We start from the raw sequence: 57,671 nt of genomic DNA, 5'->3' as shown, positions 1-57,671 counted from the left end.
TTGGCTCTGTCGCTGTTGCAATAGTTCCCGGGACACCTCAGACCGTCGCCGGTCCGAGGTGATTTTCGGCCCGCAGGATGAGGCCCCGTTTTTCCGAACGCGGCCGTCCGCGGTCAGACAAATGCGAACGACCGTAAAGGTCCGGCGAGAACTGGAAGCTCCAGTTTTCGTCCGGGCCTTTCGGTTGTTCCGGTTCAGGTTCAATTCACCTTCGGAATCCCTGATGGCAGCGGTGTCGGACTCAGGGGCCGGTTTCTGTATTTCGGTTTAGCCGACAGCACAATACGTTTTACCGCCACGTCGCGGGACTTGCATCATGATCACCATCGACGGACTTGTCTCAGGCATCGACACGCAGACGATTGTCGATGGCCTGCTGGAAATTCAGCAACAGCAGGTGGATCGATTCACGCTGCGCCGCTCGGAGATTCTCGGCAAGCAGTCAGTTTTCAAGAATCTGGAAGCCAGTCTGATCAGCCTTCGCTCTGATGTGTCAAAGCTGGCTCGAGTCCAGGGCAATCCGTTTTCAAAAAGGACCGTCACGACCAGCGACGAATCGGTGATCAGCGCGTCCGGTTCATCATCGTCCGTTCCGGGAACCTATCGGCTGACAGTGGACAGTGTGGCCCGCGCCCATCAGATCGCCAGTCAGGGCTTTGCCGACACGGACTCCGAAATCACTCAGGGGACGCTTGAGTTTCGTGTGGGTTCCGGTGAACTGCACACGATTACGGTCGACAGCAGCAACAATACGCTGCAGGGACTTGCGGACTCCTTCAACGCGACGGATTCCGGAGTCAGTGCTTCCGTTATCCGAGACGCTTCCACGCCGGGGACTCCGTTTCGATTGCTGCTGACGGCGTCTGATACCGGCACCGAAAACGAAATCAGCATCAGCAGCAATCTGGCAGCGGACAGCGGTGGCGCGGTCCAGCCGGTGTTTGACTTCGACAATCCGGTTCAGGCGGCGACGAATGCTCAGGTCACACTTGGCAGTGGCGCGGGTGCGATCACCGTGGAGAGTGCCGACAACCGCGTCGACAATCTCATCAGCGGCGTCACGCTGGACCTGCTGAACGACAGCGGCGGCCAGGAGATCACAATCTCGGTTGCTCGCGACACGGAAGCCGCGGTTTCAGCCGTCGAGGATTTCGTCAATGGTTTCAACGCCACGATGAAATTCATCGCCGACCAGTCGCAGTTTAACGCTGATTCCGGAGAAGGCGGCCCGCTGCTGGGGAATCGCTCAGTCATCGGCATTCAGCAGAAACTGCGATCGACGCTGGTCTCGGTCGTTCCCGGAGTCAATTCCGCCGCGAACCGCCTTTCAGCGATCGGAATATCCGTAGCGGACAACGGCAGTCTGGTTCTGAATCGGGCCGAGTTGGAAGATGCGATCAACGGGAAGACTGAAGGTGTCACCAGCGACGATATCCGACGACTGTTTTCGCTGGACGGCACGAGCACGAATTCCGGGATCGACTTTCTGACCGGCAGCTCGCGAACACGCGCGACGACCGATCCGATCCAGGTCGATATCACTCAGGCGGCGGAACGCGCAACCATCACCGGCGGTACGGCCCTTGCCGAATCCACTGTGATTGATGACACGAACAGGACGCTGGAAATCAAAGTCGACGGGACCACCGCCACGATCACGCTGGATCAGGGAACCTATACTCGCCAGGAACTTGCCGACCATGTGGAACTGCTGATCAACGGATCAAAGAATCTGCCGGGGCGAACTGTTCGCGTCGGCCTGGATTCCGATGCCCTGACAATCACTTCTGAAACCTACGGCCGCACCTCGGACCTGCTGGTCTCCGGAGGTACCGCGCTGACGGCGCTGGGAATCACAGCGGGCACCGCTGACGTCGGGCGCGACGTTGCCGGAACATTCACCGTCAACGGTGTCACCGAAGCGGCCCGAGGGTCGGGACAGTTTCTGACGGGTGACCCGGAAAACGAAACGACGGCCGATTTGAGCCTGCGAGTCACGCTTCAGCCTTCTCAGATCACCGCCGGTGTTGAAGGTGAAGTTACGGTGACGCGGGGACTGGCTGCGACGCTGGACGAAGTCCTTGGCGATCTGCTCGATCCGACCGATGGTGGTCTGGCGACGATCGACGATGCGTTTGACGAACAACTCGCCAGCCTGCAAACCGCACTGGACCGACAGCAGGCGATCTTTGACCGGCAGCAGCAATCGCTGATTTCGCAGTTCGTGGCGCTGGAATCATCGCTCAGCCAGTTGCAGTCGACCAGTCAGTTCGTCACCGCTCAACTGTCGAGTCTGCCGCAGATTTCCGGTGGGTAACAACCCGTTCTTCTTTTCACTTTGATTGCTTCATAAGGATCATTCCGAATGAGCCCCCGCGAACGCTATCGCATCGCTTCGTCGTACGGCTGGACTCGCATCGACATGCTGATCCATATCTACGAACAGACGATCAATTCCCTGCGCGCGGGACAGCGGATTCTGGAGCAGAATGGCGGCGACCTGTTCGCCGCCCGAATCGACGCTCAGCGAAAAATCCTGTTGATCGTCGATGGTCTTGCTCTGGACCAGGGTGGTACGCCGATGCAGGTTCTGCGGCTTTGTCTGTTCGCTCTGGAACAGGTGCGAAGCGATTCCGCTGAGTCCTGGGCGTCGGCTGCGAAAGTGCTGGAGACAGTCCGCGATGGTTTCGTTGAAATCCGCGAAGAAGCTCGCGCCGCTGAGCGAGACGGTCTGATCCCCGCACTGCAGCTCGCGTCCGCCTGACCTGCGTCAGCGGTCAATTCGCCGCGGGCATGACGTCCCAGAAGTCGTGCGCCGGAGGCATGTCGTCGAGATGCTCCGCGCCGCTTACCGTCCGGCTGCGTCCGCTTCTGCGCTGACACCCCTGCCGTTCGACGCACACCACCGCGCGTTTGAAAAGGCGTGTGGCAATTCGCGCGCGGCTGACATCGATGAACGATGGAATCTGCCGAATCGCATTTTTCCATCGGTGCAGATGTTCACCGAATGACGCCGATGTCACCATTCGATTGCCCGGTCGCAGTTAGAACAGGCGGGTATCACCCAAGGGTGAATTTCCCATCGCAGGTTTGCCGCGTTGTTGCGTAAAAATCCCCGCGTCTGAGACGCACCGCCAGCCATCGCGTTGAGTCCGTGCGATTCAGAGACTTTACTTTCAACCATGAGAACGCAACACGGAGTCTATCCCCCATGAACGGAGTCGTACCTAGTCAGCCCGCTCGTTCCACTGACCATTCCGCCACGGTGCATCCGGACGTCATCATCGCTGACGCAAATCGCGTGAACGCCGAGTCGGTCTCGTACTGCCTGAGCGCGTACGGCACGTTTCGAGCCGCAAGGTCGGTGACGTCCACAGCGCAGTTGACGTCCGCAATTCGAGAACAGCGGCCGGATCTGGTCGTGATCTGCGAGAACATCGTCGTCCAGGGATTCCGCGAAATTGCTGCGGAGCTGGCGGTCCGGCTGGGCGAGACTCGACTGGCCGTTTTTGCCGACCGACTGACCGATCGGCAGTTGGACCTGGTCACGCACAATCGGATCACGGGATTGCTGTCGCGGCAGGAAGAGATGCGTACGATCAACGAGCAACTGGTTCGCATCGTCGCCGGTACTCCTGTCGTCTCGCCGTTGCTGGCGGATCGCGTTCGACTGACGGCGACTGGTGAATTCGAGTGCCTTGCCAGCCGCCAGCTTCAGAAGCTCACCGACCGCCAGTGGGATGTCCTGCTGCGGATAGCGGAAGGTCGGCGAGTTTCGGAAGTTGCCGCTGACCTGAGCATTACCGAAAAGGCGGTCGAAAGCCACAAGTACCGCATCATGCGAACCATCGGCGCGACGGACCGTGTGGAACTCTGCCGCTGGGCGATCCGGGAAGGCTTCATCGACGCCTGAACCCGCGCAAGAAAAATGCGTTCGTCGGTTCCGCCGACGAACGCATTTGCGTGGTTCTGAAAGCCGGACTGGTTTGGTTCTGAACCGGACCCGGCACAGGTCGGTTCGCTATTTGTCTTCTTTCGGCTTGGCTTTTTCGAAGCCCTTCTTGAATGCTTCGTCGCTGAAGACCAGGGCGAGCTGTTCGTCGCCTTCGGTGCCTTCCGCTTTGCCCTTGCACTTACTGCAACAGAAGGCGACTTTCAGTTCGCCGACCTTGATTGCGGTTTCCTTGTCCAGCTTACCGCCACTCAGGGGGCACTTCGCCTGAACATACTGCTTCGTCTGCACAAGCTGAGCGTTCGCCTTCACGGCATGCTTCGCAGGTTCCTTTTCGAAAGCTGCCTTGCACTTTTCGCAGCAGAAATACGCCTTCGCTTCCTTGTAGGCGGTGAACTGAGCTTCTTTGGCGGGTTGTCCGGACACCGGGCACTTTGCGGTGAACTTGTCCTTTGCTTCCGGCTTTTCCTCTGCGGCCTGAACAGAGATCAACAGGCATGCGGCAGCGCATGCCGCAAGGATCGTCCCCAGATTTCGAATCATGGCGTTTCTCCTTTTGAAGGTGAGTACGAATCCACTGTCACCTACCGACGATCGCAGTCACGAACGTCAGTTGCACGAAAAATCATGCCTGACTGCCGAATTACACCATTCGCTGCCGAACGTCGCAAGTGAACTGTCGAAATCACCCTCGCTGGTGACAGTTTGCTACTCGGCTGACGACCGTGATTCTCCGAGAGATCGCGGGTGGACTGTCAACTGGGGGCGATTGTCAGCGGCGCTCCCACGTCCCGCCGAACTGTGACGAACTGCGGTCTGGGCGGCTGCCGACATCGCATTCGGACACTGTGAAACCGGCAGCTTGACTCGTGCTTCGGTCTCAGCGCAGGTGCCGCGAAACGGCGGGGCAACATCGCGGTGCGGCTTCACTCGGGCCGCGCAAGCTGAGTTTCCGCAATGAAAATTGCCTTCAGCATCGCTCGGGCCTTGTTCAGTGTCTCTTCGTATTCGTTCGACGGCACACTGTCCGCGACAATGCCGGCTCCGGCCTGCACGTCGATGATTCCGTCCGTCATCACCAGTGTTCGCAATGCAATGCAGGTGTCCATGTTGCCGGTGAAATCGATGTAGCCGACGGCCCCGCCGTACGGACCGCGTTTGTGCGGTTCGATTTCATCAATGATTTCCATGGCCCGAACCTTCGGAGCACCTGACACGGTTCCGGCGGGCAATCCGGCACGCAGTGCTTCCACGGCGGTCAGTCCCGGCTGAAGCTGGCCGACGACATTCGACGTAATGTGCATGACGTGGCTGTAACGTTCGACAACCATGACGTCATTCAGCGTGACTGAGCCGAACTGAGCGACGCGACCGATGTCGTTGCGAGCGAGATCAATCAGCATCACATGTTCTGCGCGTTCCTTGGGATCGGCCAGCAGTTCTTCGGCCAGCCGCTGATCTTCCTGAGGCGTCCGGCCGCGGGGGCGAGTTCCGGCGAGCGGCCGAATCGTGGTCTCTCCGTCTTCGACGCGCACCATGATTTCCGGCGACGAACCGACCAGGTGGACTTCCGGCGTCTTCAGCAGGAACATGAAAGGGCTGGGATTGACCATTCTCAGTGCGCGGTAAACATCCAGCGGCTTCGCACGGCTGGCGTGCCGCAGTCGCTGTCCGATGACGACCTGAAACACGTCGCCCGCCCGAATGTATTCGCGGCAACTGTCAACGGCCGTTTCAAAGTCACGGCGACTGAAGTTGGACTCCGCGGACAGATCCGGCTCCACCGTCAGATCAATGTCGGTCAGCGCGACGGCATCGCCCGCGTGCGCCAGCCGATCACAGATGTCCTGCAGCCGCCGTTCCGCCGCGGCGCGAGCGGCATCGATGTCATTGTCCTGCGTGTCAGCCAGAGCCACGGCCAGCACAACTTTCCGGATGTGGTCAAATACCACCATGCCGTCGTACAGAGCGAAGCACAGGTCGGGAAGTCCTCGATCGTCGTCGGGAACGTTCGGCAGATTTTCCGTGTAGCGAACCGTGTCGTAGCCCGCATAGCCGACGGCTCCGCCGCAGAATCGGGGAAGACCGGGCACGTGCGCCCCCGTGGACTTTGCCAGCAGCGAATCGAGATCCTTCAGCGGATCTTCGCTGATCCATTCGCGCACGCTTCCGTCGGCGTCGCGCACCTGAACGCGTTTCGACCACGCGGTGATCGACAAGAAGGGCCGGCTGCCGATAAAGCTGTAGCGTCCGATCCGCTCGCCGCCCACAACGCTTTCAAACAGGAATGACCAGTCACCTTCGCATAGCCGCTGGTACGCCGTCACAGGCGTCAGGCTGTCGGAAGTCAGTTGCCGGAATACCGGAACGAACCTGGCCTGCGCCGCGAGTTCACGGAAGACTTCAGGTGTCGGATGGCTGGTGACAGGCATGGCGCGTAGCGGAAGTAAGGATCAGGAAAGTCGGCTGCGACGTGACGAAGAAACGGCGAACCGACTGCGACGGCCGGCAACGGTGGCGGGATTATGCCGACTCCCGCCGCGACGGTCGAGCATCAGCGAACGGCGATGGCGATGCGTGAACGGCCGACTCGCGGCGGATTATTCGTCCAGCAGGGCCAGTGCTCTGACGGACGCAGTCATCCCGTCGAACACCCGTCGAATCGGCTGCAGTTCGTGGTCCGTTCCCTGCCACCAGACCAGCAGAGTGAATTCCGACGTCCGGACACTGTGCAATCCCGCGGAGTTCAGCAGTTCCAGACATTCAAAACTCAGTTCACGAGAAAACGCTGGCATTTCCGCCAGTCGGCAGTCGGATTCCGTCACTTCCACGTCGCCGTATTCCTGCCGAAACCCTTCCACGCACGAATTCACAACGTCCGGCGGCGACGGACATGCCGGCAGGATTCTCAGCGCCCAGAAGCATGTGCCTTCGGTTGAAACCGTGATCATCACGTCACCGTCGCATTGTTCGTCGAGCGTCCAGACGTCCGGGTAGTCGAACTGCACACCGTGGTTGCGGTAGGTTGCCAGACAGTCGAGACCGAAGTTCATCACAATGAGCCGTGTCGAGATTTCCGAAAGCCGCCGAATCGCGCCGATGCAGCGCGGTACGGGGCGCAGAGTACGTCGCTGCGGTGGGGAACGCTACGATGCCTGCCGATTTCCATCATCCGAATTGGTGTCAGAAGCTCGATGGCAAACTCCCCGGACCGGCCAGTTCCGTCGGTGCATCCCTGCATGCTTTCTGAAGACAAGCTGCTTTCCGACTGCGAAATCCGGCGAACCCGCGACAGCGGTCCCGGAGGTCAGCATCGAAATAAGGTCGAAACCGCCATCGAGATCATTCATCAGCCGACCGGCATCCGCGCATTCGCCGGCGAACGCAGAAGTCAGGAACAAAACCGTCGGATGGCGATTCGCCGGCTGCGAATGGAGCTGTCCGTTCGAGTCCGTGCGGTGAAATCCGCGGTCGTGGAACCTTCCGAACTGTGGCGGCAGCGGTGCCGCGGCGGCAGAATCGCCTGCAATGAACAACATACGGATTTTCCGGCGATGCTGGCCGAGGCACTCGACGCGATTGACGCAAAGGACTTCGACGTACGTACAGCTGCGGCAGCGCTGGGCTGTTCCAGCTCACAACTGACACGATTCATCGGCCGAGTTCCCGCCGCCCTTCTTCAGGTCAACCAGTCGCGCGAACAACGCGGATTGCGCAAATTGAAGACGTGACCTGCTAACGCTCGTCGACATGATCGCAAGACACTACGTCGGTGCCGGATGCGGCGCGGCCGGCTGTTTCTCGCGTTCGGCAGGCCAGTGTTTGCACCAGATAAGCTCGTGGTCTGGCTGGTTTGAGGAAGGCCCAGTCGTTTTTCCACTGAGATTGGGTTCGCTTTCGAAGAGAGCTCGCAGTTGGCAGAGCGCCACCACGATGTCCGTTTCCTTCAGACCGACGCAATGACATTCCTGATGCAGTTGCCGGCTGATCTCTTCGAGACTCATCAACCCGGGCACACGGCGGCTTTCAACAGGCCGTTGTCGACGACGTTCGTGATGACCGGGAGCCATGGGCGGTGAATTGAACACCACACCGACGCACGGCATGCGACCGTCGACTCTTGCCCCCGATTTTTGCACATCCGGAAAATGGGGGTGTTGATTGAACGGCGCTTCAGGCCCGGCGGGCCGACACAACCTCTGCTCTTGGCGTCAGCCACCGGTTAGACATCAGCAAACCTTCATCGACCGATCCTTCAGCAACACCCCCATTCCCCGGTAGAGGCGAATTTCCTGCCCACTATCAAGATAAACACACTCATAACAGGGTGTGCCAATGCCAAGTGTGGTACTTGCGGGGTTAATGGTGCCTGCTGCAGGGAACTACCGGCTCACTCTTACACGGCAGGACAGCAGTTGCAAACGTGTTTCAGACAGACAAGGTCAGTGGTTTTGACAATTTCAATGACAAAAATTCTTGCGTGAACTCCGCGTTGCTTCACAGCATGTGAAAGATCCTCTCAACATCTGCAGTCATCAAATGGAACAGACCATGGTTATTCGAGCAATCAGTTGGCTTTCGGCGTGCGTTGTTCTCGCCGGCACGGCAAATGCTGACATCATGTTTTCGCTGGTACCGGTCGGCCCCACGACGGTGAGTCAGGGGACGTCGGTCACGATTCAGATAGTCGCAACCAACCCGACGCCCGACTTGATTGGGCAGACTTGGCTTGCATTTGGCGCTCAGATTGTCGCGAATACGGGTGATGCCAACGATGCGCCTATCCAAATGGTGGGCCCCAAGTTTGACCCGCTTCCGGCGATCCTGGAGCCACCGACTATCGTTCGTGACTTCGATGCGCCTCAAGAGACGATGCCAGACATCCCAGCAGGACGGACGTTTACGGCCTTCGCGAAGACTGGAGCCATTTTGGCAGACGGCGACGTACTCGCTTCCTTTACTTACGTCGCAGATGTTGTGGGGACGACGACGTTTAGCTTCAATAGCGTCCCGGGCTTCAATTCTGCCGACCTTAACGATGGGTTATTGGATTTTTCGATTACAACTGACAATGGTTTGGCAGTTCTTGGCACCGCGATCACCGTAACCGCCGTCCCGGAGCCTTCCAGCTTCGCGTTGCTGGGACTGATCGGGGCCGGGGTTTTCGTGGTTCGCTCGCGAAGGCGAAAGCCGGCGTCGGTTAAATACGCGGAAATCTCGTGACTCGGGACACCGCGATCACGTTCGATTCGTTCCTGAATCAAGCAGAGGCCGGTTGTCGGTCTCTGCTTTTTTTGTGAGGACGCGTGGATGCGATGGTTGCTTGCGGCGGTGGTGCTGATGAGTTCGCCGCTGTGCCGGGCGGGAGTCATTTCGCCCTTCGGAGCTCGCTGGGATGCGGCGCCGCGGATCGTGGGAGGCAATGAACGTTCGCTGGCGGGCGGGTTGCGGTACAGCGTCAGCGGCGGGTCGTATCAGGCGTTTCGAGACCAGTTTTCCTGGAACTCGGTTCCCACGGTTACCGCGTTCCAGCAGGCGGTCGACCAGGCGTTTGGCGCGTGGACGTCGGTTGATCCGGTTTCCGGGTTCGGCACTTCCATTCAATTCGTGTCCGACTTCTCAACACCGGTTGTGACGGGATCAGGCTTCGGAACTCTGAACATCAACGGTGCCGAAATCGATCTGATCGCCTCCGACGCGGGCGGCGCGGGACTGGGAGGGCTGACGGCCGTTTCGTCGTTTGGTACTCCGGTGACGCTCACCTCCGGCGTCGCCGGATACGCTTCGTCAGTCACGATTCAGGGCGTTGACCTGCACCTGAACAATAATTCGGCGGCGGTGTATTCGCTGGATGCCTTTCGACGCCTGCTGACCCACGAACTTGGGCACGCTCTGGGACTGGGTGACGTCGATTTGGGCGGCACGTTCCTTGACGACAACTACAGCGCATCGGATCCGCTGGGAACGTTAACGAATTCGTGGGCCGATCTGGTCAACCCGCTCGATCCGGCGAATTCAGTCGGTCTCAGTACGTTCAGCGTTCCCGGATCGCAGTTTGCACTCAGCGGCGTGGACATTCTGATGGAGTCGAACGGTCTGGGAATCGGGCCGACAAATCCGCTTTCGAATCTGGTGCCATTAACCAATGACGACTACGGCACGCGCCAGTTCCTGTATCCGGAACTGGTAGCCGTGCCGGAGCCCCGATCACTGCTGGTACTTGCGGCGCTGAGTATCGCCGGATTGTATCGACGCCGAAAATCACATCGCGTCGCCTGATTCCTGCACTTCGATGTCAGGGTCATGTCGCAGGAATTCAGCGACCTGCGGATCGAGATCTTCGACAACCGCGTACCTGCCGTCGAACCAGCGAAACAGGTCCACCTTCCGGCACCGATCACTGCAGAACGGAAAGTACGAATTGTCGGAACCGGCCGATTGCTGAAATGCCTTGTCGCAGATGGGACAGTGATGTGGTCGGATCATGGAATCGTTCCGGTTATTCGCTCAGCTTCAGAATCGTCTGCCGCTGCATGAAGACAATCATCTGCTGAGAGTTGTCGGGATCCGGATTGACGCTGACAATTTTCCAGCCGCGGTCGCCGAGATCTCCCAGACTGCTGCCAAGGAACAGGTTCTTCTTTGGATCCTTTTCCAGGTAAACCGTGCGGTATTCCATCTGTGGAGGCAGCAGCATGTCGAACAGCAGTCGGGTACACAGTTCGGCAGACCAGATCGTCAGGATCAACAGGAACAACTGCTTGTAAGTCATGATGATCGCCTCGTGCAGGTACTCAGAAGTTTCCTTATCGCTCATAATTGACTTGGCGACCGAATTGTGTCGATCGCGGTTGCACAGGTCGAGCGACGGTCGGCAGCGTTTTAAGGGAAATCCGACGGACCGCCGTGAAGACCAGCGCAATCACCTTCCGGATCGGCTCGGCGCTTTCCAAAATCGAGCGACAAGAAACTTCATCCCGCGACATTGCACGCCAATTCACAGTTTGGACACGAGGACCACTTATGCGCCGGAATCACGCGTCAATCATCTCTGCTCTGAGTCTTTCGGTTGGAATCGGGTCGCTGGTTGGCGTCGCGATCGGGGACGTTCACGCCGGTGACGAATCGTCGCCGACCGTTTCGGCCACGGAGGAGGACCAGCCGTTGACGGAGAAAGCACGGCAGGCAATTCGCGACGAGGCGGAAAAAGTTCTGACGGATTTCCCCGCTCCGGATGCGGATGATCCCAGGGCGGTCCAGGTACACTCGCGTCGCGGCGACGCTTACTTTTTTCTCGGTCAGTTCAAGCAGGCAGTTAGTGAATATCGCAGCATGGTCTCACTGAACCGCGAACTTGATGCGTCTCACTGGCGACTTGGAATCGCGCTTTTTTTTGCGGACGAACCTCAGGCCGCGGCGCAGCAATTCGAGAAGTATCACAGCTTTGACAACGTTGATCGCGAAAACGGCATTTGGCGATATCTGTCTCAGTACAAGTCGAAGGGCGGTGAACATGCTGCGAAGGAACTGATCCGGTATGACAAAGACGATCGCGAGCCATTTCCCGCGGTGTACAGGCTTTTCGACGGTACGCTGAGCGCCGAAGAAGCACTGGCGGCGATTCCCTCCGACATTTCCGCCGAAGAAAAGGAGAAGCGACTTTTCTATACGGAGCTGTACATCGGAATGCACCTTGTCGTGCAGCAGGGCGGGAATCCCGAACCGGATTTCGAAGCCGCGAAGCGATATTTGGGGCGCGCGGTGTCTCGTAAATGGCCGCGAACCGGCGGGTTCGGCCCGAACTTCATGTGGCATGTGGCGCGGCTGCAGATTGACCTGCTGCAAAACAAATGATTGAACCGGCAGAACCGGACCAGGTGTGTGAAATGCCGCCGGACCATTTCGTCGACTCAAAGACCGTCGCACGGTATGATTTCAAGATCCCCGCCAGTGCCGGTCAGCCTGACTGCACTCCGTCACCTGCCCTGCCCTGTCCTCCCGCCGAGTTGTTACGAAGTTCCTGAAATGACGCGTCCTGTGTTCTATCTGTGCGCCGCGTGGGTGCTGTCTGCCGCACCCGGATTGCAGGCGGACGAACGTGCGGATTTCTTCGAGAGCAAGGTCCGGCCGTTGCTGGTGGAAAACTGTGTTCAGTGCCACGGTCCGGAAACTCAGGAATCCGACATTCGGCTCGATTCCCGAGTTCAGGTACTGGCGGGGTCGGCGTCGTCCTCGCCGCTGGTTCAGCCTGGCAACACCGACGGCAGCCGATTGCTGCAGGTCATTGCATGGCCTGACGAGGACGTACGGATGCCCCCGGACCAAAAGCTTTCCGATGATCAGATTGCAATCCTGACGCGATGGGTGCAGGACGGCGCCATCTGGCCGGAAGCTTCCGAATTCGGATCAGCCGCAGCCACAGGCAATTGGCAGCAGCACTGGGCGTTTCAACCCATCCGTCGTCCTTCCGTTCCGGCTGTCAACACGACGACCGGCGACGCGCATCCGGTCGACGCATTCATTGACCAGCGGTTGCGTGACGTGAATCTGAATCGATCTGAACCGGCACAGGCTCGAACGCTGGTCCGGCGGTTATCGTTTGCCATCGTCGGACTGCCTCCAAATCCCGAAGATCTGGCCGCTGCGGATCTTCTGGACATCGCTGTAGTTGCCGAGCCAACCAGCGCGAAGCAGCGAGACGAATGGCTCGACGAATTCACGGATCGACTGCTTGCCTCACCACAATTCGGTGAACGCTGGGGACGCTACTGGCTGGATGTCGCCCGTTACTCGGACACAAAGGGCTACGTGTTCACTCAGGACCGCGAATATGCCAATGCCTGGCAGTTTCGCGAATGGGTCATTCGTTCCCTGAACGCCGACATGCCGTACGACGAATTCCTGATTCGCCAGATTGCGGCGGACACGTTTCCCGACGAACAAACGGCGGAGAACCTTGCGGCGATGGGATTCCTGACGCGTGGCCGACGGTTCCTGAACAACAAGCACGACATCATCGACGACCGCATCGACCTGGTGGCTCGCGGAACGATGGGGCTCACAGTCGCGTGTGCTCGGTGTCACGATCACAAGTACGATCCGGTTCCGCAGACGGACTACTACGCGCTGTACGGCGTCTTTGATTCGTCTGATGAACCAGGCGGCGAACCGTGGCCGCTGCGTCTGGTGGATCGCGATCAGCCTCGGGAACCGGTCGTGTTTCTGCGAGGCAGTCCGGGTAACCGCGGACCGCAGGTCACCCGGCATTTTCTGACAGCGCTTTCCGCCGGCGAACCGGAACCGTTTCAGCAGGGCAGCGGACGGCGCGAGCTCGCGGAAAAAATCGCGAGCCCCGATAATCCGCTGACGGCTCGAGTGGCGGTGAATCGCATCTGGATGCATCTGTTCGGCAGGGGACTGGTCGATTCCCCGAGCGACTTCGGACTTCGCAGCGATCCGCCGAGTCACCCGGAACTGCTCGACTATCTGGCGGGATACTTCATCGATCACGGCTGGTCGCGTAAGACCGTCATTCGGCACATCATGATTTCCGGAACGTACAGGCAAAGCAGCGACCGCCGGCCCGATGCGGCGGCAGTCGATGCCGAAAACCGTCTGCTGGCGAGAATGGATCGGCGACGGCTTGACTTTGAAGCTCACCGCGACGCTGTCCTGGCCACATCGGGACAACTCGACGCGTCGATCGGCGGTCCTTCCGTCGACATCACGACGCAGCCCTTTCCAAAACGCCGTGCGGTGTATTCCCGAATCGACCGGCAGAACCTTCCGGGAGTCTTCCGAACGTTCGATCTGGCCAGCCCGGACACGCACGCGCCCCGACGATTTGAAACCACCGTTCCGCAGCAGGCGCTGTTCCAATTGAATAATCCGTTCATGATGGAACAGGCTGATGCGATTGCGGCAAGGCTTCAGTCCGCCGACATCACCGATTCGAAGGCGCGAGTCTCAGCACTGTTCCGGATTGTGCTGCAGCGGGAGCCGACGGCCGAAGAAACATCAGCCGCGCTTGATTTCGCAGGTACGTCGGCGGACACCGGAGATTCGGCGATCTGGTCGCAATTGGCACAGGCGCTGCTGATGACGAACGAATTCATGTTCGTAAACTGAATTAGAGTCCGCTGAAAGAAATTCCTACTGTTATGGACTTGGCACACAGCACAACGCCCGTCGCCGGACCGATTTTGACCAGTCGTCGCGAAATGCTGGCTCGCTGCGGTATGGGCATTGGGTCACTGGCGCTGACAGATCTGCTGGCGTCGTCGGCCGGTGCCGCTGACCTGACTCAGGGGACGAATCCGATGTTGCCGAAGGGAGCTCACTTCCCTTCCAGAGTCAAGCACGTGATTCATCTGTTCATGAACGGCGGTCCGTCGCATCTTGACACGTTTGACACCAAACCGATGCTGACAAAGCACCACGGACGGGAGATACCGGGCGGAAATCTGAAAACAGAACGGCCGACCGGTGCAGCCTTCGCGTCGCCGTTCCGCTTTCGTCAGTACGGGGAAAGCGGAATTGAAGTCAGTGAATTGTTCCCTAACGTGGGCCGCTGCATCGACGACATCGCCGTCATTCGTTCCATGCACGCCGACGTTCCCAACCATGAACCTTCGCTGATGCTGCTGAATTGCGGAAACGCCCGACTCGTGCGGCCAAGCATGGGTTCCTGGCTGACATACGGGCTCGGCACGGAAAACCAGAACCTGCCGGCGTTTGTGGCCATGTGTCCCGGAGGGTATCCGATCCAGGAATCACAGAACTGGCAGGCAGGATTTCTGCCGGGCGTGTATCAGGGAACTTATATCAACACGAAAAACACCAGCGTGGAGCAGTTGGTTGAGAATATCCGCAACGACCGCATCCCGCCGGAACAGCAGGCGCGGCAACTGCAGTTACTCAGAACTCTGAACGCCATGCACGTCCGGGAAAACTCGGGTGATCCGCAACTGGAATCACGCATTCAGTCGTTTGAGCTGGCTTTTCGCATGCAGACGGAAGCCGCGGATGCGTTCGACGTCAGCCGCGAACCGGAACACATCCGCAAGTTGTACGGCAAGGGAGTTCAGGCACGACAGATTCTGATCGCCCGCAGGCTGGTGGAACGCGGTGTTCGCTTCGTTCAGGTTTGGCACGGAGACGGCCAGCCGTGGGACAATCACGACGACATTGAAATCAACCATCGGCGTCTGGCGGGACAGTGCGACCAGGCAATTGGAGCTCTGCTGACCGACCTGAAACAGCGCGGGCTGCTGGACGAAACACTGGTGATCTGGGGCGGAGAATTCGGCCGGACGCCGACCGTGGAATTGCCGAAGAAGGGTTCCAACGCGGGAAAAATCAACGGCCGGGACCATAACCACTGGGGCTACACAACATGGCTGGCCGGAGGCGGCGTGCGCGGCGGATATGTTCACGGAGCGACCGACGACTTTGGATTTCGTGCTGTCGAAAACAAGGTTCACGTCCACGATTTGCAGGCAACGATCCTGCGGCTGCTGGGTTTCGACCACGAAAAATTCACGTTCCGCTACGCCGGACGGGATTTTCGATTAACGGACGTGCATGGAAAAGTGGTGGAGGAACTCATCGCCTGATTCGTTTTGCGTCGGTCGGAATTCCCAAACGCAGCATGAAATGCCGATGATCGGGAAGACAGACGCTGTTTTGCCATGGACGGCTGCTATTTGCGGTTACGCCTTTTACGATTCCGGCGACGGCAGCGTATACTCGGAAATCGCCGAAAAAATGTGATGTTCCGCCGCGCGGAACGCTCACGGCGTTTTCACCCGCCGACAGGAATCAATTCGAACCGCGGTCGCGGAAACGGGAAGGTTGCTCGGTTCCGGATCGAGGCCCCGAAATCGGCAGGCGATCGTCCGGTCCAGAAGTAGAAGCGGAATCCATGTGGCGCAGGCTGCTGCGAATCTGGTCAAGCCCTCGAACGGTGCTTCGCAGCGTCCTTTCGCTGGACGACACGTCTCACGCGATCGCGCTGGGAGCAGCGATCGGCATGCTTGTCGGAATGACTCCGACGGTCGGACTGCAAACGGTTGTGGTGATGGCGATCGCGCTGTCCACGTACCGCCTGTTTTACTTCAATCGCGCGGCTGCTTTGCTGATGATCTATGTGTCGAATCCACTGACTATGGTGCCGATCTATTACGGGCTTTACTGGGTGGGAACACGATTTCTTCCGGGCACCGCAACCGTCGAACAGTTTCGCGACATTCTGACGTTCGAGGGATTCGCGGGCTGGTGGACAGCAATTCGCGAACTGGCGTTTCACGTTGGCCGGCCGCTGTGCCTGGGCACACTGATTGTCGCACCGCTGGGCGGGCTGGTGACGTACCCGGCAACGCTGGTCATGCTGCGCTGGTTCCGCGGACCGCATGATTCGGCGCGTACCGGCAAACAACTGGTGAACTCAGGCGGCGAAGGTGCCGAATCACAGCCGGAAATCGCGTCCGCTGATGTTCCTGCTGCCGACAGGAACGCTTCAATCCGTAGCGGAGATCCTTGCCGCCCGGACAGCACGATTCGCCAGGAGAAACCGGTCCTTACGCGATGACCGCAAACGCCCCGTGACCGAATCCACTCCATCCGGTCTGACCTGTATTCGCCAACTGACGCCTCCCGGGCGCGGCGCAGTCGCGGTGATCCTGGCGCAGATGACGCAGAACCACGCGGCGCAAAGTTTCCGCCGCTGCTTCAAGTCGCACTCGGGTCGCGATCCCGCCACTGCCGCGATCAATCGGATTCTGTCTGGCTCCTGGCGCGGTGAAGACGTCGTTATCGTGCGAGTCGCCCCGGACGCCTGGGAAGTCCATTGCCACGGCGGACCAGCAGCCGTGAACCGCATCGCACGTGACCTTTCGACATCAGACGAAACGTCCGGCACACCAGGCCCGACCATGCATTCCGGGGCATCGGAATTCCGCCTTGAAGCAGAATTACGCCGGGAACTGCTGAAGTGCCGGACACAAACCACAGCCGTTCTCTTGCTGGCTCAACTGCAGGGGCGACTCCGAGACTTCCTAAACAGCCTTTCGGAGCAGACTTCCGTCGACGCAATTCACCGCGGCTTGCAGCAACTGCAGAGATGGCGGTCGATGTGTGAGCACTTTTCGGAACCGTGGAAGGTTGTCGTCATCGGGCAGCCCAATGCCGGCAAGTCCAGCCTGCTGAATGCGATCGTGGGGTTCGAACGTTCTATCGTCTTTGACCAGCCCGGCACGACGCGCGATCGTGTGGAGGTCGACGTAACTCTGAATGGCTGGCCGTTTCGTCTGATCGACACGGCCGGAATCCGTGATATCGCGGACAGCGAAACGGAAGCCCGCGGCATCGCGGCCGCTGTTGAGGCGCTGAATTTCTGCGACGCGTGTCTGCTGATCGTAGATGCGATTCCCGGCTGGAGCCCGGAGGACGACCGGCTCATGAAGATCATCCCGCCGACCGTTCCGTTTTCTGTGCTAATGAACAAATCTGATGTAAGCCCGCGGAGCTTTCTGCCGTCATCGCTGGCACGGGACCAGCGGGCGTCGGCCTTTCGAACTTCGGCCAGAGACGGATCAGGGCTGAAGGAGGTACTCGACTGGATGGCGAACGTGCTGGTTCCTGAAACACCCACCATCGAAACCCCGCTGCCCGCCTGCCCAAGCGCCGCCGATCTTTGCGACCGGCTGCAGACTCTCATTTCCGAAAACGCTCGACTCCGGATAATCCGCGACACGATTCGGCAATTCCTGGATGCGGTCACTGACGACCAGGTTCGCGCGCCGTGACAGCCTGGACAGGAAACGGCGGGTTCCTAAACTGAACTCGTCGAAAAAACTGAACATGACTGGCCCTGAAAGTGGAGAAACAATATGGCTTCGAAGTCCCTGAAACTGATGCTGATGGTTGTCGCCGTGCACGCCGCATCCGGTTGGTGCGCCGCGGGAGATAACGTGACGCTTGGAATCGACCCACTGACGTCCGGCATCCCCGGCACGGGGCCTCTGACAAATGCCGACATTGAATCATGGCTGAATAATCCGGCCAATCACGAAGTCCTGGACATCACGCTTCCTGCCGGTCTGAAACTCGGTGAGGCGCAGATCAAGGGACTCGACAGGAACCCGCTCACTCGGGCAAAGATTGAACTCGGACGGCAGTTGTACTTTGACACACGTCTGTCGGCGGACTCAACGATCAGTTGCGCGACGTGTCACCATCCACAGGAAGGTTACTCCCGCCACACCGCCACCGGTGTCGGCATTCAGAACCAGGTCGGTGGACGCAATTCGCCGATCAGCTACAACCGGATTCTCAGTGACAAGCAGTTTTGGGACGGCCGCGCGGGGTCACTGGAAGAGCAGGCCGTTGGCCCCATCGCGAATCCGATTGAGATGGGCAACACCCACGACGCGTGCGTCACCAGCCTGAAATCGATCCCCGGCTACGCGATGCAGTTTAAGAAAATTTATCCCGATCGCGGCCTGACGATCGATACCGTCGGGCAGTCGATCGCGGCATTCGAACGAGCAATCGTCACCGGCCCGACACCATTTGACTATGCCGAAACGCTGAAGCGGTTCGAACAGCTCGATCAGCAGGATCTGGCGGATCTGAAAGAAGATGACCCGGAGACATACGCTGAGTACGAAACGGCGAAGGCCGCGGCCGGTAGTCATCCCATGTCCGAAAGCGCGGTTCGGGGACGCGACCTGTTCTTCAGCAAGAAAGTCGGGTGCAGCAACTGTCACGTCGGTGCGAATCTTGCTGACGAGCAGTATCACAATCTGGGCGTTGGAATGGACAAGGACATGCCCGATCTCGGACGCTTTGTCGTTACCAAAGAGGAAAAGGACCGCGGAGCGTTCAAGACACCGACAATTCGAAACGTCGCGCTGTCGGCTCCGTATATGCACGACGGCAGCATGGCCACGCTTGAAGAAGTCGTTGAGCACTACAACAAGGGCGGAACACCCAACAAATGGCTCAGCGACAAGATCGTCAAGCTGGATCTGAAGCCGCAGGAAAAGCTGGATCTGGTGGAATTCATGCGGTCGGTGACCGGATCGTTTCCAGTGGTCAATACCGGTCGTCTGCCGCAGTAGCCGCGTTACCGCTGGCGCCACAGTCGGTGTTTTTCGATCTGAAGGTCGCGAGCGGTTCCGGCAATGTCCTGCCAGAACCGCTTCGCGTCCGTCGGATAACCCTTCGTCGGTTTCAGCGAAGGAAGCTGCGACTGCCAGAATTCGTTGAACTGCATCATCAGGATTTCCCGGACGTATTTCGAGACCATCGACGCCAGTGCCACCGGCAGCAATTGTTCCGCTTTGGTTCGAAAGCAGAACTGCAGCTCTCCAACGCGATAGCTGCTGATCGGCCCGGACTCCCGCGTTCGAAACACAAACTGATCGTCAAATGCCTGCGCGATCAGGCCGTCGTAGCGATTTCGTCCGCCGTGCTTGTCGCAGACAACAGTTCCCCTGACGGGCTCCGCAATGGCATCGGTGCAGCGCCGCACAAGCGCCAGAGTCGCCGCTGAAAGAACCTGACCCTTGGTACCGGCTTCGTCCACAAGCCTGTTAAATTCGACAGGAAACACGACCCGGCTGAAGACCGCGTTCAGGCGGATGGAATTCGCTTCCAGGCACGATCGCAGCCGTTCCTGCATCGCCGGTAACTGTTCGACGTTCGCGGCAACCGGCACCGCGAATCCATTGCCGTCGTTCCAGGGTTCTTCCGCGTAAGCGTCGCCGAACTCTCGTCCGGAAATCTCCGCACCAAGAATATCAATCGTCTGCGGTGTTTCACGGAGCAGCGACAGGAATGCCAGAACGGATCGTTCCAGCGGTTCGATGGACCGACCGGAGTTGTACACCTGCTTTGAATCACCGACGTGCAGAAGGTCGGGAGAATTCGGCGGTTCATTGCTGACCACGTCCGTCAGACAGGACCAAAGCTCCGCCGGATCCAGATTGTCCGGCACGGTCCAGGACGTTGCGGTAATGACCAGCGGCCCCAGGTTCGGGCCGTAACCGGCTTCGTCTGTGCCGATCAGAATGGGCATGGATGGAAGCCACGTTTAAGGGAATTCGAACGACGTCGTCGACGTCCAACCCTCCCGCCGCGCGGCTTATCGAAGGTTGCGGATGCAGCGTATCAGACCGAAGCCTTCAGTACCGCTGACAGAGACCGCCGGCGATCCGGCAGAATCTGCATCCACCACAAGCGCTTGTCGAAGTAGACCAGGAACCACGCGGTTCACTTCGACCGCCCAAAGTATCCCCGGAACGACTGGTTCCTCGCTGAGTTCCGCAACGGGAATCGCTGCCTCAAATCGCCAGACGCTTTCGTCACTGCTCATCGCGACATACCAGTCCGGATTCCACCGGCCCGAAATCCAGCAGCGTTCGCTGGTTTGCCCGGACTCGTCGACCGAAAAACGAAACGCGGTTGCGTAGTCTCGATCCGTGTCGACGGCAAATTCCACGCGATCCAGAGTGCCATGGTCGGCGTCATGTTCGCGGTCCGGCAGACGCGTGCCGTCGCCGGCCAGCGGTGTCACGCGTTCCATCCGAGCGCCAACGTAAAGGAACTCGCGATCCCAGGACATCATCAACAGGCAGTCGGGATCGGTCTGCCCGGCAGAATCTCCGACGGAATGCAGCCGGATTTCCGTCGCGTCCTGCCAGCAGGCGTCGTTCAGAACTCCGTCGAGAAACGGCTTCTCGAAGGCCTCCGGAAGATTGACCGCCGGAATGGGGGTCTGCGCGGCTCCGTGGACCGCCTGCAGTTCCGCTCTCGCAAAGGCCGCGAACGGTCCTTCCTGTTGGGCGGCCTGTGATAACACCGCGTTGTGTTCTCCGAACAGGCGGCGGCGATTCAAATTCGCAGCCTCGCGCAACAGCATTAGTGCCGACACCCCCGACGAAGAACCGGAGTCACGAACGAAAGCCAGCGCCGTTGACGCCTGAGCGTCCCAGCGTGCGCTGACGGCATCACGATCTGATCCCTGAGAATTCGCCAGCGATTGCGCGACAGCCGGTCGAACAACCGGCTGCTGCACGAACTCCTCACTTTCAGGCTCCGGGCCGCGAATGTCAGACGTCGCGCCGACAACCTGCAGAGCGCCGGAGCGGGCGTTCGTCCGATTCCTCAGCAATCGAATCTCCGATGACGAATAGATCGTGAACAGCATCGCAGCGGCATCGATCGCTTCACTGCTTTCCGGAAAGCGGCGAGTGATTTCCTGCAATACGGCGATCAGCCCTTCCAGGTTTTCATGCTGCGAATGGAGTTGCACCAGATGTTGCAGTTGCTTCAGTGCGAGCGCCGGCGGAAGCCCCAGACCCACGCCGCGAACGTCGGCCGTCAGGCTGACATCCGACTTCAAATAGTGAACATGTCCCGTCAGTGCGGACTGCGAGACTCGGTGTTTCTGCAGCGTTTCCTCAAGTGGCGCGATGTTGCCGCGGCCAGCCGAATTCACCGCGCGGCGAAAGTCCGACGCCGGCTGTTGAGACAGCCCGGAAAACATGCGATTTGGCGTCGCCGCGGCCTGGGTACTTTCGTAGACACGATAGCTGACGGCGTCTTCGAAATATCCGTCCGCGGAAGTTCCGTCCGTGTGGAGATTTGACAGTTCCTGCTGACTGAAGTCGGCCACAAGTCCCGGCGTTGTGGCCAGGTGGACAAGCAGGTCATCGGAGGAATACGTCAGCGCCGATCGATCAGCGTCGACGGTTCGCAACAGCACGCGCGACGTCTGCCAGGGTTCAAGTCCCACAGCGTCCAGTGGAGCGCCACGATGATCCATCCCGGCGGCAATACGGCGAGCGACGTCGATTGCGTCCAGCCAGATTTCCGCAACCCGGTCATCCTCAGCGCGACGTTCGACTGTGATGACGTCCGGCCGCCAGGTTCTGATGGAGCGAGCAAGCCGCAGAGGAAGCAGCTCACCCAGTCGACCGTCTGTCTGCCGATTCCAGCTCTCCAGCAACTGTTTCTTGACCGTGTGGAGCTGAGGCGCTGTGCGAGCCAACATCCAGTCGCGTTCCGCTGCGTTGCCGCCGACCTGACTGACCGCTGCGGCGAATCGTTCTCCAATTGCGGGTTCATCAGACGCCCCGAGCTTCTCGACAGACGGCTGAATGACAACGCTGCGAAAGCCGTCGTTGCCCGAAACCGCAGCCAGCATTGTCAGAGCCGTATCAGATGGTTCGGTCACCAGACTCAGGACCGCACTTCGAAAGCCGGAACTCCGCACGCCGGTCCAGGTGACTCCGGAATCCGTCGACTTCAGAATGCTGCCGAATTCGCCGACGGCGATAACGACGGACGGACCGGCAAACGTCATTCTGCGGATGGGACTCGCCTGGTTCGTCTTCGAAAACTGCCATGAGTTTCCGTTGTCGTTTGTTCTCACGATCAGACTTCCCGGGCTGCCGGCGACGCACAACGTCGAACCCTGCTGTGCTGTCGTGGCGAAATCCATGACCTCCGAAATCGGCTGCGGCAGCGGTGCCGGCGGAACCTGCCAGGTGATGCCGCCGTTGTTGCTGTACTGCAGAAAGCCACCGTCTCCGGAAATCCAGCCCTGGCCCTCAGCGTTCAGACTGGCCGAACGCACCTGACGCAGTGTGGACGACGGACGACGGATGCTGATGAGCTTGTTGGCGACCACAGCACCGTAGGACAGAGCCGTGCCGACCACCAAACCGTCTCCCGGCCGAAGAAACGCTGCATGATTCCAGCCGCTTTGGTCCACGTCGCTGTCCAGCGGTGTCCATGTCAGGCCACCGTCGTCGGTCTGCAGCGCCGCTCGACGTTTTTCGGACTGACATGTCAGTGCGACGGCGTTCTGCAGATCGAAATACTTCACATACCGAATCCCGGGCAGGTCGTAGCCAGGGATTGCCCCGGTCAGTACTCCGGCGGAAGAATTTCTGTCGCGAGATCGTCCGTCAACGGCACTCCACGAATCGCCGCCGTCGCGAGTGGTGAGCAGGACGCCGCGGAGCTGTTTTGAATACGGGTCGAACCTGCTGCCCGCAACCCAGCCGATGCGGTTCGTCAGAAAACACACGCTGTGCAGGCTGCATTCGAACGGAAACAGGCGAGTCGTCCAGGACGTTCCCTGGTCGTTCGAATGCACCATCACGCCGCGCTCGCCGACGGCCCAGACGCTGCTGCCAATCGCACAGACGTCGTTCAATCTCGCGTCGGCAGCAATTTCGGCGGTCCGCCGAACCGGTCCTCGCGAAAACTCCGGTGCCATGGGGTCGGCATTCAGCAGACCGAAATTCGCCGCTGGAAGATCCGATCTCTGAGCCGCACTCGGACACGGCAGGTACGCTGACAGCAGCAGAATGGTGACCAGGAATACCGGTCGCGATCGTGGTTGCATCCCTGCCTCCGTGCGATAGCTTCGATCTGCGTTTTCGGGAAAGAGCCGCTCCGTGACTCCCGTGTCACCATGCAGGGCTCAACGCGAAGCCGCAACGGAGTACTGTTATCAGAAAACGGCAATTCCATGGAGATGACTTTTTGGAACGGCAGGAATCGCCGAACTGAGGGCTATCAGCGGAATCCAGGGCACTTTGCCGGCCGCGAAATTGCCAATCGTATTGACCAAATCCGGATGGTCTGAGACAGTCCTGCGACGCTTCAGCGACCTCACCCCCCCAAAAAACACGGCCCCACGGATCGGGGCTGAACTGGCAAAGGAGTGCCCCCACGTGAAGAAGCTCATTCTTTCACTGCTCGCCATCACCCTGCTGGCTTCCACCTCAGACGTCTTTGCTCAGGACGCCGGACGCAGCAGCATCGGGCTGATCGACATGGCCCACGTCTTCCAGAACTACAAGAAGTTCGAAGACCTGCGTGCCGGTCTGCAGGCGGAAATCGAAAAGGCTGACGCTGAACTGCAGCAGAAAGCCGAAGTGATGAAGCAGATGCAGGAAGAATTGAAGCGATTTGAACAGGGCAGCGCCGAATACGAACGCGGTGAAAAAGCTCTGCTGGAAGCCAAGGGCGATATTCAGGCCTTCCAGGCCGCCACTCAGCGAAAACTCGCTCGCCGCGAATCGGAGATGTTCAAGGTGATTTACTCCGACGTCACGCAGGCGGTCACTCTGGGAGCTCAGCACATGAAGTTCACCGTCGTCATGCGATTTAACCGCAAGGAAATCGACGACTCGACGTCCCCGGCCGAAGCCGTCCAGACAATGAACAAGACGATCCTTTACTTTCAGCCGGAAAATGACATGACCGACAGCGTGCTGAAATACCTGAACAACCGGTATGAAGCTTCGTCTGACGCTTCTCGCCCGCCGGTACAGCCTGCCAGTGCTCAGTCGCCGGCTCCGAATCGCAACCGCCGGTAGAGCAACTCACGGCCTGATTCCGGGCCGCCGGCAGATCAGCGAATCAGCGACAGCCAACACGACCGGCAACGGAAACTTCCAGCAGGGAATTCCGTTGCCGGCTTTGCTATTGAATCGACGGAGAACATTCACACGTGGTCAGAGTCTTTACTGATACACAGGACATCGGATCCCCATCCGCCGCGCTGGCCGTTTCGACGGATCGGCGGTTTCAGAAGACGCTTCAGAACCGTGTGGAACTGCACGGCCCCGGGTTGTTTCACGGCATCGACGCTCACGTCACTCTGAACCCCGCGGATGCCGGCTACGGAATTGTCTTCCAGCGGACCGATCTTGCAGATTCGCCGCGGATTCCGGCTTTGTGGTCGTCAGTCGCACACGCTCCTCGTCGAACGGTGCTGGCGTCGGCTCCGAATGTTCGGGTGGAAACCGTCGAACATCTGCTGTCCGCGCTGGCCGGACTGCAGATTGACAACTGTCATATTGAAATCACGGGACCGGAAGTTCCGGCGTTTGACGGATCCTGCCAGGCATTCTGTGAAGCGGTCTTTGACGCCGGCACCTGTGAACTGAGCAGCCCTGCGGCCATCTACAGGCCAGCCTGTGTCGTCGCGCAGCATGATGAATCCGGTCGCCAGTCACTGCTGCTGCGACCGTATCTGCGGCCACTTGCGGCGGTCACCTATCACCTGGATTACGGACGGCGCGGTCAGGTGCCGCCTCAGACGTATTCCATCGAGCTGACTCCCGAAAGTTTTTACCACGAGATCGCCGCGGCACGGACATTCGTGCTGGAATCGGAAATCGCCGCGCTCAGGTCGCTTGGTTATGGAAAGCATCTGAAGCACCGCGATCTGCTGGTCGTCGGCAGCGGCGGAGTCATCGGGAATCAGTTGCGATGGGCCGATGAATTTGTGCGACACAAGATTCTGGACTGCGTCGGAGACCTCGCTCTGAGCGGGCTGGAAATTCAGGGCCACCTCACAGCGTGGCGAAGCGGGCATCAGTTGAATCACAGATTGGCGAAGGCTGTTCAGGCCGATTCCGCGCGAGCCTGGTCTCGCGCGGCATAGGGCGGCAGGTCGAATGGATTCGATGCTGCAAACGGAACTCGGGGGTCTTGATCAGGACGATCAACATGAAACCGAAGATCTCTCCACTTTCCCAGGTCCATCCGTCCGCCCGAATCGGCGACGACGTCGAAGTGGGACCGTTCTGTCTGGTTGGCCCGGATGTGACCATCGGAGACGGCACCATCCTTCAAAGCCACGTGGTTCTGAAAGGACGCACCACGCTGGGGAAGCGAAACCGACTGTTCGCCGGCTGCGTCATCGGCGGCGAACCGCAGGACGTCAGCTACCGTGATTCCGACACGCAGGTTGTGATCGGCGACGACAACCTGTTTCGCGAAGGCGTGACCGTCAATCGGGGAGCCGAAAAGGAAGACCACGTCACCCGCATCGGCAGCCGCAACATGTTTATGGCCAACAGCCATGTTGCTCACAACTGCCGGATTTTTGACGGAGTCATTCTGGTCAACGGCGTTCTTCTGGGCGGCCACGTACACGTACATGACGGCGCGATCATTTCCGGCAACTCCGTCGTGCATCATTTCTCGACGGTTGGGCGGCTGAGTTTCGTCAGCGGAGGCTGCCGCGTGCCGCACGATATTCCTCCGTTCATGCTGGCCGCGGGAAGTGACAACCCGACGCTGAAAACCGTGAACGTGGTCGGAATGCGAAGAGCAGGCATCTCGGATCATTCCATCGACGTTATTCGACAGGCGTTTCGTCTGCTGTATCGCAAACGAAAATCGCTGAATGAAGTGATGTCGATTTTCGAAGAAGAACTGGATGGCGTCATTCCCTTTGAACTGTCCCAGCTTCTGACGTTCGTGGATAACCAGCGAGCCGGAAAACTGGGCCGGGCCAGGGAAGCCTTTCGCGACAAGAAGCCGGACACCGATTCCGGCGCCAGTGATCAGCGGGATGCGGCATGAAACGCTTGCGAATGGCAGTTGTCGGCGTCGGTTCTCTGGGCCGACACCACGCGAGAATTCTTTCAGGATTTGACGACGTCGATCTGGTCGGCGTGGTCGATGCCCGCAGGGATCACGGACGCGACATCGCCGAACAATTCGGGACCAGGTGGTTCTCCAGCGCCGATGACCTGCCGGACGATCTGGATGGCGTTGTCGTCGCGACTCCGACTGTGTTCCATCGCGAATCAGCGTCGGGGTTTCTGCGCCGGGGAGTCTCCACGCTTGTCGAAAAACCTCTGGCGTCCACGGTGCGGGACGCGGAAGTGCTGCAGCAACTGGCAAAGACCAGCGGCGCGGTGCTGCAGGTCGGACACATCGAACGATTCAATCCCGCGATGCAACTCGTCGCCAGCAAAGTCCGCGACCCGATGTATCTGCGGTTTCAGCGAGTCAGTCCGTACAGCTTTCGATCCACCGACATCGGAGTCGTGCATGACCTGATGATTCATGACATCGATCTGGCGATCTGGCTGGCGGGCGAAATGCCGGTGTCGGTGGAATCGTTCGGAGCCGTGGCAATCGGACCTCACGAAGATACGGCAATGGCGCGACTGCGAATGCCGGGCGGGACAATCGTCGACATCACATCCAGCCGAGTTGCTCCCGCAGCGGAACGTTCAGCGCAGATCTGGGGATCGTCCGGCTGTGTCAGTGTCGACATGCAGTCCCGGGAAGTGACTCACTGGCGGCCTGCCGGACAGTTTCAGAAATCGCCCGGACTTGTTCACGCAATCATCGCCGCAACGGCGGACCCGATGACTCTGAAGGATCGTGTCTTCGGCGATTGGATTCGCGAAGAACGTATTCAGGCCGACGCCACCGATGCTCTGACGGCTGAACTGCGGCATTTCATCAGCTGCATCCGCCGGCATTCCGTCCCCATGGTGTCAGGAATCCAGGCGGTCCAGGCGATGCAGGTCGCGGATCAGGTGCTGAGCGGAATGAAACTCTGGTCATTCCAGCAGGAAAGTGCCTCCGGTGACGCGAATCCTTCCGCCGCGCTGCGTAGAGGGGCTGCGGGCTTTGTTGCCGGCAGACAACATGACGGTTTCGAAACGTCACTGCTGAACGGCGCCTGCCGGCGACTCCGTTCCGGCAAGTCTGACGGCTGCCGAGACCGTTTCCGGAACCTTCACCGGACGCAGCAGCCGAGCCAGCTGGTCCAGGACACCCGGATTGCTGCCGTAGTAGGAATGCCCCAACGGGTCCAGTCGATTGACTCCGGACACATGAATGACCTTCATCCCGTCGACTCGCACGCGAGCCCGTGAGTCGCCGGCGCGGTGCCCTTCGCCGTTGAAATGCAGCGATCCTTCCAGGGCCATGTCAGAGTCCGACGCGTACAGCACCATCGTCCGCGTAACGTGACGAATTGACGAAGCGAAGTGTTCGAAGCGGTGAGCCTCAACGTCCGGGGCCGCCAGAACCAGACTCGCAAGTGCGGGCGAGGTGATTCGTTCGGTTGACCACGTCCCCCAGGCAGGAAACTGCTCGCGCATGTTTGCCGGCTTCAGGACCAGCTCTTCACCGTGAGGTCCGATGTTGCCGGCCAGAGCATTCAGGGCTCGCAGCGTCACGCGGTTCCCCATGCTGTGAGCCAGCAGGTGCAGCCGAGTTTCTTCGGAAAGCCGGCCACGCAGTTCCGCCAGCACTTCCGCCAGATTCCAGAAGTATCGTTCGGCCACGGCGGCGTCAGTGCCATAACCCGTTTTTTCCGCAGCCGAAGGCCAGCTAAATACGATGACCACGCCGTGAAACGGCATGTCTTCGGCCAGTTGAGCAGCTCGGGCGGTGGCCTGTTCGAGCGTCACGTTGAAGCCATGCACAAATACCATGATTTCCGGAACCTGCGACGCTTCCAGCATCTGCTTCACACCGTCGTAAAACGTACCGGAATCCGTCATCCGCACGGCATTCAGCGTCAAATGACCTGGCTCCGCCGAATCCAGCACGAAGGCTCCTCGCGCGCGGTTCAGCGGCACCGTGACATCACCAAAACCGAAAGCGGTTTCAGGAATCGTCTGCAGCATGTTCTGAATCTGACCGCTGATGCGCGTCACTCCCGCGGGAACGATGGAATGGTTCCGTCCGAAGCTGCGATTCGTGGCAACGGCAATTCGCCAACGGCTGTGCTGCGGATCAACCTGCTGCCGAGCCACGGAGGTTGATGTTCGAATGCCGGACCAGTGGTCGCCGAAGATCGCATCGCCCTGCACAACTTCAGGCGGGTCGAACAGCCAGCTTTCCGCGTATCGAAACCCGAGTCCCGCCAGCGCGATGAACAGCGCTCCCAAGCGTACCCGTGCCGATTTGAAGACTTCCGAATTCCATTTCATGCTGAGTCGCCCGCCGTCCCGGTCGTTTCACTGTTTCGTGAAAGACGCAGTCTATCGAGTGAACGATCGACTCACGCCACCCGGGATCGGCGCTGCGACCAACTTCGACGGGTCGCAGCTGATGCCGACGCGAACTTCGGCCAAACCTGCCGCTGACACGCAATTCCGGGCCACGGCAGTACCCGGATCATTCGTGCGGTTCAGCAATCCTGCGAAGAACGACCCCTGCCGACGATTCGGTCACGCTCCAGAAACGCAGCCAGTACGATGGGACTCCGATCAAGTCGCGCGCCGAAAGAGCAGCCAGTACGATGGGACTCCGATCCCGTCGCGCAAACTCGACGGGGTCAAAGTCCCGTCGTAATTAGAGGACGAATCTTCCGGGCTAATCTTCCCGCGTGGATTCCAGCACGGACAGGAAGGCTTTCTGCGGGATTTCGACCTGGCCGAACTGCTTCATCCGCTTCTTGCCTTCCTTCTGTTTCTCCAGCAACTTGCGTTTTCTGGTGATGTCGCCGCCGTAGCACTTCGCCGTCACGTTCTTCCGCAGCGCGGAAATTGTTTCGCGGGCGATCACTCGCGTGCCGATGGCGGCCTGCAGGGCGATTTCGAACTGGTGCTTGGAGATTTCCTTCTTCAGTCGCTTCACCAGCGCCCGACCGCGGCGTTCGGCCGTCGAGCGATGGACGATCGTCGACAGCGCGTCGACTTTCACGCCCTTGACAAGGATATCCATCTTGACCAGGTCGGCCGGATCGAAACGGATGATCTCATAATCCATCGTGCCGTAACCGCGAGTCACGCTTTTGAGCTTGTCGTACATGTCGTAGACGATTTCGCTGAGCGGCAGCTCGTAGATGATCTGAGCCCGCTGCGGGCCAAGGAATTCGGTGTTCTTGTAGACACCGCGGCGGTCCTGGCACAACTGCATGATCGCGCCGACGTTTTCGGAGGGCACAATGAACCCGACCCGCGCAATCGGTTCGCGGAATTCGTCGATCACGCCGGCGTCCGGCACTTCCTGAGGATTGTCGATGGTGATGACTTCGCCGGTTCGCTTCTTGATTTCGTACGTGACGTTGGGAGCGGTCTGGATCAGGTCCATGTCCTGCTCACCTTCCAGCCGCTGCTGGATGATTTCCATGTGCAGCATCCCCAGGAAGCCGCAGCGAAAACCGAAGCCCAGAGCGTCGCTGGTTTCGGGCTGGAAGGAAAAGCTGGAATCGTTCAGGGAAAGTTTCTGCAGTTCTTCGCGAAGGTTTTCGAAGTCCGTCGCGTCGATGGGATACATGCCGCAGAACACCATCTGCTTCGGCTTTTGGTAACCCGGCAGAGCTTTCTGGGCGGGATTGCCAAGCAACGTCACCGTGTCGCCGACCGTGACATGGCTCAGGTCTTTAATGCCCGTCAGAATGTAGCCAACCTGTCCGGGCCCCAGTTCGCTGCAGGGCGTCAGTCCCGGACGAAACTGGCCGATTTCCAGAACTTCGTGATTCAGCTTTTCTCTCATGAAGCGAATCATGTCGCCTTTGCGAACGCAGCCCTCGACGACTCGAACGTACGTGATCACGCCGCGGTAGTTGTCGTACTTGGCGTCGAACACCAGTGCCTTCAGCGGAGCATCCCGGACGCCGGACGGAGCGGGCATGCGTTCGATGATCGCCGCGAACACATCTTCCACGTTCTTCCCGGTCCTGGCACTGACTCGCAGCGCGTCGGAAGCGTCCAGGCCAAGGATCGTTTCGACTTCTTCCAGCACCTCTTCGATGCGCACAACCGGAAGATCGATCTTGTTGACGACGATCACGATTTCCAGATTCGCTTCAATGGCAGCGTACGCGTTGGCGACAGTCTGCGCCTGCACTCCCTGAAACGCGTCGACCAGCAGCAGCGCTCCTTCGCAGGCCGCCAGACTGCGGCTGACTTCGTAGTGAAAATCCACGTGCCCCGGCGTGTCGATCAGGTTCAGTTCGTACTTCTGGCCCTTGTACGTGTAGTTGATCGTCACCGACCGCGCCTTGACGGTGATGCCGCGATCGCGTTCGATTTCCAGGTCGTCCAGGATCTGCTCCCGAAACTGGCGTTCGGTGATGGTGCCGCTTTTCAGCAGCAACTGGTCGGCGAGCGTGCTTTTGCCGTGGTCGATATGCGCCACAATGCTGAAATTGCGGATGAACCTGGGATCCATAAGTGTTCGCGTTCGTTCCCGCGTCGATCGGGATTCAGTCGGACAGAGCGAAGGGCGGAGTGCGGCCGAAAAGCCAGGCCGGGTATCCTAATGAACGCAAAACACAGTGGTCGAGAGCCGATTCCCGGATTCTCGGATGCGGCTGGCACCCGTGCGCTGCATCGGACTACGGATTTCGCTCTGTCGTGGAGTGTCGCACAGACTTGATCTTTCGGCGCACCAACGCCACGCAGCAGCACGCTGGCCACACGGAAAAAAACAGCGTTGAGTACCAAAGCGGAAAGGCGCAGAAGAGGGAAAAGCCGGAACCCCACCGTTTCAGGCAGAATTGAATTGACGTTCGCATCGACGGCGGACCGAACAATTTTGATAGCCGTAAGGCGATGCCGGAACAAAGGTTTCCAAATGGGAGAAGAACTCTCGGAGATTTGCCAACTGGATCTCATCCGTAATGACTAGGATCTTTACGCAACCGAATCCGGCCGCGACGTACGATGAGTATCGCCACGACACACCGGAGGCCGTTTCCTGAGTCGCGGCATCGGCGAATGCCGAGAGGATCGCACAGGTCATACAGAAGGAAAGCAGGAGTCGACGGGCTAACTGTTTCATGACGGGCTCCGCCTCAATCAGAAATGCGGCGCACTGGATGGGGAGAACGCGATTCGCTCGGCCGGCAATCACCATCCAGTTGCAGTGAAATAGCCACAAAGCCATCCCGCACTAACAAATCAATCATCTGCGCCAAACCGTCGCTACTGCAAAGCAGACAGCGAATGCAACGCCGACCCAGACGTACCACCACGTTGACAGCAAGTCTGCAATCTCCAGTTTCCGCTGCAGCGACTCCGGTACTTCGGCGCCAAACTCCGGCGGCACAATTCCCCGATCGAGTAGCCTCAGCCATGCACCGGCACTCGGCTCCGAGGTGCCCCGCGTCTCGATTTGGTGCCGTAGAAAACGAATGAATGCACTGCGAGCGTATGCGCAGTAGCCATATCCGCATACAGTCACGAGGCTGGCAACGACAGACGCAATCACGAATCGCAACTCGACCATGCGCGACATCATCCCCATCCGGGCTCCAGAGTCCTGCGCCATTCGCAATGTCCCGTCGCTGGCGTGCGAATTCCTTTTCCGGCGACTATTCTGTGAGCCTGACCCGACGCCGTCTATCAAGATTTGAACCAGGCAGCGAATGAATGACTGAATCCGCTGAGACTCCCGGACTTGACCGTCGCCAGTCCGGAGACATTGTCGAACCGCCGACGTCGCTGTGGGCTATCGTGCGGCAAATCGGGCCGGGGCTGATCATCGCCGCAAATATCGTCGGGTCCGGTGAACTGATCATGACCACCAAGACCGGAGCACAGGCCGGGATCGCTCTGTTGTGGCTGATTCTGATCGGCTGCCTGGTCAAGGTCTTTGTGCAACTGGAACTTGGCCGCTTTACGATCAGTCACGGCGAAACCACTCTGTCCGCGCTGTCCCGCGTGCCGGGGCCGCGGCTGAAACGTGTGAACTGGGTTGTCCTGCTGTGGGCCATCATGATGCTGACCACGGTTGGTCAGCTCGGCGGCATTGTCGGCGGAGTCGGACAGGCGATGGCGCTGACCTTTCCCTTCACCGGCGACTACCGCGACGCTGTCCGAATCCCGGCGGAAACGGATATTCAGGCCTACGCAAAGTTCGTTTCAGGCGGTGCAGACAGCGAAGTTTCCCCGGAACAGGCGCAGCGGGATGCCAAGCGTATGGCCTGGATCAAGCGGGACCTCGACGCTTTGGGAGATCACGGGACGGTCCTGCTGAACATGGCCATCGAGGGGCAGCCTTTGGTCGATGAAAAAGGAAACAGTCTGACGGAACTGAACACGATCGATCAGAAGATCTGGGTGATCGTCATCGGATTTCTCACGGCGTGGCTGTTGTTCGTCGGGAGATACCGCCTGATTGAACGCTTCGCCGTGGTGCTGGTGGTTTCGTTCACGGTGATCACGATGGGCAACGTCATTTCTCTGCAGCAGACGGATCAGTACGCACTGTCGGGCGAGTACATTATGCGCGGGCTGATGTTCGGATTGCCGGAAGGCAAGCATGCGCTGCTGACGGCTCTGGCGACGTTTGGAATCATCGGCGTCGGCGCGACGGAGCTGATCAGCTATCCGTACTGGTGTCTGGAAAAGGGCTACGCTCGATCAGCCGGTCCGCGCGAATCGAATGACGCATGGCTGAAACGAGCCGTCGGCTGGTATCGCGTCATGAAGTTTGATGCGTTCGCGTCGATGGTCATTTACACGATCGCCACAGCCGCCTTCTTCCTGATGGGCGTGGCTGTGCTGCATTCGGAAGGCCGTGATCCCGAAAAGAACCGACTGGTCAGCACGCTGGCGGAAAGCTACGTGCCGGTGTTCGGCGAATACGCGCGCTGGCTGTTTCTATTCGGTGCCATCGCCGTGCTGTATTCAACGTATCTGGTTGCCAATGCCAGCAACGCCCGCATGGTCGCCGACTTCATCGGCGTTCTGGGCCTGAGCACCAGCGACGCTGATTCCACCGAACGGCGACGACTGGTCACAATCTGGTCGGTCATCCTGCCGCTGGCATGTGTCGTTGTGTTTCTGACATACGAAGCTCCCGTTCTGCTGATCGCCACCGCCGGAATGGCGCAGGCTGTAATGCTGCCCGTGATCGGAATCAGTTCCATCTACTTCCGTTATCGCGAAACGGATGTCCGGCTGCGGCCCGGAGTCGTGTGGGATACGTTGCTGATTACGTCCTGCCTCGCACTGCTGATTGCGGGAACATGGGGCCTGTACGAGGCCTGGCAGAAACTGGCTCCGGCAGCGCCCGCAGCCGCGGCTCAGACGGCATCGGCGACGGATACTTCACCGGTGACCGCGGCGCCGAAGTAACGGCCTGTGTTCCCTTCGGGCAGCGCGATGAAAACGCCGAGCGTCACAGAACACTCGGCGTTCAGATTCACGGAATTTTTTTCGACCGCGGTACGCGTTCGGAGACAAGCCGGATGTCGTTTGTCTGCGGCACGCGCTTGGCAGACTGCGAAAGCTATTCCTTCGCAACGCAGTAAAGGTGCTTGTCGGATCGCAGAAAGATCCTTCCGTTGCTGATGGCGGGAGTTCCACCGAAGGATTCGGAATCTTCAGTGACTTTGTTCACGGCAAGTGATTCGGGTTCATCACCAGGTCGAAACACGTGCATCTCGCCGTCGCCTTTCAGGTAGTACAGCTTTCCGTCGGCGATAACGGGTGACGGATAATCCATTCGTCCGCCAAAACCGCCGCGTCCGCCGCCACGGCCCCCGCGTCCGCCGCCGCCGCCGCGACCTTCACCGCCGGGCGGAGATGTCCCGCCGGCAAGGCGTGTCTGTGACAGGCGGGTACCGGATTCTGCGTCGATGACGCTGATGGTTCCGTTGGCGATCGAATACAGGCGACCTTCGTACAAGACGGGCGACGGAAAACTGCCGGTGTCGGTTTCCGACCACACGGTCTGCGTCGCCGTAACATCGCCCTTGCCGCCCGCCTTCAGCGCGACGGAACCTCCGTTGCGACTCGTGACCGCGTACAGCACATCGGAGTCGTCGTCCACAACAACGCTGGCATTCGCCTGTTGAGCACCGGTCGCTTCGGCGTACCAGCGCAGCTTGCCGTTGTCCGGATTCAGGCCCCACATTTCGAAGGGAATCAGCAGCACAAGATCGGTTCGCCCGTCCTGAAGTTCCACCAACGCGGGAGTTCCCCACATGTTGTCCAGCGACTCCGCTTCCTGCTTCCAGACTTCCTTTCCGGTGGCGCCGTCCAGCCCCACCAGCGCCCGACTTTCCGCCGCGGCCGTCACGATCACCAGGTTTCCGTACACAATGGGACTGGACGACGAACCCCATGCGTTTGAGTCGGACTCAGAACCCACGTTCGTCTGCCACAATTGATTGCCATCCATGTCGAAGGCGACGACCCCCGACTTTCCGAAGAACGCGTACACTCGTTCGCCATCCGAAGCCGGCGTGTGTGACGCGTAGCCGTGAGCAGGCACGCCGATTCCGGAATACGGATCTTCAGGAAGAACAACGTCGACGGTCTTGTCCCACAGCACGTTTCCCGACGCGACATCAACGCAGACCAGGTGGCGTTTCAGATCCCTGATTTCACCGGGATTCTCGCGGTCAAGTCCGTAGCCGGAGTAACACGTCACGAAGACTCGATCGCCGACGACAATCGGGCTGGAAACTCCAGGGCCGGGAAGTTCCGCCTTCCATTTGACACCCTGATCGGGACTCCACTCAACGGGAGTCGCCTGGTCGTCCGCGGCGATTCCGGTCCCGTTCGGACCTCGGAACCGCGCCCAGTCGGCAGCCAGGGCCACGTTCCAGCCGGGCACAGTCCAGCCGGCCAGTGCGAACACAGCCGCAGTGATGGCCGTTCGATGAAGGCAGCGGGCAATTGATCCAGCAACTCGTCCAGCAATCATAACGTTCTCCTTTCGATTCCACCGTGAACGGACCATTGCGGTCCCGGGATCCGTTTCGCTCTGACAGCGAGCGCAGGATACCAGAAACAGGACACTGAAGTAGAAACCATCGGCAGCGATGGATGATTCGCGCGAATCCGAATTTTGCTGCGAATGATTCACGACCGGCGCTGCGGTGCGGAAAGTTCCGGTGACGCGTGTCGAGCCTGTCGCCGGGGAAGTCGGCTCACGGGTCCCGTGATTTCATGCGGCGGCGGAAGGTCAAACGATCGCAGAAACAGCGGCTTGTCGGTCCTTCCGCCGCGCACGTAGTCGCCCCAGATCGCAGCCGCGACAGCTCCTGAGTCGAGCCCGCGAATTGTTGTCAGAAAATCAAACAGCCGCTCAGCCAGCCGGATCAGCGGGATGCCGGATGACCGCTGCTCATGCCCCGCCAGCCAGTCACAGAATTCACAAAACGCTTCGAACGGTGACCGGGCATGCGTCCACAACAGCGTTCTGGAGTACCGAAAGTTTCCGCTGTTCGAGACCAAATCCCAGTATCGTGCGAAACGTCGCAGACGCTGCATCGTCGCGAAGTCAATCAGGCGATTGCTGAGAATTTCGAACGGCGGCTGGCTGCTGTAAACCATCTGCCATTCATCATCGTGACGGATGATGGGAGTTCCCTTCAGCCGCTTCAGAATGCCAATCTGAATTTCCTGTGGATCTAGCTGCACCAGCCGGTCAAAGCCGGCCGCGAAGCATTCCATGGATTCGCCGGGAAGTCCGACAATCAGATCCGCGTGGAGATGAACCCCGGTTTCCCGCCGCAGAAAGCGAAAGTTGTCCTCCAGCTTGTCGTTGTCCTGCACTCGGCTGATCAGCGAGCTGACGTGATCGCTGAATGTCTGGACTCCGATTTCAAACTGCAGCACGCCGTCGGGAAACTGAGCAATGATTTGTCGCAGCGGCTCCGGAAGCCGGTCGGGGATCATTTCGAAATGAAGAAACAGACCCGGCTCGCAGCGTTCCAGAAAGAACTGCAGAATCGCCTGGCTGATTCGGACATTCAGATTGAACGTTCGGTCCACAAACTTGAACCGCCGTGCTCCGCGATCAAGCAGCGTCTGCATTGCGGAAAGGAAGGCATCGACGCCGAACAGCCGCACGGGAATCTCGAGCGCCGACAGGCAGAACTCACACCGGAACGGGCAGCCGCGCGACACCTCGACGTAGATCACTCGGTTCGCGATGTCTTCATCGCTGTACAGGTCGTATGGCAGTTGCACGTCGGTCAGCGCGGGAGTCTGCGCGGCAATGATCTTTTGCAATGGGCGGCGGCCGGTCAGCAGTTGCCGGCAGAGTTCCGGAAACGCCAGATCCGCCTCACCGGTGATCACAAAATCAGCGGCACGGACAATGGGCTGGTCGTCCATTTCGTAGCTGACTTCGGGACCTCCCGCGACGATGATGATGTCCGGACGCAGGCGTTTCAGATCCCGAACGAGCTTTGTGACCGGTTCCACATTCCAGATGTAGACGCCGACGCCAACGATTCGTGGTTCGCCGGCCAGCAGCGAATCAAGCACGTCGACAGTCAAGTCGCCGATGCCGAACTCCAGCATTGTTGTCCGCGATTGCAAGTCCCCCATGTTGGCCAGCAGGTAACGCAGCCCGAAGGAACTGTGCTGGTAGCGAGCGTTCAGGGTCGTGATGACGATTTCGGACATTCCGGGATCGTACCGCACGGCAGCATCGCTGTCCTTTGCCGCTGGTACGACACCGGTGCCACGATCGGCGCACAAGACGGGAGCGGGTTCCTTTTCAGACGAAGACGGCCGCCGTTGGAACGGAAACCGTTCCGGGCCGGCTGCCGGCTGCGGCGGAGTAAGGACATCGTCGTTGACATTAAGTACCGATTGCGGCAAGCTTAGATCGCCAATTCCGCCGGAATCGGATTGGTTCCCATCACCAAAGGTCTCAGAACAGCCATCGCCATTCCAGCGGGATTCCCCGAGTCGGCAGCGATCACAATTGGTCGCCCGTCAGGCAGCAACCGTCAATTCCAGACAGACAGTAGCCGGACGACCTTCAGCCTGACGACCTGTCTTCCATGCGGTATTCCATGATTTCCAAGAACGACCGGTCTGAACAGCAGCAGGAGACACTCGCCGTGAACAGCGTGTTTCAGACTCAGCGACGGGTTCTCATCATCGACGACCACGCTCTTGTGCGGGACGGCGTCCGCCTGCGCGTCGAAAGTGATCCACGATATCTTGTCTGCGGTGAAGCAGCCGATACGGCGGAAGCGCTGGAGTTGGTCGCCGCGCTTAATCCGGATATGGCAATCGTCGACATTTCTCTGAAGACAGGCAACGGTCTGGATCTCGTCAAACGCATGCTGTCGGTTCGGCCGCAACTGTTGGTCGTGGTGTGCTCGATGCACGACGACCTGATCTACGCCGAACGCGCATTGCGCGCGGGAGCTCGCGGGTACGTCAACAAGAACCGTTCCTCAACAGACCTGATGGAAGCGATCAGGACTGTGTTCGACGGCCGTCTGTTCGCCTGCGATGAAGTCGTGCAGCGAATGCTGATTCGCAGCGGAGGACGCAAGTCGGACAGCAAAGACGATGATTCACCCGTTGACCGCCTGACGGATCGCGAACTGGAAGTCCTGGAACGGATCGGCAGAGGTCACGCCGTGGGCCAGATTGCATCGGAACTGCACCTGAGTCCCAAAACCGTCGAAACCTACCGCGACCGCGTCCGAACGAAACTGAATATCGATTCCGCTCACGAGCTGCAGCATTTCGCGTTTCGATGGGTGAGTGAGCACAACGAATAGGCTTCATCAGCCAGGTCCAAAGTCCAGCGCTGGCTCCGGCAGCGCCGTCCGGTGCGAATCGCAAACGAATGCCGAGTGCCTCATGACCGACGGAGCGAACAAGATAACCCGGGTCCGCCAGGAGGAATCCGGAACGCAGCGTTCGGCGACGCCCGCGTCTGCCTCAAGACAGCAGATCCTGCATGATCTCCGTAACTGCCTGTACGTCATTCGAAATGGCCTTGAAGTGCTGCAGGCCGGACCGCCGCGGGACGACAACACGGCGATGGTCATTCGAATGATGCAAAAGGAAGAGACGCGGGCAACACAACTGCTGCAGGACTATGAGCAACTGACGACAGGCGGTCATTCCGGCGGTTCCTGACTGCGTTCGCACATCGCGCAGCCCGCAGCGAAAGAGCCTTCCGGCGGGACGCTGTCAGCACCGTTCAGTCAGACCGCGTCAGTCCGGCAACAATGTGACTCACGGCAGCGTCGGCCATGTGATTGAAGTAGTCCCAGGTGTGGCCTCCGGCGGATGTCTCCAGGTCACGTTCGTGCAGAATTCCGGATGACGACAGCTTCATCGCCAGCAGCGCACAGCCTTCAAACCAGTCCTGATCCGCCGGATCGCAGCAAAAGAACTGGTGCCGCGGCCAGGCCAGCGGGTGCAGATTCAGAACCACTGTGTCCTGCCGAGCTTCTTCGGCGCTGGCATACATTTCGTCCAGCGTCAAACCGGCACCGTAAAGCTGGTGGAAGTTGACGGTCGGTGAGATCGCCGCAACGACCGGAAACAGCCTCGCATGACGAAAGGCAACCTGCAGCGCTCCCTGGCCTCCCATGCTCACCCCCAACAGTCCGACGTTCGGCGGAACGATCCCCCAGCGGTTCTTAATCAGCGGAACGATGCCGTCCAGCAGCCATTGATGCGGCGTCTGCTGCGGATCGAATTCTGGACAGATGCGGTCCATCCACCACGACCGTCCGCTATCCGGGCAGACCGCGGCAAGGCGATGGCGTTCAAACAGTTCGCTGAAGACACTGTTTTCCTTAAGCATGACGCGTCCGTGCCCATGCAGAAACAAGACACAGCCGGACAGCGGAGCATCGTCGGGCGGATCAAACACGTCGACTCGCCGACCGTCAATCTGCAGCGTGCTCCATCGACACAGCGCATGGGAACCGGAAGCCGAAACCGCTGAATGAGGATCGGCATCAGCGGAGTGATCTGGTCCGAAGATCCGTGTCCTGATTCCTTTGAACATGTGTCGATGCTCTCTTGTGCGGCGCCGTACATGCCGCATCACGGTCGAGTTTAGCGGAAGGCTGGCGGCCAGCAGCCAAATTCTCAACCGCCCGTCACACGACGATGTTGTGCCGCGATCGTCCAGTCCGAAATGCTCACTTCAAATCATGGCGATTTTCCTGAATGCGTCGAGCGATCTCGGACCGAACCGTGAGTTCCAGGACAGCGCCGTTCGGTCGCAGACACAGTCGATCCGAGTTGGCGGTGGCATTGCGAAGGTTTTCCAGGCTCGCCGTGAGCGGCCGATACCTGCAACTCAGATGCAGCAGACGACGTCTGAGGTTCGGCATGGCCATGAACACCTGGCCGCGGTCGCTGCACAAGAAAGCGGCTCGTGGCTTCATCTACGCCAATTCGCTGCAACGATTGCCACCGGACGGACGTGTCACTTCGGAACGTTCGGTTGAAGCCGCCTGCGCGCGACAATACGATCGCGAAACTCACATACGGTTTCGTGTTCACCCTGCACCGGGAAGCCGGCGGGGACTTGTCGCCTCGTCCACCACCGAAGGAAGCAACTCATGACTGCACGATTTCTTGCCGCTGCTGTTTTGTCCGTTTTGTTGACAGCGACCGGTAATTCCGACACTCAGGCGGCCGATGAGCCGGCAAAGGACGGTACGATGAAATTCGCGCGATTCCGAATTAACGACCACACAGCATTTGGAATCGTCGAAGGCGACAGCGTGCGTGAACTGTCCGGCTCGATCTTCGGGGAATGGTCAAAGACCGACACCGTGCATTCTTTGTCCGACGTCCGATTGCTGGTGCCGACACAGCCAAAGCACGTGTTTGCGATGGCCGGCAACTACAAGAGCCATCTGAACGACGCGGAGATTCCGCCGCTGTTTCGGATTCCGCAGCCGTTCTTCAAGAGCCCGTCGTCGCTGGTCCGGCACGAAGGGAACATCGTGCTGCCGAAGAACGCGACAGAAGAGGTTCACTTTGAAGCCGAAATGGTGGTCGTCATCGGAAAGCGGGCGAAAGATGTGTCAAAGGAAGAGGCGCTCGACTACGTGCTGGGAGTCACCTGCGGCAACGATGTCAGCGAACGCTTCTGGCAAAACGACGAGAATCACAAAGACGTTCAGTGGTGGCGCGCCAAGGGAGCTGACACGTTTGGACCCTGCGGCCCGTTCATCGTCAGCGGCCTGAACTACGACGACCTGCTCCTGACATTGCGGCTGAATGGTGAGGTGAAGCAGGAGGAACGCACCAGTCAGATGATCCACGACGTGGCAACGCAGATCAGCTTCATCACGCAGCATGTCACGCTGCTGCCCGGCGACCTGATCTTTACCGGTACCAGCGGGACAACGTCGGCTCTTCACGCCGGCGATGTCGTGGAAGTGGAACTCGAAGGCGTGGGAATCCTGCGCAACAAGGTTGTCGCCGAAAAGTAGCCGAAGCTCACGGAAGTTAGGCTCAGGCGACATCGCAGAAATCGATGAACTCTGAAGCGACGTTCCGCGCCTATTGAAACCGCAGCGAGAACACGTCGGCGTTCTTGATCGTGAAGCGAAGCTGCATTTCGCCGGTGCTGAAGTCCGGTTCCTTATGCCATTGCACTTCGGCGTCAACTTCGTCACCCGTCAGCGGTTTCGAATCGGCAACCACGTTTCCGCTGTGGTCCAGCGCCTCGACTTTTAGCGATCCTCCATCGCGAACGGCGTAGTTCAGCACAAGTCGCTGCCCCTTGAACCGCAGCGGCTTCAGCGTGGCCTGTCCGCCCTCGCCGTTTCCGCGCAGGGCGACGAAACCGTCAACGCGATAGACGAACTGCCGCACTCGCCCGGGAGTCGGCTCGTAGTAGTTCTCGGTCGCGTAGACGGAGATCTCCCGCGGCCGGTCGGGCAGTTGAAACATACCCCACGCCATGTAGTTGCTGCGATTGTGATTGCGATCCTGCGGAGCGGTGCGGGGCACGACCGGTTCTGAATATCGCTGGAAATGAGTTCCATCGCGACTGGTCATCAGAATCGGCTCGACCTGTTCACTGTTCGGTTCGAATCGTGTCGGAAAGCCCACAAATAGATGCGGTGCTCGGAAGTATTTCTGGATCGCATTTGTGTACAAGTGCTCGAGGGGAGTGCCTTCCGGATACGTCAGATCGGCTTCGTTTTCCCAGTGCAGGAAGTCCTTTGACGTAGCGGTGCGAATCGACCGCACGCCATCGCCGAAGTAACGCCAGTAGGCTCGGTACTCACCGCGATCGACATCCCAGAACGCCAGATTCTGTGAATCGAATGCTCCGTTGGTGATGACCGGTTCCTGCTGCGTCAGAGTCCAGTGCGTGCCGTCCGGGGACTGAAACGCCAGCAGTCCGCCTCGGCCGCCTCCCAGAGCCTTGTAGCGAGCTTCTGCCGGCGCGGCGGGGTTGTCATCGCGGAACGCTGTAAAGTTGTGCGTGCCTGCTCCCAGCCAGACGATGTTGTTCTGCTTCGATCCCTGCCAATCAAACAGTCCGAGTTCAGGCTTTGTCCAATGCACTCCGTCTGTGCTTTCGGCGTAGCAGGTGATTTCGGGATGAACGGCCCGCTTGTCATTATCGTGCTGCCAGCCGCGGTAGATCATGCGGTACAGATCGCCGTCGCGAAAAAACGTGTAGTAGCCGCTGGTGTTCCCTTCCCATGGCTGGTCAGTGGTAAAGACAACGTCGCGAGGTTCCGGCTGCAGTAGTTCGCGATGAACGTCGCCGGACGTGGATTCAATCAGATAGTCGTCGACGAACAGTTCCAGCCGGCCGCCGATGTCGATCGGTTCGGAACCGCAAACGATCCCGGCGGGACACAGCGAAAGTGCTGTGGAGACGACGAATATGCCCAGCGGCAGACGGTGGTTCATGAGCTAACTCCGTGAGGTTCCGTGGCGGATTCGAGACGGGCATTGTAAAAAGTTGACCATTCGGTTTCATTCGAGACTCTTCCTGTTCCGCGCTTTCGAAAGCCTGCCGAAACACTGCTCACAACGAGGTACGCCGCCGTGTCTGCACATCGAATCTGCCGTGTCGCCATTTCACTTGTTGCCATCGCGGCACTTTCATTCATCGGGGAGACATCTCAAACGCAGGCAGCGCCGCCGACGGAGTCGCAGACAGCCACGTCGCGTCCCAACATCGTGATGATCATCAGCGACGACCAGGCATTCACCGACTATGGATTCATGGGTCATCCGACGATTCAAACGCCGCACCTGGATCGTCTGGCGGCTCGAAGTGCCGTCTTCCGGCGCGGGTATGTGCCGGTGGCGTTGTGTCGCCCGTCGCTGGCGACTTTGATTACCGGACTGTATCCGCATCAGCATGGAATCACCGGCAACGACCCGGCACCCGATGAAGCGCTTTCAGCCGACGAATATTCACAGCGTCGAGCCCGGCTGATCGCGAAGCTTGATCGTTTCGACACCGTTCCCGAGTTGCTTGCGAAGAAGGGCTATTTGAGCTTTCAAAGCGGCAAATGGTGGGAAGGCAGCTTTCAGCGCGGCGGATTCACTCACGGAATGACTCGCGGATTTCCTCAACAGGGCGGCCGTCACGGCGACGATGGCCTGACGATCGGCCGCAGCGGACTGAAGCCGGTCATCGATTTCATGGACAGCGCGACGAATGCCGGAGAACCGTTCTTTCTGTGGTACGCGCCGTTCCTGCCCCACCAGCCTCACAATCCGCCGGAGCGAATCCTGAAGAAGTACCGCAACCCGGAACTCGCCGAAGAGCTTTCCAAATACTATGCCATGTGCGAATGGTTCGACGAGACTTGCGGGCAGTTGATCGATTATCTGCAGCAGCGGGGAATCTCCGACAACACGCTGATTGTGTACGTCACGGATAACGGCTGGATCCAGCGCACCGCGACGACAGACGTGCCGGCTGACTGGAAGCCCGGCTTCGCTCCGAAGTCAAAACAGTCGCCGTATGAAGGGGGAACGCGGACTCCCGTCATGCTTTGCTGGCCGAAGGTGATTGAACCGTCGGAACGTGACGAAGTCGTCAGCAGCATCGACCTGGTTCCCACGATGCTGGCCGCTGCGAAAGCCGACATTCCGAAGGAGCTGCCGGGAATCAATCTGTTGCCGGTCCTGAACGGACAGCCGCTGAATCGCGACGTCATCTTTGGAGAAAGCTTCGCTCACGACATTGCCGACATCGACAATCCTCAGGCGTCGCTGCTGTATCGCTGGGCGATTTCGGACCGCTGGAAGCTGCTGTTGACGTACGACGGCAAAGTCACCCGCTACGCCGCCGTCCATCCTCGTACCGAGCGCGGACCGCAGTTATTCGACCTGCTGGCCGATCCGCACGAGACCACGAATCTGGCGGCACAACATCCGGACATCGTCAGCCGCCTGGCAGGCCGCATTGACGAATGGTGGAAGGTGACTGAGCGTCACGTCGAAACGTCGGTTCCGTGAGTTTCGGGAATGTGGCACTCCTGGGCGATTTCGCCCGAAAATCAGTGGTGACTCAAACTCAGGATTTGTTCTACACTTCGGCGAAAGCTGCGGCAGGCTGCGATACCACGGCAGGTTTGGCTTCCGGCTGTACACGGTTTTCATTCTGAAATACGGAGTGGCAAGGATGCGTCTTACGCACCACGCGAGAACTTTCGTCACCGTTGCGATGGCATTGATTGCCATGCCGTCGCTGTCATCAGCTCAGCTTCCGACTGCGGAACAGATTCTGAACCAGTTCCGGCCCGTGCATCCGGACGTGGAATACGATACGCCCGACAAGGCGGAGTTTTCCAAGTGCCGCGTGGCTGTCGAACGCGACAACGGCAAGGCGGGATTCGTCGTCTACGGTCCGGCCGGGGAAGTGCTGCGGCGATTCACCGACACCAATGCCGATAACAAGGCGGACCTGTTTCGATACTATCGAATGGGCCTGGAGGTCTATCGCGATATCGACAGCAACAGCAACGAAAAACCGGACCAGCATCGCTGGATGAACTGGGGCGGAACACGGTGGGGAATTGATCGCAACGAAGACGGGAAAGTCGATCAGTGGCGGATCCTTTCGGCTCAGGAAGCCGCCCGTGTTGCCGTCGAGGCCATGATTCAGGCCGATCCGGAATTGCTGAGCACGGTGCTTGTCAATTCTGAGGACATCCGGCAGCTTCAGACGACACCCGATATCAGCAAACAACTGCTTCGATCGGTCGAAGATCACGGCACCAAGCTGCGCGACGTTCTCAGCAACACCCGATCACTGACCGCACGCACGAAATGGGTGCGGTTCGATCCACCGGTGCCGGGCCTGATTCCCGCGGAAGAAGGTCGCGCGGGTAACGATCTGACCGTCTACGAAAACGCGATGGCGATCATCGAAAACGCCGGGAAACATGAGCTGGTCTCCATCGGTGAAATGGTCCAGGTCGGGGAAGTCTGGAAACTGACGGAAATGCCGCGTCCGCTCGATTCGGATGCCGCGCAGATTCAACTGGGCGGCATCCTGATGCAGCCGCAACTGACCGGCTCTTCGGGAGCTGTCGAACCGGCGATGTCGAAAGAGCTGGAATCGCTGATGAAACAGTTGCAGGCGCTGGACGAAAGTGCTCCGACGGATTCGGACGATCCCGGCAAACTGGGACAATACAACCACCGCCGGGCGGAGCTGATCGAAAAGATCATTCCCATCATGCCGACAGAAAAGGAACGAAGGGAGTGGATTCTTCAGTACGCCAGTTCGCTCGATGCCGCCGTTCAGACGGGTGAGCATCCGGACGATCTGAAACGCCTGACGGCACTTCAGGAAGAGGTGGCATCCAACGATGAGCTGCTGGCCGATGTCTGGTTCCGGCGGCTGCGAGCCGAGTACACAGTTCGCATGCAGCCCGACGACAATGATCAGCGGCAGGCGGCTCAGGAATGGTGGATGGAGCAACTTGAAGCGTATGTTCGCAAGTGGCCGCAGTCAGAAAACTCCGCGGACGCCGTCGCTCAACTGGGAGTCGGCCTGGAACTGATGGGCCGCATTGACGACGCGAAAAAATGGTACACCGTCCTGGTCAAGGAATACCCGCGCAGCGAAGCCGGAGTGCGGGCGCGAGGAGCTCTGCGACGTCTGGAACTGACCGGAAAGAAACTCGATTTGGCGGGTCGCTCACTGACCGGACAGGAGATCTCCGCTGCGGCCTACCGCGGCAAGGTTTTGCTGGTGGTCTTCTGGGCGTCCTGGGGAGCGCCCTATACCGACGACCTGCCCAAACTGAACGATGCATATGCGAAGTATCGCCAGGCGGGTTTTGAAATCCTGGGCGTGAATCTGGATTCCAACGCCGCCGCGATTGAACCGTTCCTGCGAAAACATGGCGGCAACTGGCAGAACATTCGCGATGCCGGCGGAATGGATGGTCAGTTGGCTCGTGAGTTTGGCATCGTGCTGGTGCCGACGATGTTCCTGGTGGATCGCGAAGGAATCGTGGCTGGCGGCATCACAGCCGAAAATCTCGATTCCGCAGTCCAGTCACTGCTGAAGGGACAGAAGCCCGAATCCTCGAATCGCCAGGGATCCGCCGGACTTCCGCCGCTGCGAAAATAGTTGCGACACCACAACCGGCGGAATGCAGTCAGCCGGCCGGATTCTCGTCGGCCTTGCCGCCGCGTTTCCCGCGCCGGCGACCGCGGCGCCGCTTTCCACGGCGATTGCCAGCTTTCCTTGCCGGATCAGCGCCTTCGGTATCGGCCGAACCGACCGATTCCTGTGGTTCGTCGCTCACCGACAGTGCGTCAGCATCGTTTTCGATTGCCCGGTCATCAGCGAGGGCCGACGACTGCACGTCCGCTGAACGTTCAATCCCCTCCCCGAACTCCCCGTCAGGTGATCTCTCGGGAACAGCGCGTGAATCGCGGCCGGGCGGCAAGTTCGCCCGATCGTGCGACGCGTCAGATTCCGCGTCCGGCGCGAAGTTCGTCATGTCACCGATAGCGGAGTTTGTATCCAGGATGTCGTCTTCGAGTTCCGGTTCGTCGCGATATTCATCGCTGTCGTAGTTCACAAAAGCGGACACATCAAACACCGGCCGGTGCGGCGTGTCGACCAGCTTCATCATCGTGCTCGTGTTCGAACAACCGCAGACGCGGCTTACGGTTGCTCCCGGAGTGCGCACCGTGCGACCGCAGAGCGGGCATCGCCAAAGGCGCAACACTTTCATTTGATACTGCAGCATCGGACCTTTCATGCGGTGTGCTCCCCCTGCATTCACTGACAGTGGTTATCTGGCGGTGACTCGAAGCACAAAGTCCGCGAGTTCCGCTTGTATCGTGCGACCGCTGTTGGCGATCAGATCATTGTGCCCCGTCCGCCGCAGTTCGATCCAGCGTTTCGGGACTTTCGACCGTGAGGCATCCGGAGCGGCCGCGAACAACTGCTTCCCGAATTTCTGGTCGACAACTGTGTCGCGGTCGCCATGAAACTGCAACAGCGGACATGTGACAAGTTTGATCTTCTCGTCCGAGGGATAACGGTCCGCCAGGACGGCTCGGACGGGAAGCCAGGGATAATGACTTGCGGCAACGTTCACCATGGAACTGAATGCCGCGACCGTGACAAGTCCGGCAGGCGGCTTCCCGGCCGCGGATCGGGCCGAAGCCAGATGCACGGCAGGCGCGCTTCCCAGGGAGACCCCCATCACCAGAATCTGCGACGGCTTGTAGCGAAGCGTGTCAACGGCATAGCTCCACGTCGCATCGGCGTCCGAATACAAAGCAGCCTGCGTCGGCGTGCCCTGAGACTCGCCATAGCCGTGGTAGTCGATTGCCAGAATATCGACACCGCAGTCCGACAGAAGCTGATACCAGAACTGCCGACCGGCGCGGTTTCCCGCGTTTCCGTGAAAGAACAGCACCAACGGTCTCCCGGCCGGATCAGCGGCGTGGTCGACGGGTTCCTTCGTCAGCAGCCAGCCGCCGATTTCCACCGCGTCATCACAGCGAATGCGAACATCCTCAGCAGCCGGATACAGTGTCTTCAACCCGCCGAACGCCGCAACCGGCAGGCGATCCGCCGTTGCCGGAAAATACATCAGTCTCCTTTGAAGAAATGCCAGCAAGACCACAACCAGCAGATAGGCGATCAACAGAACCCGCAACAATACCCTCATTGCTGCCACCCTCTTTCGAACGGATTGTCGCATGAATGTCAGCCTGTGAACACATCCTTCGCGATACCGACATCCGTGCCGGGCATGATCCACGGCAGGCGGACTGGCACCGCGTTCTCTCCATTCGGATCGCAGCGGCCGGGAACACTGGTTCCTGACGAGCGGGAGCATGTCGACGGCGCGACTGAAGCGGCAGCCGGCGCAGTTCATTGCATCGCGGCGATCTTTTCCTCGATAAACCGAACGTGGTGCGGAATGTGCCTTGCCGTACGTTCCACGATGGCTTCCAGAGTCATGGGACCGTCGACGGAATGGACGCAGGTTCGCTGAAAATCTTCGAGTTCGCAGCAGCGAATCATTCGCAGCATATGGCGGCGAAGGGCATCAATCGTCGCAAGATCGTCCTGGACATCGCGACGACCGTAAGCAAGCCGCGAAGCGAATGTATCGGGATCGGCGTCGAACAGTGTGGGATTCTCTTCAGCGATGATCCGCTGAATCCGTGCCGCGCTGATGATCTCGAAGTCCGTCAAATGGCAGACGACCTGCCGAATGGACCATTTTCCCGGAATCGGAACCAGGTCCAACTGCTCGTCGCTCAGACCTGATATGGCGCTCCTGAGCATCGTGCAGCCGTCGGCGAACGCTGCCATCAAGTCGGCGTCCAGCGATTCGGATGGCTGCAGGGACATGCGGGAATCTTCAGCGTCGAGCGAACGTCAGGCGAAAGAGTTCCTTTCCGCCTGTTTGGGAAAGAGCCAACGGCAAGGGTGCTGAGCATTGCAGTCGTTTTCGGGACACGACGCAAGACCCGGCCACGACAGTTGGTTCGCACCGGAGGCTCATGCAAAGCGCGGGCCGCATCAGCGCCTACCGCGCAAACAGAAACGCGAGGCAGGAAATCCCGCCTCGCGTCGTCGTGAAGTCAGTGTTGCCGCAAATGAAGCGTTAGTCTTCCTTGTTCGCGGGTTCGTCTGTACCAGGCAGTTCCAGATCCTTGATCAGATCGCCAAAAGTCTTGTCCTTTGTTGCGCTCTTTCCTTTGGCGGCCTTCGTGAAGGCTTCTTCCAGCTTCTTTTCGTCCTTTTCGTTCTTCTTTTCCAGTCCCTCGCCAAACGCAACACCATAGTTGTTTCGAAGTTTCTTCTTCTGATTGTCCTTCATGGGATGACAGACGGTGCAGGACAGCAACTTGCCGTTCGGACTGTCCTTGCCGAATTTTTCAGCGAGTTCAGGGTACAGCTTGGACATAGCCTTAGGGTACTGCGGTCTTGCCAACGCTGTGCTGCTGTTGAGGGCGAAGAACGTGAACAGCACTGCACCTGCGACAAAAAAACGACCGAGATTTCGTACGTTACGCATTCTAAGAGTCTCCAGTTTCCTTTGTTTTGACGTTTTGCCACCACGGAGCAGGCGACGGCGGGTATTTTGGGACTCGCACGGCGGAAATCAACACCAAAAATTTCTGGTCCGGCGCGCAGCCAAGCTTGAAGTATGACAGTCGCTCCTCGAAACGATGTCAAGCGTTACCAGTGACTCGGCCAACTTAACCGCCAAAGCCAGCCCATTCTCCGCAGCACGATCTTTCGCGATTTTCCGGATGAGAAGGTTCACCTTGTGCGGCGGCGTACCGGATCAGGCTGAATCCCCGCAACGGCAAGCGTCTCCCGTCGTGCGGGCTGCTTTCGGCGCTCGCGACCGAATCCTGAACCCGAGAGCAGTTTACCGTCATGGCGAACGGGCGCTTCATCCGGTTTCTCACCTTTGCCAACGGCAGTTCGTCGACAGTCGGGCCAACGGTTTGAAATGGTGCATCCGGCTCCTATACTCGCGACCACCTTCCTTCCGCCTTCATTCCTCCGGCTAACACCGAAAAAGGACCCGCCCGTGAGCAGCGTTGCCGACGCAACACCAGAGCGACAAAAGGAGCTGCTGGACCGTCATACTCAGGAAATCGTGAAATGGCACTTTGCCGACGACACGGGAAGTCAGTTCTGGCTGGAAAAGAAACAGCAATTTGACTTCGACCCGCTGACGGACGTCCGGGGATTCGAAGATCTGAAGCGGTTTCCCCTGTTTGAAGACGAATGGCTGCGCGGCGGACCGATGCGTCGCTGGGTGCCTCAGCCGTATCAGGACAAACCCATTTACGTGTTCGAAACCGGCGGCACAACCGGCATTCCCAAATCGCGCGTCGTCATTGAAGACCACTGGATCGACTACGAAATGTTCAGCGATACGCTGCCGGACGAGTCCTTTCCGAAGGGCTCCAACTGGCTGATGCTGGGACCGTCCGGGCCGCGCCGTTTGCGTCTTGCTGTGGAACACCTGGCTCAGCACCGCGGTGGAATCTGCTTCTGCGTGGACCTCGATCCTCGCTGGGTCGTAAAGCTGCTGAAGAAGGGAAAGGTCGAAGAAGCAAAGGAATACAGCGCTCACGTCATCGATCAGGCGACGACCATTCTGAGCGCCAACAACGATATTCAGTGCATGTTCACAACGCCGAAGCTGCTGGAAGCTCTGGCGATGAAACTGATGGACGAAGGCAGCAGCGTCGAGGAATCCGGCATTAAGGGCATCTTCTGCGGAGGCACGGAGTTCACGCCGCAGTGGTATCGGTTCGCTCGCGAGGAACTGCTCGGCCCGAATGTCTACATCACGCCGACGTATGGCAACACGCTGATGGGCCTGGCGTGCGGCAAGCCGTTCGATCCCGCCGACAATTACAAGATCACCTACTACGCTCCTCAACCGCGAGCCGTCGTGGAGGTGGTTGACTTCGACGATCACAAGAAAGTCGTCGGCTACGGTGAAACCGGACGAGTGAAACTGTACACGCTGACGAAGGAACTGTTCGTCCCCGGTTTTCTGGAACGTGACGAAGGCGAACGCGAACGCCCGTGCGAAAAATTCCCCTGGGACGGAGTCAGCAGCGTCCGGCCGTATCACGTGTATGCAAAGACAACGACGGTTGGGGTTTATTAGTGTGAATAGTGAACAGGGAATAGTAACTAGCGGCGACAGCGGAGCGGTCAAACGCGAAGGGCCTGTTCGCAGTTATCGTGACTTGTTGGTATGGCAGAAAGGGATTGATCTGGTTTCCGAGTGTTACAAATTGTCAGGGCGTTTTCCCAGGGATGAACGATTCGGGTTGACGAATCAGTTGCGTCGTGCGGCCGTTTCAGTGCCCGCAAATATCGCCGAGGTACAGGGACGAGGTTCACCAAAAGCATTTCTTCAGTTTTTGTGGATTGCAAACGGTTCGCTGACCGAAGTCGAAACTCACCTCGCAATCGCTGCCCGTTTGGGATTTGTGTCCGCGGACGACTGCACCGTCCCGCTGGCCCTCGCAGAAGAAGTTGGGCGCATGTTGACCGGACTGCGCCGGTCACTCGACAAAACGGTGTGAAGATGGTGCCGCTCTGACTGTTTACTATTCCCCGTTTACTATTCACATTCCCCCTTCTGCACAAGAGGCACACAAGACATGATTGAAATTCCAATTGTCCGCTGGGGCAAGCCTTACGAATCCATGGAAAAGATGGATGTCGTTCACTTCGAAACCGGTGAAACGCTGGCGCAGGTCCATCAGGCCAACGGCGGCATCATCAAGATGGACATGCGGAAGGCGAAGGCCGCGCGTGACGTGCTGCGTCAGTTCACCATCGAACAACTGATCGAAATGTGCGCGAAGGCTGCCGATCTTTATGAAAGCGCCACACTGCCGCTGGGCAACGGCGAACAGAGTCCTGACGACTTCTGCACGATGCAGTCCGCAACCACCGGCCTTCCCGAACACATGTGCCGGTTCAACATGACCAAGAATGCGTTCGTGTTAAAGAACATGGACAAGATTCTGGATTCGCTGACGCGCGGACTGCCGCTGGAAATTTTCAGCCGCGGCTACGGGATGGAGGATCGCGGCGTGATGGTCAGTTATCAGGCCAACTGCAACGCCGCTGGCTGGGTGCTGCCGTCCAACAGTCCGGGTGTCCACACGCTGTGGCTGCCGGTGATCCCGCTGCAGATCGGGCTCGTGCTGAAACCCGGTCCGGCCGAACCGTGGACGCCGTATCGCATGTACGAAGCGTTTGCTCAGGCCGGCATCCCGCGCGAAGCGTTCTGCCTGTACCCCGGCGATGCGTCAAAAGGCGCGGAACTCGGCGGAGCGGTTCTGGAAACGTGCGAGCGGTCCGTCATCTTCGGCGGCCTGGCCACAGTCGAACAGTACCAGGGCAACCCGCGAGTTTCGGCTCACGGTCCCGGGTTTTCGAAAATCCTGCTCGGCGAAGACAAGTGCGACGACTGGGAAAAGTATCTCGACCTGATGGCCGACAGTGTCTACGTCAACAGCGGACGAAGCTGCATCAGTTGTTCGGGCATCTGGACACCTCGTCACGGAGCGGAAATTGCCGACGCGCTGGCTCGCCGGCTGGGCCCGATTGTCCCAAAACCGATGGACGATCCCGAATCCGGTCTCGCCGCGTTCACAATGCCCGGCGCGGCGGAAGCCATGAGCAACCAGATTGACGATGGCTGCAAGTCGGCAGCCGTCACCGAAGTCACAGCGAAATATCGCGGCGGCGACCGACTGGTGAAGAACGAACGATGCGACTTCCTGCGTCCGACGGTACTGCACGTCACCAGCCCCGATGATCCCATGGCCAATACGGAATTCATGTTTCCGTTCGTTTCGGTTGTTGACTGCCCGCAGAATCAGATGCTGAAGAAGATCGGATATACGCTGGTGGGGTCCTGTTTGACGGAAGACGAACAGTTTTCTCGCGACCTGATCGATGCGACAAACATCGACCGCCTGAACATCGGCGAAGTCAAAACCATTCAGCTCAACTGGCTGCAACCTCACGAAGGCAACATCATCGACTTCCTGTTCCGCAATCGGGCATTCCAGAACAGTCCTCCGCCGGCGCACTAAGAGATCAACCGGTTGATCCCTTCGCTCCGCAATGGAACGCCCGGTGGTGTCTCGTGCCGCGCGAATTCCTGGCATGACCGATCCTGATTCGAACTTCGACATCGATTCGCTGCTGCCGGACTGGTCACGGTCGGTATTCCTGGTTCTGGAACGGAATCCTCACTGGTCATCGGCGGTTGCCGCGGAATTTCGCACCCGTCTCGTCGGAACGTCCGCTGTCCGCGGTGCTGATCACGAACTGCTCGCCGGCGGCGTCACAGAAGTCGACTTCGTTTCGCTCACGGCTTCGCGCGATGTGGTCGCTCGACTGGGAACGACAACGGTGCTGGGTATCATTGCAGTTCTTAGCGACGTCGAACGCGACGGTCTGGTGCTGCTTGGAAGGCTGGCGAGACTTAGCCGAGCCGTACCGCCCGTTCTGATGCTGGGAGACGCGCGGCACCGTGAACTGGTCCCTGTGCTGTATGAAGCCGGTGCCTCGTCGGTGCTGATCGATCAGCCTACGGACATTCACGTCGCCGAATGGTGCCGCAATGTCGTGCAGTTGACTGGCCGAAACGGAGGCCGTGGAAATGAACAGGATGTTTAGAACGCGAATTGTGAAGCCATGCCGGTGGTCGACGAGAGTGGGTTTGCGAATGCACCGCCCGGCGTTGGTTTCATCAATCCTGCCGGCGCATGACGGCGGCAACAGGCTGACCGTCAACGAAACGAAGCGATCGCCGCGCGCAATTGGCATGATCGTCCTGGTCACGGTGCTGGCGATAACGTCAGAACAACCGCTGACGCATGCACAGCGCGCGGAGGCACTGATTTCTCCCGCCTCACAGTCGGCTCAGAGTTCCGCGGCGACAGGTCCTGCAGGCCAGAACGCACAGGGGCGGAATCCCGGTACAACACGACCTGTCACGGGTACTGCGGGCACGGCAAATCCCGCCGTTGCCAGTGCTCAGCCGCCCGATCCGAACGCTGCGGCACCGGTTGTCACACCGCAGGGGCAGCCTCCCGCGGAAGCGACACCACCGACGGAGCCGAATCCCGCAACGGACCTGTTGCGTCGAATCGAACAACTGAGGACCAAGGTTGCGGACGCTCAGCTTGATGAGATCGTTCGCACGGATGTCGAACAGCAGTTGATGCGGGCTGAGGCGGATATCCAGTCCGCGCAGGGAGAACGAGCCGCGGCCGATGCCAGAAAGAAAGTCATCGACGGACTGCCGGCGGAAAAAGCCGATCTGGAACAACCCGCGGTGACAACGACCGCCTTCGATCCGTCCGCAGTGTCCGTCGCTGATCTGGAAGCCAGGCGAACGCAGAAACAACTCGAACTGACCGAGGCTCGACAGCTTCCCACGTCTCCGGAAGCCGCGTCCGAGGAAATGACGGCTCGCAAGCGTGACCTGCAGCAGCAGCGGGAGACAGTCGAGCAATCGATTACCGAAAACGATACGCGCCTGAAGTCACTTCCCTCCGACAGCACTTCGCTGACTGACTCCGTGGCACGCGCAGCGGCGGAGGCACGCAATCTGCAACTCAGCGCGCAGCGAGACGCACTTCAGGCCGCGCAGGCCGAAATCGACACGCGGCTGGCTCTGGGAATGCCTGCACTTCGCGCGCGGCGGCAGCAGCGCGTCGTGACGAGCCTGGAACAGGAACTGGAAGCCATCAAGGCAGCGCTGGAAAAGCGCAGTCGCGACGAGTCCACGAAACAGCTTCAGAAGGCACAACTGGCCGTCGACGACCTGGACAGCATCGACGATCCGAAGCTTCGAAGTCTGGTGCAGAAACGACTCAACTACGCCGCACTCAACAACGGCCTGACGGACGAGACGATTCCCCAGAAACAATCCGCTCTCGACCGCGGCGGAGAAAGTCTGAAGCGGCTGAAAGTCGAGGCCGACCGGATTCAGCAAAGCGTCCGGGAATTCGGGCTCAGCGGCACGATTGGCCGTGAGCTGCTGGATTTTCAGCAGCGGCTGCCCACAGGAGAAGAGCTGGATCGCGAGATCGCGGAGCTTGACCAGGAAATCGCAACACTGCGGACGGAGCTGAACCAATACGCCCAGGATCTTGCCGCCGCTGAGACCATGGCCGATGCGTCCGAAGTCAGCGAAGACGAGGATTCCATTCGTCGAGCGGAACAGATTCAGGGTTCCATCGACGTGATTCGCGCGCTTCAGGACAACACGACACGACTGAAGACGATTGTCGGAGAACTCTACGAACAACAGCGGTCACTGGCGGATTTCAGAACCGCGTGGGACGAGTATGTCAGCGAACAGGCGCTGTGGGTCCGCAGTCACGAAATGCTTTCCTGGACGGACCTGAAGCTGGCGCCGCGGGAAGGCGTGGCGATCGTGGACGAACTGCGACGCGGCCTGCCGGATTCCGCAAGTCGCGGCGGCGTGTCCCTGTGGGTTGTGATTGTCCCCGCGGTCGTTGCCATTCTGCTGCTGCTGGCCGTTCAGGAACGCGCGCGGCGAGCCCTGGTGGAAACCGGAGAACAGGCACGGCGGCGAACCTGCATGAGCATGCGTCCCACAGTCAAGGCTGTGCTGCTGAGCTTCGGCATGGCGGCGGAATGGCCGTTGCTGCTGATGTTCCTCGGAAATGTGCTGCGGTTCAGCAGCGGAACTCACGGAGTCTTCGCGGGACTCGGCGCTGCCATCGCACAACTGGGAATCTTTACGCTGTGGCTGAACTTCTTCCGCCAGTTTCTGCGCCGCGATGGGCTGGCCGCCGCGCATTTCGCGTGGGAGGAATCTGTCAACGACCGGCTGCGCCACTGGCTGCGAAATGTCATCGTCGGCATTTCTCCTCCGCTGTTGCTGCTGCTGATCGTGCGGTACTGCGCAACGGGAGAAGAACGACTGGAACGGATTCTGTTCACGTTCATCATGGCGCTCAATTCTGTGATGCTGGCCAGACTGCTGCTGCCGGTCAACTGCCCGTTTGTCCGCACTCTGCTGGCGCGGCATCGTGTGATGCACAACACTCGAATTCTGTGGATTGGTCTGCTGCTAACGATGCCCGTCGCGCTGGGTACGTTGTCCGTCATCGGATTTCACTACACCGCCGTGCAGCTCTGGATTCGACTCAGCAGTACCGTCGTGATCGCGTCGCTGCTGCTGGTGGCCGACAGTTTTCTGGTGCGCTGGCTGCGGCTGTCCCACCGGGCGTCGCGGATGGCCATGGCTCGCGAACGCGCCGCTCAGCGCGAACAACAGCAGCAGGCGGAATCCGCGGAAGAATCTGCGGCGTCCCTGATTCCGCCGATTCCTGCCGACGATGACGGACTGGCGTTATTCGGGCTGCAGGCGCATTCACTGATCCGAAATGTCTGCATTCTGACGCTGATCGGGTGTTCCTGGGCCATCTGGTTCGACGTTCTTCCCGCGCTGAAGGTGCTGGACCGACAGGAACTTTGGTCCGTCAGCGAGCAAGTCACGATTTCGGACCCTGCCAGCAGCGATCCCGCGAAGACGACAACAGTCATCGAAAAGCATCCCGTCACCGTCGGCAGCCTCATTCTGGCCGCGTTTTCGACCATCGTCACCATCGTCGCTGTGAGGCAACTGCCAGGCCTGATCGAGATCATCCTGCTGAGCCGCGTAAAGTTTGAATCCGGGATCCGCTACGCCATTACAACCGTAACGCGCTACCTGGTGCTGGTTGCCGGCGTGATGATCGTGTTCGGACTGCTGGGACTGCGCTGGTCGCAGGTGCAGTGGCTGGTGGCGGGGCTTTCCGTCGGCCTGGGATTCGGACTTCAGGAAGTGTTCGCCAACTTTGTTTCCGGAATCATCATCCTGCTGGAACGGCCGGTCCGAATCGGCGACATCGTCACGATTGACGGCGTCAGCGGCGTGGTGTCGCGCATCCAGATTCGAGCTACCTCGATAACGGACTGGGATCGCCGCGAATACATTGTGCCCAACAAGGAATTCGTGACCGGAAAGCTGCTGAACTGGACGCTGAGCGATACGACTAATCGGATCGTCATCAAGGTCGGAGTGGCCTACGGAAGCAACACCGATCAGGCACGGGAAATCATCCTGCAGACCGCAAAAGATCATCCGAACGTCCTTGCCGATCCGCCGCCGCTGACCACGTTCGAAAACTTCGGCGACAGCTCGCTGGACCTGGTTCTTCGAGCCTACCTGCCGAACCTGGAAAACCGCCTGAACACAATTTCCGAACTCCACACGGAAATCAATCACCGCCTGGCCGCCGCGGGGATCTCGATTCCGTTTCCTCAGCGAGATCTGCATGTTTTCATGAACAAAACCGCTGAAACACCGGGTCTGACAGGCATCGTGGCTTCCGGTACCGATGATTCCGCCAGGAAATGAAACCCGGCATGAGAACACTCAGACGAACCCGCCAGGCTTTTACGCTCCTGGAACTGATCGTGGTTATCGCCACGATCGCGATCCTGATCGCTTTGCTGTTGCCGGCCGTCCAGCAGGCGCGCGAACACGCCCGACGTACACAATGCACAAACAATCTGGTTCAAATCGGTATCGCCCTCCAATGCTACCACCAGACCCACTCAGTTCTGCCGCCGGGGTCCGTGAATCAATCCGGCCCTGTCAGCACGTCGGTCCCCGGTTACAAGATGAGCTGGATCGCTCAAATCCTGCCGTATGCGGATATGGAAAACGTCTACCGGCAAATTGATTTCCGTGATCCCCGTCGCAGTTTTCTGAACGGTGAACAGCTTGCCGGACTGGATGCGATGCTGGGCGCCGATCGCTCGGCGCAACCGGACGCCACGGCACCGCTGTCGCCGGATTCCGGCACCGATGATCCGAACAGCGAACCCCGCGATGACTTGTTGGTGGAAGAATTGCCCTCGTACGAACTTCAGGCCGGCGCGGACCCGGGATATGGGCCGGATGAGTTCGGTTACGGAGGCGCGCCGGCCACCGCCGATGCTGACGCCGTCGCTGCCTGGATTCAAAATCAGCAGCCCGTGATCGAAATCCGCTGGCTGAAATGTCCCAGCAACCCGGCCGGAAACGTCAGCAACGGTCCCGCGCTTTCGTCGTATGCCGGGTGCCATGATGGAAGCGCAGTGCCGATTGACGCCGACAACGACGGACTGCTGTACC

Annotated in this window: 45 protein-coding genes and 1 pseudogene (1 of these 46 running past the window's edge); 29 read left to right on the top strand and 17 right to left on the bottom strand. The window is 59.2% G+C overall.

Features of this window, described 5'->3' with window-relative positions; genetic code table 11:
• From R3C19_20730 to R3C19_20715, 4 genes are all read left to right on the top strand, one after another.
• Positions 1-24, top strand: partial view of a flagellin gene (locus R3C19_20730; GenBank protein ID MEZ6062777.1) — the end only. It extends 1,386 nt beyond the left edge of the window; 24 of the gene's 1,410 nt are visible here — the last part of the coding sequence; its start codon lies beyond the left edge, outside the window; its stop codon occupies positions 22-24.
• Positions 25-316: 292 nt separating this feature from the next.
• Entirely contained in the window at positions 317-2,317 is a 2,001-nt protein-coding gene (fliD, locus tag R3C19_20725; protein MEZ6062776.1) for a flagellar filament capping protein FliD, read from the top strand.
• 48 nt (positions 2,318-2,365) lie between these two features.
• Complete coding sequence (locus R3C19_20720) at positions 2,366-2,764, top strand: hypothetical protein (GenBank protein ID MEZ6062775.1); 399 nt, start codon at positions 2,366-2,368, stop codon at positions 2,762-2,764.
• A gap of 447 nt (positions 2,765-3,211) precedes the next feature.
• Positions 3,212-3,913 carry a response regulator transcription factor gene (locus R3C19_20715; protein ID MEZ6062774.1) on the top strand — a complete coding sequence of 234 codons (702 nt, stop codon included), beginning with the start codon at positions 3,212-3,214 and terminating at the stop codon, positions 3,911-3,913.
• A 108-nt stretch (positions 3,914-4,021) separates the two neighbouring features.
• Here R3C19_20715 and R3C19_20710 read toward each other — a convergent pair whose 3' ends face one another.
• The 3 genes from R3C19_20710 to R3C19_20700 all read right to left on the bottom strand — a co-directional run bounded on the left by R3C19_20710 (position 4,022) and on the right by R3C19_20700 (position 7,005).
• Positions 4,022-4,495: a hypothetical protein gene (locus tag R3C19_20710; protein MEZ6062773.1), complete on the bottom strand. Its 474-nt coding sequence runs from the start codon at positions 4,493-4,495 to the stop codon at positions 4,022-4,024.
• A 383-nt stretch (positions 4,496-4,878) separates the two neighbouring features.
• Positions 4,879-6,384 carry an anthranilate synthase component I gene (gene trpE, locus R3C19_20705; protein ID MEZ6062772.1) on the bottom strand — a complete coding sequence of 502 codons (1,506 nt, stop codon included), beginning with the start codon at positions 6,382-6,384 and terminating at the stop codon, positions 4,879-4,881.
• A gap of 168 nt (positions 6,385-6,552) precedes the next feature.
• Positions 6,553-7,005, bottom strand: coding sequence for a hypothetical protein (locus R3C19_20700; protein ID MEZ6062771.1), 453 nt, complete (start codon positions 7,003-7,005; stop codon positions 6,553-6,555).
• Between the two features lie 186 nt (positions 7,006-7,191).
• Here R3C19_20700 and R3C19_20695 point away from each other — a divergent pair, with 186 nt between their 5' ends.
• The 3 genes from R3C19_20695 to R3C19_20685 all read left to right on the top strand — a co-directional run bounded on the left by R3C19_20695 (position 7,192) and on the right by R3C19_20685 (position 10,231).
• The gene (locus R3C19_20695) at positions 7,192-7,683 is read left to right on the top strand and encodes a peptide chain release factor-like protein (GenBank protein ID MEZ6062770.1); all 492 of its coding nucleotides are present in this window, start codon (positions 7,192-7,194) and stop codon (positions 7,681-7,683) included.
• Between the two features lie 808 nt (positions 7,684-8,491).
• Positions 8,492-9,175 (top strand): PEP-CTERM sorting domain-containing protein, encoded by a 684-nt coding sequence (locus tag R3C19_20690; GenBank protein MEZ6062769.1) that lies wholly within the window; start codon positions 8,492-8,494, stop codon positions 9,173-9,175.
• An 87-nt stretch (positions 9,176-9,262) separates the two neighbouring features.
• Entirely contained in the window at positions 9,263-10,231 is a 969-nt protein-coding gene (locus tag R3C19_20685; GenBank protein MEZ6062768.1) for a hypothetical protein, read from the top strand.
• Here the strand turns inward: R3C19_20685 and yacG are convergent.
• Together yacG and R3C19_20675 are read right to left on the bottom strand one after the other, a co-directional pair.
• On the bottom strand, positions 10,214-10,438 hold the full coding sequence (yacG, locus tag R3C19_20680; GenBank protein MEZ6062767.1) for a DNA gyrase inhibitor YacG: 225 nt from the start codon (positions 10,436-10,438) through the stop codon (positions 10,214-10,216). The two genes, R3C19_20685 and yacG, sit on opposite strands and share 18 nt — an antisense overlap.
• 13 nt (positions 10,439-10,451) lie before the next feature.
• Positions 10,452-10,769 carry a hypothetical protein gene (locus tag R3C19_20675; GenBank protein MEZ6062766.1) on the bottom strand — a complete coding sequence of 106 codons (318 nt, stop codon included), beginning with the start codon at positions 10,767-10,769 and terminating at the stop codon, positions 10,452-10,454.
• A gap of 206 nt (positions 10,770-10,975) precedes the next feature.
• Between R3C19_20675 and R3C19_20670 the strand changes: the two genes are divergently transcribed.
• The 6 genes from R3C19_20670 to R3C19_20645 all read left to right on the top strand — a co-directional run bounded on the left by R3C19_20670 (position 10,976) and on the right by R3C19_20645 (position 19,074).
• Positions 10,976-11,806 carry a hypothetical protein gene (locus tag R3C19_20670; protein MEZ6062765.1) on the top strand — a complete coding sequence of 277 codons (831 nt, stop codon included), beginning with the start codon at positions 10,976-10,978 and terminating at the stop codon, positions 11,804-11,806.
• A gap of 171 nt (positions 11,807-11,977) precedes the next feature.
• Entirely contained in the window at positions 11,978-14,080 is a 2,103-nt protein-coding gene (locus R3C19_20665) for a PSD1 and planctomycete cytochrome C domain-containing protein (GenBank protein ID MEZ6062764.1), read from the top strand.
• Between the two features lie 32 nt (positions 14,081-14,112).
• Positions 14,113-15,567, top strand: coding sequence for a DUF1501 domain-containing protein (locus R3C19_20660; protein MEZ6062763.1), 1,455 nt, complete (start codon positions 14,113-14,115; stop codon positions 15,565-15,567).
• Between the two features lie 308 nt (positions 15,568-15,875).
• On the top strand, positions 15,876-16,541 hold the full coding sequence (locus R3C19_20655; GenBank protein MEZ6062762.1) for a DUF2062 domain-containing protein: 666 nt from the start codon (positions 15,876-15,878) through the stop codon (positions 16,539-16,541).
• A gap of 13 nt (positions 16,542-16,554) precedes the next feature.
• Positions 16,555-17,757, top strand: a complete 1,203-nt coding sequence (locus tag R3C19_20650) for a GTPase (protein ID MEZ6062761.1) — start codon at positions 16,555-16,557, stop codon at positions 17,755-17,757.
• A gap of 84 nt (positions 17,758-17,841) precedes the next feature.
• Entirely contained in the window at positions 17,842-19,074 is a 1,233-nt protein-coding gene (locus R3C19_20645) for a cytochrome c peroxidase (protein ID MEZ6062760.1), read from the top strand.
• 5 nt (positions 19,075-19,079) lie between these two features.
• Here R3C19_20645 and R3C19_20640 read toward each other — a convergent pair whose 3' ends face one another.
• Both R3C19_20640 and R3C19_20635 read right to left on the bottom strand, forming a co-directional pair.
• Positions 19,080-20,033 carry a hypothetical protein gene (locus R3C19_20640; GenBank protein MEZ6062759.1) on the bottom strand — a complete coding sequence of 318 codons (954 nt, stop codon included), beginning with the start codon at positions 20,031-20,033 and terminating at the stop codon, positions 19,080-19,082.
• Between the two features lie 66 nt (positions 20,034-20,099).
• A complete protein-coding gene (locus R3C19_20635; GenBank protein ID MEZ6062758.1) occupies positions 20,100-23,372 on the bottom strand; it encodes a hypothetical protein in 3,273 nt (1,090 codons plus the stop codon).
• A 331-nt stretch (positions 23,373-23,703) separates the two neighbouring features.
• Here R3C19_20635 and R3C19_20630 point away from each other — a divergent pair, with 331 nt between their 5' ends.
• The 4 genes and pseudogenes from R3C19_20630 to R3C19_20615 all read left to right on the top strand — a co-directional run bounded on the left by R3C19_20630 (position 23,704) and on the right by R3C19_20615 (position 27,312).
• Positions 23,704-24,351, top strand: a complete 648-nt coding sequence (locus R3C19_20630; GenBank protein ID MEZ6062757.1) for an OmpH family outer membrane protein — start codon at positions 23,704-23,706, stop codon at positions 24,349-24,351.
• Between the two features lie 134 nt (positions 24,352-24,485).
• Positions 24,486-25,424, top strand: coding sequence for a UDP-3-O-acyl-N-acetylglucosamine deacetylase (lpxC, locus tag R3C19_20625; protein ID MEZ6062756.1), 939 nt, complete (start codon positions 24,486-24,488; stop codon positions 25,422-25,424).
• Between the two features lie 65 nt (positions 25,425-25,489).
• Positions 25,490-26,350 carry an acyl-ACP--UDP-N-acetylglucosamine O-acyltransferase gene (gene lpxA / locus R3C19_20620; GenBank protein ID MEZ6062755.1) on the top strand — a complete coding sequence of 287 codons (861 nt, stop codon included), beginning with the start codon at positions 25,490-25,492 and terminating at the stop codon, positions 26,348-26,350.
• A pseudogene (locus R3C19_20615) lies at positions 26,347-27,312 on the top strand (Gfo/Idh/MocA family oxidoreductase). The gene lpxA and the pseudogene R3C19_20615 overlap by 4 nt, the downstream one beginning before the upstream one ends.
• A 138-nt stretch (positions 27,313-27,450) precedes the next feature.
• Here R3C19_20615 and R3C19_20610 read toward each other — a convergent pair.
• Positions 27,451-28,728: an alpha/beta hydrolase gene (locus R3C19_20610; GenBank protein ID MEZ6062754.1), complete on the bottom strand. Its 1,278-nt coding sequence runs from the start codon at positions 28,726-28,728 to the stop codon at positions 27,451-27,453.
• Positions 28,729-29,113: 385 nt separating this feature from the next.
• Positions 29,114-30,916 carry a translation elongation factor 4 gene (lepA, locus tag R3C19_20605; GenBank protein MEZ6062753.1) on the bottom strand — a complete coding sequence of 601 codons (1,803 nt, stop codon included), beginning with the start codon at positions 30,914-30,916 and terminating at the stop codon, positions 29,114-29,116.
• Positions 30,917-32,118: 1,202 nt separating this feature from the next.
• Here lepA and R3C19_20600 point away from each other — a divergent pair.
• A complete protein-coding gene (locus tag R3C19_20600; GenBank protein MEZ6062752.1) occupies positions 32,119-33,828 on the top strand; it encodes an Nramp family divalent metal transporter in 1,710 nt (569 codons plus the stop codon).
• A 154-nt stretch (positions 33,829-33,982) separates the two neighbouring features.
• Here the strand turns inward: R3C19_20600 and R3C19_20595 are convergent, their stop codons facing one another.
• Both R3C19_20595 and R3C19_20590 read right to left on the bottom strand, forming a co-directional pair.
• Positions 33,983-35,404 carry a PQQ-binding-like beta-propeller repeat protein gene (locus R3C19_20595; GenBank protein ID MEZ6062751.1) on the bottom strand — a complete coding sequence of 474 codons (1,422 nt, stop codon included), beginning with the start codon at positions 35,402-35,404 and terminating at the stop codon, positions 33,983-33,985.
• Between the two features lie 158 nt (positions 35,405-35,562).
• On the bottom strand, positions 35,563-37,191 hold the full coding sequence (locus R3C19_20590) for a DUF4080 domain-containing protein (GenBank protein ID MEZ6062750.1): 1,629 nt from the start codon (positions 37,189-37,191) through the stop codon (positions 35,563-35,565).
• 320 nt (positions 37,192-37,511) lie between these two features.
• On the opposite strand from R3C19_20590, the gene R3C19_20585 reads away from it, so the two are divergent.
• Both R3C19_20585 and R3C19_20580 read left to right on the top strand, forming a co-directional pair.
• On the top strand, positions 37,512-38,234 hold the full coding sequence (locus R3C19_20585) for a response regulator transcription factor (GenBank protein ID MEZ6062749.1): 723 nt from the start codon (positions 37,512-37,514) through the stop codon (positions 38,232-38,234).
• An 82-nt stretch (positions 38,235-38,316) separates the two neighbouring features.
• Positions 38,317-38,598, top strand: coding sequence for a hypothetical protein (locus tag R3C19_20580; protein MEZ6062748.1), 282 nt, complete (start codon positions 38,317-38,319; stop codon positions 38,596-38,598).
• Positions 38,599-38,662: 64 nt separating this feature from the next.
• On the opposite strand, the gene R3C19_20575 is transcribed toward R3C19_20580, so the two are convergent.
• Positions 38,663-39,481 carry an alpha/beta hydrolase-fold protein gene (locus R3C19_20575; GenBank protein ID MEZ6062747.1) on the bottom strand — a complete coding sequence of 273 codons (819 nt, stop codon included), beginning with the start codon at positions 39,479-39,481 and terminating at the stop codon, positions 38,663-38,665.
• A gap of 562 nt (positions 39,482-40,043) precedes the next feature.
• Here R3C19_20575 and R3C19_20570 point away from each other — a divergent pair.
• Complete coding sequence (locus R3C19_20570) at positions 40,044-40,925, top strand: fumarylacetoacetate hydrolase family protein (GenBank protein MEZ6062746.1); 882 nt, start codon at positions 40,044-40,046, stop codon at positions 40,923-40,925.
• 70 nt (positions 40,926-40,995) lie between these two features.
• On the opposite strand, the gene R3C19_20565 is transcribed toward R3C19_20570, so the two are convergent.
• On the bottom strand, positions 40,996-42,366 hold the full coding sequence (locus R3C19_20565) for a hypothetical protein (GenBank protein MEZ6062745.1): 1,371 nt from the start codon (positions 42,364-42,366) through the stop codon (positions 40,996-40,998).
• 138 nt (positions 42,367-42,504) lie between these two features.
• Here R3C19_20565 and R3C19_20560 point away from each other — a divergent pair, with 138 nt between their 5' ends.
• A complete protein-coding gene (locus R3C19_20560; protein ID MEZ6062744.1) occupies positions 42,505-43,932 on the top strand; it encodes a sulfatase in 1,428 nt (475 codons plus the stop codon).
• 166 nt (positions 43,933-44,098) lie between these two features.
• On the top strand, positions 44,099-46,060 hold the full coding sequence (locus R3C19_20555; protein MEZ6062743.1) for a redoxin domain-containing protein: 1,962 nt from the start codon (positions 44,099-44,101) through the stop codon (positions 46,058-46,060).
• Positions 46,061-46,088: 28 nt separating this feature from the next.
• Here R3C19_20555 and R3C19_20550 read toward each other — a convergent pair whose 3' ends face one another.
• The 4 genes from R3C19_20550 to R3C19_20535 form a co-directional block, all read right to left on the bottom strand.
• On the bottom strand, positions 46,089-46,571 hold the full coding sequence (locus tag R3C19_20550; GenBank protein MEZ6062742.1) for a hypothetical protein: 483 nt from the start codon (positions 46,569-46,571) through the stop codon (positions 46,089-46,091).
• A gap of 162 nt (positions 46,572-46,733) precedes the next feature.
• Positions 46,734-47,621, bottom strand: a complete 888-nt coding sequence (locus tag R3C19_20545) for an alpha/beta hydrolase (protein MEZ6062741.1) — start codon at positions 47,619-47,621, stop codon at positions 46,734-46,736.
• Between the two features lie 206 nt (positions 47,622-47,827).
• Positions 47,828-48,313 (bottom strand): DinB family protein, encoded by a 486-nt coding sequence (locus tag R3C19_20540; GenBank protein ID MEZ6062740.1) that lies wholly within the window; start codon positions 48,311-48,313, stop codon positions 47,828-47,830.
• Between the two features lie 256 nt (positions 48,314-48,569).
• The gene (locus R3C19_20535; protein MEZ6062739.1) at positions 48,570-48,872 is read right to left on the bottom strand and encodes a hypothetical protein; all 303 of its coding nucleotides are present in this window, start codon (positions 48,870-48,872) and stop codon (positions 48,570-48,572) included.
• Between the two features lie 636 nt (positions 48,873-49,508).
• Here R3C19_20535 and R3C19_20530 point away from each other — a divergent pair.
• The 6 genes from R3C19_20530 to R3C19_20505 form a co-directional block, all read left to right on the top strand.
• On the top strand, positions 49,509-50,606 hold the full coding sequence (locus tag R3C19_20530; GenBank protein MEZ6062738.1) for a hypothetical protein: 1,098 nt from the start codon (positions 49,509-49,511) through the stop codon (positions 50,604-50,606).
• A gap of 1 nt (position 50,607) precedes the next feature.
• Positions 50,608-51,030, top strand: coding sequence for a four helix bundle protein (locus R3C19_20525; GenBank protein MEZ6062737.1), 423 nt, complete (start codon positions 50,608-50,610; stop codon positions 51,028-51,030).
• Positions 51,031-51,108: 78 nt separating this feature from the next.
• Complete coding sequence (locus R3C19_20520; protein ID MEZ6062736.1) at positions 51,109-52,557, top strand: aldehyde dehydrogenase family protein; 1,449 nt, start codon at positions 51,109-51,111, stop codon at positions 52,555-52,557.
• 73 nt (positions 52,558-52,630) lie between these two features.
• Positions 52,631-53,146: a hypothetical protein gene (locus tag R3C19_20515; GenBank protein MEZ6062735.1), complete on the top strand. Its 516-nt coding sequence runs from the start codon at positions 52,631-52,633 to the stop codon at positions 53,144-53,146.
• 64 nt (positions 53,147-53,210) lie between these two features.
• Entirely contained in the window at positions 53,211-56,909 is a 3,699-nt protein-coding gene (locus R3C19_20510) for a mechanosensitive ion channel (protein MEZ6062734.1), read from the top strand.
• Between the two features lie 8 nt (positions 56,910-56,917).
• Positions 56,918-57,671, top strand: a 754-nt coding sequence (locus R3C19_20505) for a DUF1559 domain-containing protein (GenBank protein ID MEZ6062733.1), incomplete at its 3' end; no start/stop codon positions are given.

The organism is Planctomycetaceae bacterium, from assembly GCA_041398785.1.
Taxonomy (GTDB): Bacteria; Planctomycetota; Planctomycetia; order Planctomycetales; family Planctomycetaceae; genus JAWKUA01.
This window is presented reverse-complemented; position numbering and strand designations above follow the sequence as displayed.

Excerpts from the sequence above, each read along its gene's own strand:
- fliD (MEZ6062776.1), top strand. The coding sequence starts at position 317 with ATGATCACCATCGACGGACTTGTCTCAGGCATCGACACGCAGACGATT.
- R3C19_20720 (MEZ6062775.1), top strand. The coding sequence starts at position 2,366 with ATGAGCCCCCGCGAACGCTATCGCATCGCTTCGTCGTACGGCTGGACT.
- R3C19_20715 (MEZ6062774.1), top strand. The coding sequence starts at position 3,212 with ATGAACGGAGTCGTACCTAGTCAGCCCGCTCGTTCCACTGACCATTCC.
- R3C19_20710 (MEZ6062773.1), bottom strand. The coding sequence starts at position 4,495 with ATGATTCGAAATCTGGGGACGATCCTTGCGGCATGCGCTGCCGCATGC.
- trpE (MEZ6062772.1), bottom strand. The coding sequence starts at position 6,384 with ATGCCTGTCACCAGCCATCCGACACCTGAAGTCTTCCGTGAACTCGCG.
- R3C19_20700 (MEZ6062771.1), bottom strand. The coding sequence starts at position 7,005 with ATGAACTTCGGTCTCGACTGTCTGGCAACCTACCGCAACCACGGTGTG.
- R3C19_20695 (MEZ6062770.1), top strand. The coding sequence starts at position 7,192 with ATGCTTTCTGAAGACAAGCTGCTTTCCGACTGCGAAATCCGGCGAACC.
- R3C19_20690 (MEZ6062769.1), top strand. The coding sequence starts at position 8,492 with ATGGAACAGACCATGGTTATTCGAGCAATCAGTTGGCTTTCGGCGTGC.
- R3C19_20685 (MEZ6062768.1), top strand. The coding sequence starts at position 9,263 with ATGCGATGGTTGCTTGCGGCGGTGGTGCTGATGAGTTCGCCGCTGTGC.
- yacG (MEZ6062767.1), bottom strand. The coding sequence starts at position 10,438 with ATGATCCGACCACATCACTGTCCCATCTGCGACAAGGCATTTCAGCAA.
- R3C19_20675 (MEZ6062766.1), bottom strand. The coding sequence starts at position 10,769 with ATGAGCGATAAGGAAACTTCTGAGTACCTGCACGAGGCGATCATCATG.
- R3C19_20670 (MEZ6062765.1), top strand. The coding sequence starts at position 10,976 with ATGCGCCGGAATCACGCGTCAATCATCTCTGCTCTGAGTCTTTCGGTT.
- R3C19_20665 (MEZ6062764.1), top strand. The coding sequence starts at position 11,978 with ATGACGCGTCCTGTGTTCTATCTGTGCGCCGCGTGGGTGCTGTCTGCC.
- R3C19_20660 (MEZ6062763.1), top strand. The coding sequence starts at position 14,113 with ATGGACTTGGCACACAGCACAACGCCCGTCGCCGGACCGATTTTGACC.
- R3C19_20655 (MEZ6062762.1), top strand. The coding sequence starts at position 15,876 with ATGTGGCGCAGGCTGCTGCGAATCTGGTCAAGCCCTCGAACGGTGCTT.
- R3C19_20645 (MEZ6062760.1), top strand. The coding sequence starts at position 17,842 with ATGGCTTCGAAGTCCCTGAAACTGATGCTGATGGTTGTCGCCGTGCAC.
- R3C19_20640 (MEZ6062759.1), bottom strand. The coding sequence starts at position 20,033 with ATGCCCATTCTGATCGGCACAGACGAAGCCGGTTACGGCCCGAACCTG.
- R3C19_20635 (MEZ6062758.1), bottom strand. The coding sequence starts at position 23,372 with ATGCAACCACGATCGCGACCGGTATTCCTGGTCACCATTCTGCTGCTG.
- lpxA (MEZ6062755.1), top strand. The coding sequence starts at position 25,490 with ATGAAACCGAAGATCTCTCCACTTTCCCAGGTCCATCCGTCCGCCCGA.
- R3C19_20610 (MEZ6062754.1), bottom strand. The coding sequence starts at position 28,728 with ATGAAATGGAATTCGGAAGTCTTCAAATCGGCACGGGTACGCTTGGGA.
- lepA (MEZ6062753.1), bottom strand. The coding sequence starts at position 30,916 with ATGGATCCCAGGTTCATCCGCAATTTCAGCATTGTGGCGCATATCGAC.
- R3C19_20600 (MEZ6062752.1), top strand. The coding sequence starts at position 32,119 with ATGACTGAATCCGCTGAGACTCCCGGACTTGACCGTCGCCAGTCCGGA.
- R3C19_20595 (MEZ6062751.1), bottom strand. The coding sequence starts at position 35,404 with ATGATTGCTGGACGAGTTGCTGGATCAATTGCCCGCTGCCTTCATCGA.
- R3C19_20585 (MEZ6062749.1), top strand. The coding sequence starts at position 37,512 with ATGATTTCCAAGAACGACCGGTCTGAACAGCAGCAGGAGACACTCGCC.
- R3C19_20580 (MEZ6062748.1), top strand. The coding sequence starts at position 38,317 with ATGACCGACGGAGCGAACAAGATAACCCGGGTCCGCCAGGAGGAATCC.
- R3C19_20575 (MEZ6062747.1), bottom strand. The coding sequence starts at position 39,481 with ATGTTCAAAGGAATCAGGACACGGATCTTCGGACCAGATCACTCCGCT.
- R3C19_20570 (MEZ6062746.1), top strand. The coding sequence starts at position 40,044 with ATGACTGCACGATTTCTTGCCGCTGCTGTTTTGTCCGTTTTGTTGACA.
- R3C19_20565 (MEZ6062745.1), bottom strand. The coding sequence starts at position 42,366 with ATGAACCACCGTCTGCCGCTGGGCATATTCGTCGTCTCCACAGCACTT.
- R3C19_20555 (MEZ6062743.1), top strand. The coding sequence starts at position 44,099 with ATGCGTCTTACGCACCACGCGAGAACTTTCGTCACCGTTGCGATGGCA.
- R3C19_20550 (MEZ6062742.1), bottom strand. The coding sequence starts at position 46,571 with ATGATGAAGCTGGTCGACACGCCGCACCGGCCGGTGTTTGATGTGTCC.
- R3C19_20545 (MEZ6062741.1), bottom strand. The coding sequence starts at position 47,621 with ATGAGGGTATTGTTGCGGGTTCTGTTGATCGCCTATCTGCTGGTTGTG.
- R3C19_20540 (MEZ6062740.1), bottom strand. The coding sequence starts at position 48,313 with ATGTCCCTGCAGCCATCCGAATCGCTGGACGCCGACTTGATGGCAGCG.
- R3C19_20535 (MEZ6062739.1), bottom strand. The coding sequence starts at position 48,872 with ATGTCCAAGCTGTACCCTGAACTCGCTGAAAAATTCGGCAAGGACAGT.
- R3C19_20520 (MEZ6062736.1), top strand. The coding sequence starts at position 51,109 with ATGATTGAAATTCCAATTGTCCGCTGGGGCAAGCCTTACGAATCCATG.
- R3C19_20515 (MEZ6062735.1), top strand. The coding sequence starts at position 52,631 with ATGACCGATCCTGATTCGAACTTCGACATCGATTCGCTGCTGCCGGAC.